Annotated in this window: 49 protein-coding genes (1 of these 49 only partly in view); 16 read left to right on the top strand and 33 right to left on the bottom strand. The window is 70.8% G+C overall.

Annotated elements, in window-relative coordinates; translation table 11 throughout:
* Together AB0D18_RS31170 and AB0D18_RS31165 are read right to left on the bottom strand one after the other, a co-directional pair.
* Positions 1 to 198: the 5' end (the start) of a hypothetical protein gene (locus AB0D18_RS31170; RefSeq protein ID WP_362426015.1), read on the bottom strand. The gene continues 1899 nt to the left of window position 1, outside the view; 198 of the gene's 2097 nt are visible here — the first part of the coding sequence; it begins with the start codon at positions 196 to 198; its stop codon lies beyond the left edge, outside the window.
* Positions 195 to 617 (bottom strand): hypothetical protein, encoded by a 423-nt coding sequence (locus tag AB0D18_RS31165; protein ID WP_362426012.1) that lies wholly within the window; start codon positions 615 to 617, stop codon positions 195 to 197. The genes AB0D18_RS31170 and AB0D18_RS31165 overlap by 4 nt, the downstream gene beginning before the upstream one ends.
* Before the next feature lie 159 nt (positions 618 to 776).
* On the opposite strand from AB0D18_RS31165, the gene AB0D18_RS31160 reads away from it, so the two are divergent.
* From AB0D18_RS31160 to AB0D18_RS31145, 4 genes are read left to right on the top strand one after another with little or no spacing between them, the layout of a single operon-like run.
* On the top strand, positions 777 to 1652 hold the full coding sequence (locus AB0D18_RS31160; RefSeq protein ID WP_362426011.1) for a hypothetical protein: 876 nt from the start codon (positions 777 to 779) through the stop codon (positions 1650 to 1652).
* A 57-nt stretch (positions 1653 to 1709) separates the two neighbouring features.
* Positions 1710 to 2882 carry a hypothetical protein gene (locus AB0D18_RS31155; protein ID WP_362426008.1) on the top strand — a complete coding sequence of 391 codons (1173 nt, stop codon included), beginning with the start codon at positions 1710 to 1712 and terminating at the stop codon, positions 2880 to 2882.
* Positions 2879 to 4381: a hypothetical protein gene (locus AB0D18_RS31150; protein ID WP_362426006.1), complete on the top strand. Its 1503-nt coding sequence runs from the start codon at positions 2879 to 2881 to the stop codon at positions 4379 to 4381. The genes AB0D18_RS31155 and AB0D18_RS31150 overlap by 4 nt, the downstream gene beginning before the upstream one ends.
* On the top strand, positions 4378 to 5724 hold the full coding sequence (locus AB0D18_RS31145) for an AAA domain-containing protein (protein ID WP_362426003.1): 1347 nt from the start codon (positions 4378 to 4380) through the stop codon (positions 5722 to 5724). Before AB0D18_RS31150 ends, AB0D18_RS31145 begins: the two co-directional genes overlap by 4 nt.
* A gap of 48 nt (positions 5725 to 5772) precedes the next feature.
* Here the strand turns inward: AB0D18_RS31145 and AB0D18_RS31140 are convergent, their stop codons facing one another.
* The 10 genes from AB0D18_RS31140 to AB0D18_RS31095 all read right to left on the bottom strand — a co-directional run bounded on the left by AB0D18_RS31140 (position 5773) and on the right by AB0D18_RS31095 (position 17299).
* Entirely contained in the window at positions 5773 to 7662 is a 1890-nt protein-coding gene (locus tag AB0D18_RS31140) for a DUF2075 domain-containing protein (RefSeq protein WP_362426000.1), read from the bottom strand.
* 364 nt (positions 7663 to 8026) lie between these two features.
* A complete protein-coding gene (locus tag AB0D18_RS31135; RefSeq protein WP_362425997.1) occupies positions 8027 to 9385 on the bottom strand; it encodes a sugar ABC transporter substrate-binding protein in 1359 nt (452 codons plus the stop codon).
* 69 nt (positions 9386 to 9454) lie between these two features.
* On the bottom strand, positions 9455 to 9781 hold the full coding sequence (locus AB0D18_RS31130; RefSeq protein WP_362425994.1) for a hypothetical protein: 327 nt from the start codon (positions 9779 to 9781) through the stop codon (positions 9455 to 9457).
* 25 nt (positions 9782 to 9806) lie between these two features.
* A complete protein-coding gene (locus tag AB0D18_RS31125; RefSeq protein ID WP_362426249.1) occupies positions 9807 to 11336 on the bottom strand; it encodes a family 43 glycosylhydrolase in 1530 nt (509 codons plus the stop codon).
* 125 nt (positions 11337 to 11461) lie between these two features.
* Positions 11462 to 11758, bottom strand: coding sequence for a hypothetical protein (locus tag AB0D18_RS31120; protein ID WP_362425991.1), 297 nt, complete (start codon positions 11756 to 11758; stop codon positions 11462 to 11464).
* Between the two features lie 86 nt (positions 11759 to 11844).
* Complete coding sequence (locus AB0D18_RS31115; protein WP_362425988.1) at positions 11845 to 12744, bottom strand: carbohydrate ABC transporter permease; 900 nt, start codon at positions 12742 to 12744, stop codon at positions 11845 to 11847.
* Positions 12741 to 13697 (bottom strand): sugar ABC transporter permease, encoded by a 957-nt coding sequence (locus tag AB0D18_RS31110; RefSeq protein WP_362425985.1) that lies wholly within the window; start codon positions 13695 to 13697, stop codon positions 12741 to 12743. Before AB0D18_RS31110 ends, AB0D18_RS31115 begins: the two co-directional genes overlap by 4 nt.
* 181 nt (positions 13698 to 13878) lie before the next feature.
* Positions 13879 to 15636 carry an L-arabinonate dehydratase gene (gene araD / locus AB0D18_RS31105; protein WP_362425982.1) on the bottom strand — a complete coding sequence of 586 codons (1758 nt, stop codon included), beginning with the start codon at positions 15634 to 15636 and terminating at the stop codon, positions 13879 to 13881.
* A complete protein-coding gene (locus AB0D18_RS31100; protein ID WP_362425979.1) occupies positions 15633 to 16598 on the bottom strand; it encodes a dihydrodipicolinate synthase family protein in 966 nt (321 codons plus the stop codon). The genes araD and AB0D18_RS31100 overlap by 4 nt, the downstream gene beginning before the upstream one ends.
* Positions 16595 to 17299 carry a GntR family transcriptional regulator gene (locus AB0D18_RS31095; RefSeq protein ID WP_362425976.1) on the bottom strand — a complete coding sequence of 235 codons (705 nt, stop codon included), beginning with the start codon at positions 17297 to 17299 and terminating at the stop codon, positions 16595 to 16597. The genes AB0D18_RS31100 and AB0D18_RS31095 overlap by 4 nt, the downstream gene beginning before the upstream one ends.
* A gap of 488 nt (positions 17300 to 17787) precedes the next feature.
* Here AB0D18_RS31095 and AB0D18_RS31090 point away from each other — a divergent pair, with 488 nt between their 5' ends.
* Positions 17788 to 19359, top strand: a complete 1572-nt coding sequence (locus AB0D18_RS31090; RefSeq protein WP_362425973.1) for an MFS transporter — start codon at positions 17788 to 17790, stop codon at positions 19357 to 19359.
* Between the two features lie 671 nt (positions 19360 to 20030).
* On the opposite strand, the gene AB0D18_RS31085 is transcribed toward AB0D18_RS31090, so the two are convergent.
* On the bottom strand, positions 20031 to 21167 hold the full coding sequence (locus tag AB0D18_RS31085; RefSeq protein ID WP_362425970.1) for a rhamnogalacturonan acetylesterase: 1137 nt from the start codon (positions 21165 to 21167) through the stop codon (positions 20031 to 20033).
* A 39-nt stretch (positions 21168 to 21206) separates the two neighbouring features.
* Positions 21207 to 21563: an L-rhamnose mutarotase gene (locus tag AB0D18_RS31080; protein WP_362425967.1), complete on the bottom strand. Its 357-nt coding sequence runs from the start codon at positions 21561 to 21563 to the stop codon at positions 21207 to 21209.
* Positions 21564 to 21797: 234 nt separating this feature from the next.
* On the opposite strand from AB0D18_RS31080, the gene rhaI reads away from it, so the two are divergent.
* The 3 genes from rhaI to AB0D18_RS31065 all read left to right on the top strand — a co-directional run bounded on the left by rhaI (position 21798) and on the right by AB0D18_RS31065 (position 26766).
* Positions 21798 to 22991 carry an L-rhamnose isomerase gene (gene rhaI / locus AB0D18_RS31075; protein WP_362425964.1) on the top strand — a complete coding sequence of 398 codons (1194 nt, stop codon included), beginning with the start codon at positions 21798 to 21800 and terminating at the stop codon, positions 22989 to 22991.
* A 95-nt stretch (positions 22992 to 23086) separates the two neighbouring features.
* Complete coding sequence (locus tag AB0D18_RS31070) at positions 23087 to 25120, top strand: bifunctional aldolase/short-chain dehydrogenase (RefSeq protein ID WP_362425962.1); 2034 nt, start codon at positions 23087 to 23089, stop codon at positions 25118 to 25120.
* A 191-nt stretch (positions 25121 to 25311) separates the two neighbouring features.
* On the top strand, positions 25312 to 26766 hold the full coding sequence (locus AB0D18_RS31065; protein ID WP_362425959.1) for a rhamnulokinase family protein: 1455 nt from the start codon (positions 25312 to 25314) through the stop codon (positions 26764 to 26766).
* On the opposite strand, the gene AB0D18_RS31060 is transcribed toward AB0D18_RS31065, so the two are convergent.
* The 6 genes from AB0D18_RS31060 to AB0D18_RS31035 all read right to left on the bottom strand — a co-directional run bounded on the left by AB0D18_RS31060 (position 26756) and on the right by AB0D18_RS31035 (position 35076).
* Positions 26756 to 27079, bottom strand: a complete 324-nt coding sequence (locus AB0D18_RS31060) for an L-rhamnose mutarotase (protein ID WP_362425956.1) — start codon at positions 27077 to 27079, stop codon at positions 26756 to 26758. The genes AB0D18_RS31065 and AB0D18_RS31060 overlap by 11 nt on opposite strands.
* Positions 27080 to 27231: 152 nt before the next feature.
* On the bottom strand, positions 27232 to 28575 hold the full coding sequence (locus AB0D18_RS31055; RefSeq protein WP_362425953.1) for a nitrate/nitrite transporter: 1344 nt from the start codon (positions 28573 to 28575) through the stop codon (positions 27232 to 27234).
* Between the two features lie 12 nt (positions 28576 to 28587).
* Positions 28588 to 28974 carry a nitrite reductase small subunit NirD gene (gene nirD, locus AB0D18_RS31050; protein ID WP_362425950.1) on the bottom strand — a complete coding sequence of 129 codons (387 nt, stop codon included), beginning with the start codon at positions 28972 to 28974 and terminating at the stop codon, positions 28588 to 28590.
* Positions 28971 to 31529: a nitrite reductase large subunit NirB gene (gene nirB, locus AB0D18_RS31045; protein ID WP_362426248.1), complete on the bottom strand. Its 2559-nt coding sequence runs from the start codon at positions 31527 to 31529 to the stop codon at positions 28971 to 28973. The genes nirD and nirB overlap by 4 nt, the downstream gene beginning before the upstream one ends.
* Before the next feature lie 50 nt (positions 31530 to 31579).
* Positions 31580 to 32845, bottom strand: coding sequence for an FAD-dependent oxidoreductase (locus AB0D18_RS31040; protein ID WP_362425947.1), 1266 nt, complete (start codon positions 32843 to 32845; stop codon positions 31580 to 31582).
* A complete protein-coding gene (locus tag AB0D18_RS31035; RefSeq protein WP_362425944.1) occupies positions 32842 to 35076 on the bottom strand; it encodes a molybdopterin oxidoreductase family protein in 2235 nt (744 codons plus the stop codon). The genes AB0D18_RS31040 and AB0D18_RS31035 overlap by 4 nt, the downstream gene beginning before the upstream one ends.
* 181 nt (positions 35077 to 35257) lie before the next feature.
* On the opposite strand from AB0D18_RS31035, the gene AB0D18_RS31030 reads away from it, so the two are divergent.
* On the top strand, positions 35258 to 36418 hold the full coding sequence (locus tag AB0D18_RS31030; protein ID WP_362425942.1) for a uroporphyrinogen-III synthase: 1161 nt from the start codon (positions 35258 to 35260) through the stop codon (positions 36416 to 36418).
* Positions 36415 to 37104: a sirohydrochlorin chelatase gene (locus tag AB0D18_RS31025; protein ID WP_362425939.1), complete on the top strand. Its 690-nt coding sequence runs from the start codon at positions 36415 to 36417 to the stop codon at positions 37102 to 37104. Before AB0D18_RS31030 ends, AB0D18_RS31025 begins: the two co-directional genes overlap by 4 nt.
* Here the strand turns inward: AB0D18_RS31025 and AB0D18_RS31020 are convergent.
* The 4 genes from AB0D18_RS31020 to AB0D18_RS31005 form a co-directional block, all read right to left on the bottom strand.
* Positions 37101 to 37385: a hypothetical protein gene (locus AB0D18_RS31020; protein WP_362425936.1), complete on the bottom strand. Its 285-nt coding sequence runs from the start codon at positions 37383 to 37385 to the stop codon at positions 37101 to 37103. The two genes, AB0D18_RS31025 and AB0D18_RS31020, sit on opposite strands and share 4 nt — an antisense overlap.
* On the bottom strand, positions 37382 to 38413 hold the full coding sequence (locus AB0D18_RS31015) for a hypothetical protein (protein ID WP_362425933.1): 1032 nt from the start codon (positions 38411 to 38413) through the stop codon (positions 37382 to 37384). Before AB0D18_RS31015 ends, AB0D18_RS31020 begins: the two co-directional genes overlap by 4 nt.
* 58 nt (positions 38414 to 38471) lie before the next feature.
* Positions 38472 to 40712: a DUF6571 family protein gene (locus AB0D18_RS31010; RefSeq protein WP_362425930.1), complete on the bottom strand. Its 2241-nt coding sequence runs from the start codon at positions 40710 to 40712 to the stop codon at positions 38472 to 38474.
* A 97-nt stretch (positions 40713 to 40809) separates the two neighbouring features.
* Positions 40810 to 41211, bottom strand: coding sequence for a hypothetical protein (locus tag AB0D18_RS31005; RefSeq protein ID WP_362425927.1), 402 nt, complete (start codon positions 41209 to 41211; stop codon positions 40810 to 40812).
* 321 nt (positions 41212 to 41532) lie between these two features.
* On the opposite strand from AB0D18_RS31005, the gene AB0D18_RS31000 reads away from it, so the two are divergent.
* Positions 41533 to 43884, top strand: a complete 2352-nt coding sequence (locus AB0D18_RS31000; protein WP_362425924.1) for a phosphoketolase family protein — start codon at positions 41533 to 41535, stop codon at positions 43882 to 43884.
* A gap of 128 nt (positions 43885 to 44012) precedes the next feature.
* Here AB0D18_RS31000 and AB0D18_RS30995 read toward each other — a convergent pair whose 3' ends face one another.
* Together AB0D18_RS30995 and AB0D18_RS30990 are read right to left on the bottom strand one after the other, a co-directional pair.
* Positions 44013 to 45545, bottom strand: a complete 1533-nt coding sequence (locus AB0D18_RS30995) for an FAD-dependent monooxygenase (protein ID WP_362425921.1) — start codon at positions 45543 to 45545, stop codon at positions 44013 to 44015.
* Positions 45546 to 45575: 30 nt separating this feature from the next.
* Positions 45576 to 46259, bottom strand: coding sequence for an O-methyltransferase (locus AB0D18_RS30990; RefSeq protein WP_362425918.1), 684 nt, complete (start codon positions 46257 to 46259; stop codon positions 45576 to 45578).
* A gap of 204 nt (positions 46260 to 46463) precedes the next feature.
* On the opposite strand from AB0D18_RS30990, the gene AB0D18_RS30985 reads away from it, so the two are divergent.
* Complete coding sequence (locus tag AB0D18_RS30985; protein WP_362425915.1) at positions 46464 to 47777, top strand: hypothetical protein; 1314 nt, start codon at positions 46464 to 46466, stop codon at positions 47775 to 47777.
* Here the strand turns inward: AB0D18_RS30985 and AB0D18_RS30980 are convergent.
* Complete coding sequence (locus tag AB0D18_RS30980; RefSeq protein ID WP_362425912.1) at positions 47689 to 48393, bottom strand: hypothetical protein; 705 nt, start codon at positions 48391 to 48393, stop codon at positions 47689 to 47691. The two genes, AB0D18_RS30985 and AB0D18_RS30980, sit on opposite strands and share 89 nt — an antisense overlap.
* Positions 48394 to 48555: 162 nt before the next feature.
* A complete protein-coding gene (locus AB0D18_RS30975; protein WP_362426245.1) occupies positions 48556 to 49458 on the bottom strand; it encodes an MBL fold metallo-hydrolase in 903 nt (300 codons plus the stop codon).
* 178 nt (positions 49459 to 49636) lie between these two features.
* On the opposite strand from AB0D18_RS30975, the gene AB0D18_RS30970 reads away from it, so the two are divergent.
* The 3 genes from AB0D18_RS30970 to AB0D18_RS30960 all read left to right on the top strand — a co-directional run bounded on the left by AB0D18_RS30970 (position 49637) and on the right by AB0D18_RS30960 (position 51604).
* Positions 49637 to 50593 (top strand): AraC family transcriptional regulator, encoded by a 957-nt coding sequence (locus tag AB0D18_RS30970; protein WP_362425909.1) that lies wholly within the window; start codon positions 49637 to 49639, stop codon positions 50591 to 50593.
* A gap of 118 nt (positions 50594 to 50711) precedes the next feature.
* Complete coding sequence (locus tag AB0D18_RS30965) at positions 50712 to 51137, top strand: helix-turn-helix transcriptional regulator (protein WP_362425906.1); 426 nt, start codon at positions 50712 to 50714, stop codon at positions 51135 to 51137.
* A 5-nt stretch (positions 51138 to 51142) separates the two neighbouring features.
* Complete coding sequence (locus tag AB0D18_RS30960) at positions 51143 to 51604, top strand: VOC family protein (RefSeq protein ID WP_362425903.1); 462 nt, start codon at positions 51143 to 51145, stop codon at positions 51602 to 51604.
* 377 nt (positions 51605 to 51981) lie between these two features.
* Here AB0D18_RS30960 and helR read toward each other — a convergent pair whose 3' ends face one another.
* The 3 genes from helR to AB0D18_RS30945 form a co-directional block, all read right to left on the bottom strand.
* Positions 51982 to 54237, bottom strand: coding sequence for an RNA polymerase recycling motor ATPase HelR (gene helR / locus AB0D18_RS30955; protein ID WP_362425901.1), 2256 nt, complete (start codon positions 54235 to 54237; stop codon positions 51982 to 51984).
* 195 nt (positions 54238 to 54432) lie between these two features.
* Positions 54433 to 55002 (bottom strand): GNAT family N-acetyltransferase, encoded by a 570-nt coding sequence (locus AB0D18_RS30950; RefSeq protein WP_362425898.1) that lies wholly within the window; start codon positions 55000 to 55002, stop codon positions 54433 to 54435.
* The gene (locus tag AB0D18_RS30945) at positions 54999 to 55559 is read right to left on the bottom strand and encodes a carboxymuconolactone decarboxylase family protein (protein ID WP_362425895.1); all 561 of its coding nucleotides are present in this window, start codon (positions 55557 to 55559) and stop codon (positions 54999 to 55001) included. Before AB0D18_RS30945 ends, AB0D18_RS30950 begins: the two co-directional genes overlap by 4 nt.
* Positions 55560 to 55775: 216 nt before the next feature.
* On the opposite strand from AB0D18_RS30945, the gene AB0D18_RS30940 reads away from it, so the two are divergent.
* On the top strand, positions 55776 to 56057 hold the full coding sequence (locus AB0D18_RS30940; protein WP_362426242.1) for a helix-turn-helix domain-containing protein: 282 nt from the start codon (positions 55776 to 55778) through the stop codon (positions 56055 to 56057).
* 127 nt (positions 56058 to 56184) lie between these two features.
* Here AB0D18_RS30940 and AB0D18_RS30935 read toward each other — a convergent pair whose 3' ends face one another.
* Entirely contained in the window at positions 56185 to 56715 is a 531-nt protein-coding gene (locus tag AB0D18_RS30935; RefSeq protein ID WP_362425892.1) for a GNAT family N-acetyltransferase, read from the bottom strand.
* Positions 56716 to 56742: 27 nt separating this feature from the next.
* Positions 56743 to 57102, bottom strand: a complete 360-nt coding sequence (gene cutA / locus AB0D18_RS30930) for a divalent-cation tolerance protein CutA (RefSeq protein ID WP_362425889.1) — start codon at positions 57100 to 57102, stop codon at positions 56743 to 56745.
* Positions 57103 to 57249: the final 147 nt, after the last annotated feature.

Below are 57249 nucleotides of genomic sequence, written 5' to 3'. Positions count from 1 at the left end.
GAGGCCGACCATGTACTGGGTGATGTTGCCGCGCGCGACGTTCATGTTGCGCACGTTGCGCAGCTCGCCCTGTACCTGGAGCAGGGGCGCCGGGCCCGGCTCCTGGGACCTCGGGGTGCCGGTCTTCGGGTCGTTGGGCTCGTTGGACTTCTCGGGGTCGGAGGGAAAGTCCTGGTAGAGCTCGTGGTCGTACGTCACTTGTGGCCTCCGCGGTGGGTGTGGATGCTGCGTCCGGCGAGGTTGAAGTCGCCGCCGCCGGTGTTGATGTCCCTCAGGACGTTGCTCTGGGAGTTGTTCTCCGCCGAGGCGGACCGGACCTCGTCGGCCAGGACCCGTACGGCCTCCGCCGCCTCGTCGGAGCGGGCCGCGACCTCGGCGAGGACATGGGCCACGAGCGGCCCGAACCGGTCGGCGACCCGCTCGCGCAGGTCCGGTCCCGCGGCCGCCACGGCCGACTCGTATGCGTCGAGCCGTACGAGGGTGTCCGCGCCCTCCTCGGGGGCATGCCGCCGGAAGAACCCGGCGACCCGCTCACGTACGTACGTCCAGCCGTCGGTTCCCATGGCGCAGGCGACGGCGGTGCCGGCGGCGAGCGCGATGTCTGCGGGGGTCGTCATGGAGCTGTTCCCATCTGTTCGAAGGCATGGCGGGGCCGATCAGCCCAACACCCGTGTCACTGGGGGCACTTGGTGTCTCGCCTCATCGACCATAGCGCAGCCAAGCTTGGGAAAGCTTGGGTATTTTTGGAATTACGTGGTCTGCGGTAAGCTGCCGACATGTCGGCATCGATCGAAGAACTGGAACGGCGCCTGGCGGAGTTGCGCGCCGAACTGCGCGAAGCGCTGCGCGCCCGCGACACCGCAGCCGCTTCCCGCATACGAAGAGCCCTCCGCGAAACGGAGGCCGCCTGGGAACAGGCCCTGGGGGCCGAGCCCGACGGCGGCCCGGTCGCAGCGGACCTGGGCTCCGCACCCCAAACCCCGCCGCCGGCCCACCTGTTGAGCACTGCACAGCCCGGCGCCCGCTCCTCAGGCGGAGCCATCCCGGTACGCGAGCAGGTCCACCAGTCCCTGACCCTCCTGGGCGCCCCAGGCTCCCCGAAGCTGATCTCGTCCGTGTACGAGGCGTTCTTCACCGAACCCCTCGTCGCCACCAAGCTGGCCTCACTGCGCCGCGACGAGGAACGCTCCTTCTCCGCTCAGGGTTACGCCCGCCCCTACTACATCTGCGCGGCCCTCACCCACGACCGGCTCACGCCCGCCCGCGGCCTGCTCGCGGTCTCCGTATGGCCGCTCGACCGGCGCATCGTCGCACCGCTCAGCCCCCGTGCCGACTTCCTGGCCCACGCCGTCGGCGTCGCCGAACAGATCCGGCGCCTGACCTCCGCCGGACACGCTCCGTCCGGGGCCGCATGGCGGCTGCTGCGCCGCTTCGCCCTCAACATCCCGGGCGCGTACGACGACGAAAAACTGGACCCCGAACGGATCGTCACCGCGGCACACGCCGAAGCCGAGGTCCACCGCGAGGCCGACAACAGCCAGCGGCGCGCTGCCGCTTCTCGCGCACTGGACCAACTGAGCGACGCACAGCAGCTGTTCGGCGTCCCCCCGATGCGCAACGTCCTGGGCAACGCCGCCGACGGCACCCGCTGAGCGCCTGCCCCGGCCCGCTCCAGCACCCTCTCCCAGCACCTTCCCGAAGAAGAGACGATGCCTCCGCAACCACCCGACCCCGGCGACTGCCCGCTCTCCCGGCTCCGCGGCCCAGAGCCCGCCCAGCCGTACACCGCCCGCAAGATCACCGCGCTGACCGCCAACCCGGCCTGCTCCCGCCGCGCCGTCCTGGACGCCTCCGGAGTGGACAAGGCGGCCCTCGCCACCCGCCTGGGCCACGAGGCGCGGTTCGGCCGGTCCCCACTCGCACTCACCCGTGAGCGCGCTTTCAAGAGCCTCGTGAAGTGGGGCGCGTACGCCGAGTTGATCCGTCTGCTCCGCCAGCAGCTGTCGGTACCCGTCGAAGAAGCGGGCGTGGTCGACATCCACGACGCGGTCGGCCTTGAGGACGAGCCCGACGACCCGGACGACACCGCGTACCGGAAGAAGGCCGATGCCACCCTCCCGAGACGGGCGAATGCCACCCGCCGCCTCATCGAGCAGGTGGCGTCCGACTCCGAGCAACGGCTGATCCTCGACCACCCCGTCCTCTGCCTGGAGGTCGCGGGACAGATCGCCTACCTGGAGCCGGACGCGCTGACGCACCGCATCGGCGGAAAGTTCTACCTCACCACGATCAGGTCGTTCGCCGCCATCGACGGCCAGGCGAACCCGACTTCCGTGTCCCAGGCCGCGAAGCAGACCGCCGTCTACATCCTGGCACTGCGCCGCACCTTCGAGGCCGCCGGGCTCGATCCACAGCAGGTCGCCGACAGGTTCCTGCTGATCTGCCCGAAGGACTTCTCCAACCGGCCGTACGGACGGCTGGTCGACGTACAGCAGGAACTCGACGCCTTGGAGTTCCAGCTCAACCGACTGCGCCGCGCCGAGGACATAGCCGCGCTGCTGCCACCCGACGCGACCCTGGACGCGAACCGCTCCCTCGGTGAACTCCAGTCGTCGCTGGCCGACTTGGACGCTTCGTACACGCCTGACTGCCTGTCCTTCTGCGAGATGGCCCGGTACTGCCGCGACGAGGCCGGGGGATGCGCCTCCCCCGCCCGGCTCGGCAGCGCGATACGCAACGCGCTTCCCGGCATCGACTCCACCCGGATCGCTCTCGCTCACCTCGACGGCACCGGGCCGGCCTCCGCGGACGAGACCGAAGCCATCGAACTGCTGCGCACCGCCGACCGGTTGCGCCGCCTCCGGGGAGGAAACATCGCATGAGCATGCTCTCCGCAGTGGCCACACTGCACGCCACCCGCTCCGGCCACGCCGAACGGCTGACGACCGTACGCCACGACCACGTGGACGACCTGCCCTTCGTGCTCGTGCCGCTGAGGCTCTCGGGTGAGGCATGCGCCCCGCTCGCCGCACTGGTCGGCACGGATCGCCACCAGCCCGTTCTTCTGACGACTCGTCAACCTCGAATGCACAGCGAGCGATTCCGCTTTGCCGAACGCCTCGCCGATCTTCTCCTGCCCCACATCGAGGGTTGCCGAAGGGGATCGGAGCCGTACTTCGTGGGCCGCGGAAAGGACAAGGAGGAACGGACCCGCGCACTGCGCGCGCCACAGCTCCTCGTACCCAACGACGAGGGCATTCACCACCTCCGTCTGCTCGGCCGCCTCACACGGCTTCGCGCGGTAGAAGGCCCGCACGCCGTCCACCCCTCCGTGCCCCTGCTCGGGAAGTGGCTCACCTGGGCCACCGACCGTACGGAGTTCCCCGGTTCCAGCACCCTGCTCGCCATGACCAGGCTGCTCGCGGCCCACTGGGCCACCGGTCAGAGCTCGTCCGAGGATTCCCACCTGCCCTCGCTGCTGGCCTGGATCGACCCACCGGCCGGGCAGAAGGGGGCCGATGCCGCACGCGAGGCCGAGGACCCCGGCCGCTGGCCGCCCGCCGGGCCCGCCACGGACCCGCAGTTCGACCACATCCTCCTTGATCTGATGACCCGTTACGACAAGGCGTCGAACGAACGCACCCGCGAAGCCGTCGGCCGACAGCTCGACGACGAACTCCGCAACCAGTTGCTGCCCACTTGGCAGTTGATGTGGCGCGGCATCGACCTGCTGCGAGGCCTGCCCGCCGGAAACCACGTCGCCGAACGGTGGACGTACGACCGTCGTCTCTTCTCCGACTACGCCGCATACCTCGACGAGGACGGCCATCCGCAGGCCCGCCGCGACCACGCGGTGGGTGCCGCCCGCCGGCTGGCCCGGATGGAGGACGCGAAGGCCAAGTACGGGGCTCAGTGCGCCTACGACGACCCACTGATCATGGCGGAGTACGAGCTGGCCGGAGAAGCCTTCACCGGAACGGTGGTGGCCCGCGACGAGCACCACACCGTCCCCGGTGCCCGCGCACCGAAGTGGCGGCCGACGATCACCCTGCGTACCGAAGTATTCCCGCGCGTACCGGTGGGGAAGACCGTCAAGTGCCCCCGCCGCCCGGGCCAGTCCGCCGAGATCATGGAAGTCCGCGCACACGGAGGCGGCTTCGAATGCGACCTCCAACTCGCCGGCGGCTTCGAGAACAAACGCAAACCACCGGCCCCGCCCGGCACGTTTCCGGACATCGGCGAGCAGCTCACCTACACCACACACGACCCGTCGACCATGCCCTCGTCGCTGCCCGACGAGGAGGACACGCCCTGGACGCACGGAGGGCCACCGCCTTCGTACGAACCGACCCACGAAGACGCCGAGGAGCCCTGGGAATGAGCATCGCACCGGAGCCGGCCGACCCTGGCGCCCGCGCCGACCGGACAGTGTCCGCCATCCTCTCGTGCCTCGACACGACCACCGGCAGAGGCGTGGTCGTGGACTCCCCGCCCGGCGCCGGAAAGTCCACCCTCGTCGTGAAGGCGACCGGCCACCTCGTCTCAACCGGGCGCCACGTCATGATCACGGCCCAGACCAACGAGCAGGTCGACGACCTGGTGGACCGTCTCGCCTCCGACCACCCCAGCCTGGCGATCGGCCGGTTGCACGCCAGTGACTTCGCCCTGCCGCCCCGCGTCGCGGGCCACCCCACCGTCACCGGCAGCTCCCAGATCGGCGACCTCCGACAGCTTCCCGTCGTCGTCTCCACCGCCAAGAAGTGGTCGTACGTAAAACCCGAGAAGTGTGAGCCCTGGCAGTGGGCGATCGTGGACGAGGCGTACCAGATGCGCTCGGACGCGCTCCTCGCCACGGCGCCGTTGTTCTCCCTCTCCGACTCCAAGGTCCTCTTCGTCGGGGACCCCGGACAGCTCGACCCCTTCGCCACGGCGGAAACGGAGCGCTGGCACGGTCTCACCTGGGACCCGCTGCGCAACGCCGTGGACGTCACCCTCGCCCACAACCCGGACCTGGCGCGCCACGAACTCCCGGTCTCCTGGCGGCTCCCGGAGACCGCCGCCCCTCTGGTGCAGAAGGCCTTCTACCCTTTCTACTCCTTCACTTCCGGCACCAGGACCGCCGACCGCGTACTCGCCCTCCCGCCCTTCGGCCGGACCTCCGCGCCCGTCGACGAGGTCCTCGCCAGGGCCGCGGACTCAGGCTGGGGCTACCTCGAACTCCCCGCCCGCCACACCCACGACAACGACCCCGCCGTCGCCGAAGCCCTCGCGGAGACGGCCGCCCGCCTCCTCGCCCGCGGAGCCACCGCCAACGGCGGGCCCCTCACCCAGGCCCGAATCGCCATCGGCACCGCCCGCACAATCCAGGCCGCAGCGGTCCGCACCCGGCTCGCCGACCGGGCTCTCACCGACATCACGGTCGACACCGCCAACCGTCTCCAGGGCCGCGAGTTCGACGTCACGCTCGTCTGGCACCCTCTCTCCGGCCGTCAGGACGCGAGCGACTTCCACCTGGAGACCGGCCGCCTGTGCGTCCTGCTCTCCCGCCACCGCCACGCCTGCATCGTGGTCGGCCGCGCGGGCATCCGCGACCTCCTCGACCGCCACCCCACCAGCCGCCCGATCCACCTCGACGTACCGCCGAAGTTCCCGGACGGCTGGCGCGCGCATCAGACGGTGATGGCACACCTGGAGCAGCCGGAACACCGGGTCCGGACGATGTGACCGTTGTCCCTTCCCATTCCTCCGCTGCCGGAAGTCCCTTCGCTGATTTCAGACGCCTGCGAACACCGATACCGTCTCCGCACCCACCAGTTCACGGAGCTTCGCCCGGGTCTCGGCATCCGTCGAGTAGACGATCGTGCCGATCATTCCCCGGGTCAGCAGCACCTTGTACGTGTTGCGGATCAGCCGGTCCACGTCGGCGTCGGGGGTCGACTTGTTGAACACCGGGTCCTTGGACTGCGTACGGTCGGTGACCCAGTGGTCTCCCCGCCAGACGAAGTCGGGGCCGAGGATGACGCCCGACCAGTCGTACTCGAAGCCCTGTGCGGTGTACACGCAGCCGACCTGCCCGAAGCCGGCCGGGTCGGTGGCCCACAGGGACGACGGGGGCGCGCCGGAGACGGCTCGATCGCCTCGGAGGTTCCACGGGCGGGACCATTGGCCGATCACCACATCGGCGGCCAAGGGTTCGCCGGCCTTGGGCTCCGGTGACCACGGCCAGCAGTACCCGGCCGACATCCGTGCGCCGTATCCCTGGGCACGGCGGTCCTCGAGGAACGACTCCATCTCCGCGGGGCTGTCGGCGATCAGGAGCTGCATCCTGTTGTCGGGCTCCCAGGTCACCGGTCCGCCGTCTTCCAGCCCGAGCAGACGGACCACCCAGCGCAGGTAGGCGTCGCTGCCGCCGCACCGGAACTGGCTCTCCAGCGGTACGACCCGGCAGGTGAAACCCTTGCGCGCGGCAGCTGCCCGGATCTCGTCGACCGTACCCATCTCTCCGGGACGTACCACCTGGTGTTCGTCGAGGAGGAAGACGGGGACGCGGGCGACATCGATGAGTTCGTCGATCTGGGGTGTTCCGGTGCGGTGCTCCGCGCGGGTGTAGCGATTGGCGGAGGTCTCGCGGATTCGGTGGGCCTCGTCGCAGATGATGACGTCGAGGCTGTTCTTCTCAGTGGTCATGAAGCTGTTGAAGTACTTGAAGAGTTCCTGCACTTCGCGCTTGCGAGCGCCCGCGACCTTGCGCATCGTCGTGGTGAACGACTTCGAGCCGGTGGCGTGCAGAGCCGGAATTCCCTGCCGGTAGAGCTCACCGAGGAGGGACAGAGCGATGACGCTCTTGCCGGTGCCCGGTCCGCCGGTGACGACCAGTACCTCCTTGTGGTCCGAGCGCTTCGCCTGCCGCACCGCGTTGAGGACCATGCGGTACGCCACCTGCTGCTCGTCCAGGAGCACGAACTGTTCACGGTTACGGACTTCTTCGGCGGCGACAGCCATCAGCTGCTTGGAGGGAACAGTCTTACCGGAGAGGAGGTCGTCGGCGGTGGATGCTCCCAAGTGCTCGGGGCTGAGCTTGGCCCGAAGGTACTCCAGGAATTCGCCGCGGCGCTCGGCGGTGAAGAGCTGTCCATGGTCGTCGGTCTCGATCACCCGCAGACCGGCGACACCGAACTCCGTGGCGTTGTGAAGGTACGCCACACCACTGACGCGCCCTGGATGGTCGGACACCGCCCCGTTGAAGTTGATCAGGTACTCGCAGTAACGACGCACCTGCTCAATGGGGTTGAGGACCGGGTGCGTGTAGGCATCGATCTGGCAGAGTGAAGGATCGTCCTCGGTCGGAGCCGCCTCACTCCACTGCTTCAGCTCGACGATCACGTACGACGGCTCTCCGGTACGTGGATGCACGCCTGCCAGGACCGCGTCGGCCCGCTTGCTGTTCAGCGGGAGCGCGTACTCCAGCAAGATCTCCACCTTGCCGAGGCCCGCGTCGCTGAGCGCGGCAGCCAGGGCGGGAATGCTGCGTTCCCAGGAACGCGCCTCGGAAGGGTTGGGCCGATGACCGTGCATATGGGCGAACTGCTCGGCGAGGTGCAGGAAGAGAGAACCGTCCAGTGCCGAGACGGCGACCGTCTCGGCAGACGCGCGGAACAACAAGGAATGCCCCCAGGCAGCACGAAGTGACTCGTGCGGGTGGGGGCATGTCCTTCGTGACTCCACCGGAGTGGAGCGGAAGCCCGTCGGGCCGCAATAACGATGTGGTCAAGGGTACCTGCGGGTTGCGTGAAGGGGAGGCACAGCGAAGGTGGGGCTGGGACTAATGCTTCGAGTCGGTGGTCACGGTGCCTCACATTCCGTAGGGGGAAGAGCAGGAACGGGGAGCGGGAGCGGGATCAGCGTTACCGGAAGCCCGCTCGGACCCGGCGTCGGCCGGGGGCAAGCGAGCCCCGCTCACTCCCCGCGCCCCGCACCGCCCCACCCCGCTCACGCCCCGCCCGGCCCCGCACCGCCCCCGGGCCCCTCACCCCTTGCTCCGCTCCCTCCACTCCGCCTGCGCCGCGTTCAGCTGCTTCGCGAGGGTGTCCAGGAAGTCCTTTGTCGGCAGCGAACCCAGCAACACCTTCTGGAAGTTGGGCTCGCTGTCCGCCTTGCTGATCTTGTTCCAGTCGGGCAGGTAGTACGGGAGCTGGACCAGCTTGGTCGAGCCGTCGGTGAGGGTCTTCGCGCCGAGGCGGGTCGGTTCGGAGGCGTTGACCCAGGGGTCCTTGGCCGCCTCGATGTGCGCGGGCATCGCGCCGGCCGACTCGTTCCACTTGCTGTTGGACTCGTGGGAGGCGGCGAATTCGATGAACTTCCAGGCGGCTGCTTTATTCTTGCTGCCCTTGAAGAGGCCCAGTCCGTCGACCGGGTTGGAGACCTGGACCCGTACCCCGTTGTCACCGATCGGCCCCGGGATGCCCGCGAACTTCTCCTCGCCGAGCGCCTTCACGTGGTCGGTGTACGAGCCGAGGTTGTGGCTCAGCATGCCGATCGTGCCGGTGTCCCACTGCGCGACCATCTTCTTGAAGTCGTTGTTGACGTCGGCCGCAGGCGTGGTCTTTTTGTAGAGGGCGACGTACTTTTCGAGGGCCGCGACGTTCTTCGGGTCGTTGACCGTGGTCTTGTCACCGTTCCAGAAGTCGGTGATACCGGACTGGCCGTACGCGGCGTCCAGTGCCTGCGCGATGGAGCCCGCGCCGCCCCGGATCGTATAGCCGAACTTGTTGTTCTTGGCGTCGGTCAGCTTCTCCGCCGCCTTGTAGAACGCCGCCCACGTGGTGGGGGCCTTCAGCCCGGCCGCCCTGAAGAGGTCCGTGCGGTAGTAGAGCGTGCCGTTGCTCGCGGAGGTCGGGACGGAGTACATCTGGTCGCCGCGTCCGCCGGCCGTCTTGACCGAGTCGACCATGACGGGGACGAGCTTGCCGTTCAGGGCGGGGGAGCTCTTGATGCGGTCGCCGACCGGGTCCAGGGCCTCCTGGGCGACGATGTTGGCGAGGTAGGCCGCGCCCACACCGCCCACGTCCGGGAGGCCGCCTCCCGCGATGGCCGTGTCGTACTTCGACTGCACGTCCTCGCTCGGCACCGGGACGTACTTCACCTTGATGTCCGGGTTCTTCGCCTCGAAGGCCTTGATGATCTCCTGCCAGACGGCGGTGCGGACGCCTCCGTTGTTGTCCCAGAAGGTGATCTCGCCCTTGCCCGATCCTTCGGTGCCGCTGCCGGTGGTTCCGCCGTCGCCACAGGCGGTGGCCGTCAGGGCCAGTAGGGCGACCAGAGCGGCCAGAGATGCGGTTGGCGCCGAACGTTCTTTGTTTCTGCGTGTGTTGTGGTGGTTCGTCATGGTGGATGCGCTCGATTCATTGAGGCTGATGTTGTGTGAGATGCGGAGGAGGAGCGGGAGGGGGAGGGGTCAGGCGGGCTTGATCGCCGGCGGGAGGCTGCTCTCGCGGATCAGCGTCTGGCCGATCGCCTTCAGTTCGCCGCCCGGGTGCCAGGAGGCCGTGAGGGAGCCGTTGTTGGTGGCGGAGCCCCGGCTGAGCGCCCTGATGAGCGAGCGGTCGATATGAGCGGTGTCGGACCGCTGGGTCGCAGCGGGGGCGGTTGCCTGCGCGGCCTCTGCCTCCGTGGCGCCCGGCCCGCCCACGAGGAGGGCGAGTGCGGCGGTGCAGGCCGTCGCGGCGGCCAGGAGTCCGGCAGCAAGCGCTTGCCGGTGGGGTGGGTCATTGCGGCTCCCCACGTGTTTGGAGGGAAGGTGAGGTCGTTCAGTCGGTACGTGCGTGTGTACGGAAGTCCGTGAACGTGGCGGTCCCCGGCTCCCACGTGCCGTCCGGCGCCACCGCGAAGAGGCCGAGCAGCGCCCCGACCCACCGCCAGGGCTGGGCGGCGAAGACCGGTCCCGCGGCCCGCCACCCCTCCCCCGTATCGGCGGAGAAGCGACAGCGGGCGCCCGCCGAGACCTCGATACGCAGCCGAGCCTGCCCGGAGGGCGCGCGGCGCGGGTGCGCCGCGTCGCGTTCGTGTTCCGCGACGGTCTCCGCGAAGCGGTGTACGAGGCGGACCCCGCCGTCCGCCTCCCGCTCCAGGCCGATCCAGGAGAAGGCGTCCCCGAGCACGGCGAACCCGGCTCGGGCGCCGGGCGCAACCGATTCCAGGGCGAGGCTCACCTCGGCGGTGAACGTCTCTCCGGACAGCCGTTGGGTGAGCACGTGCGGGAGAAGGCGCAGGTCGTGGGCGTCGGGCGTGGGTACGCAGGTCAGGCGCAGGCCGTCGCCTTCGTGGGTGTGCGTCCACGCCGGCCCCTGGTTCGCGGTCCAGGACCACTGCGGTCCGTACCGCCCGCCGGGGAAGGTGTCGTCGGTGGCCGGGCGCGTGCGGGGCTGCGGCGGGGCGGCCGGCTTGCGGTGCACTCGTACAGGCTCACCCGCGGCACCGAGAGTCGGCCAGCCGTCGCCATCCGTGTACCCCGCACCCCACCTCATCGGCTGCAGATGGACCAACCGCCCGTACGCGCCCCGCGCCTGGAAGTGCAGGAACCAGTCCTCGCCCGCCGGGGTCCGCACCCAGCCGCCCTGGTGGGGGCCGTTGATGTCGGTGGCACCCTGCGCGAGGACGATCCGCTCCTCGTACGGGCCGAAGAAGTCGCGCGAGCGGAACGCGCCCTGCCAGCCGGTCTCCACTCCCCCGGCCGGGGCGAAGATCCAGAACCAGCCGTCGTGCCGGTAGAGCTTCGGCCCCTCCAGGGTGAACCAGCCCGGTATCCGGTCCCCGTCGACGATGACCGTGCCCTCGTCGAGGAGGCTGCGGCCGTCCGGGCTCATGCGGTGGCCGGTGAGCCGGTTCTTCACCCCGGAGCGGGACTTGGCCCAGGCGTGCACGAGGTACGCCTCGCCGCTCCCCTCGTCCCAGAGGGGGCAGGCGTCGATCAGGCCCTTGCCCGGCTTGAGGAGGTGCGGGGTGGTCCAAGGGCCGTGAATGGAGGGGGAGTTGATCTGCCGGATGCCGTGGTCGGGGTCGCCCCAGAAGATCCAGAAGCGGCCGCCCGCATGGCGCAGCGAGGGCGCCCAGACGCCGCGGTCGTGGCGGGGTGCGGTGAAGTCGTCGGCCGGTTCGAGCCGGTTCAGGGCATGTCCGAGGAGGGTCCAGTTGACCAGGTCGCGGGAGTGCAGCAGGGGCAGCCCGGGGGCACGGCCGAAGCTGGAGGCGGTGAGGTAGAAGTCGTCGCCGACGGCGATCACGTCGGGGTCGGAGTAGTCGGCGTGCAGGATCGGGTTGCGGTAGGTCCCGTCGCCCAGGTCGCCGTGGCGTACCGACTGGTCTCCGTACCGTACGAGTCGTGCTAGGTGCTCGGACGGCGGTCGCAGGAAATCCGGTCGCAGAGGATCCGGTCGCAGAGGACCCGGTCGCACGGGATCCGCGCTCATCGGGTCGGACCGCAGTCGGTGCAGGTCAGGGCCCGGCCGCGGTCGTCGGTATGGGCGTCGACGGTGAAGACGTGGGCGGCATCGGCGGCGGACCCGCCGGTGGTGCCCGCGCCTTCGCTCGCCCAGCCGTCGCGTGCGCCGAGCACTGACTGCGGACCGGACTTCGGACCCGACTGCGGACCGTGCGCCGGAGCATCGTCGGCCCGTGCCGCGTCCGGCAGCGCGAGCGTCGCGGCCAGGGCCGTCGCGTACATCGCGTACGTGGTGCGACGTCTGCGGGGTGTCGCTGTCATGCCTCGTACTCCTCGGGGCTTCGTGGATGGCCGTACGTACGGATGAGTCGCACGCGCAGGGAAGGGCATCGGCGTCGGCATCGGCGTCAGCCCTTGACCGCGCCCGCGCTGAACCCCGTGATCAGCCACTTCTGGATGAACGCGAAGACGATGACCACCGGGACGGCGGCGACCACACCTCCCGCCGCCAGCGCCCCCAGGTCCACGCTGTCCGCGCCCATCAGGGTGTTGAGGCCGACCGGGATCGTCTGCTTGTCCTGTTCGCTGAGGAACATCAGGGCGAAGAGGAAGTGGTTCCAGCTGTGTACGAAGGCGAAGGAGCCGACCGCGATCAGGCCGGGCCGCAGCAGCGGCAGCACCACCGCGCAGAACGCGCGGAAGCGGGAGCAGCCGTCGACCCAGGCGGCCTCCTCCAGCGTGACCGGCACGTTCTTGATGAAACCGCTGATCAGGATGATGGAGAGGGGGAGTTGGAAGACCGTTTCGGCGATGATGACGCTGCCGAGCGAGTTGATCAGCTGGAGGTTGCGGAAGATCTCGAAGAGGGGGACGAGCATCAGGGCGCCCGGGATGAACTGAGAGCACAGCAGCGCCAGCATGAAGACGCCCTTGATACGGAAGTTGAACCGGGCCAGCGCGTAGCCGCCGGCGAGGGCGACGGCCGTGGTGGCGACCAGGGTGCACAGCCCGACGATCATGCTGTTCTGGAAGAACATCCCGAAGCTGCGCTCGGTCCACACCTTCTCGAAGTGCTCGAAGGTGATCGGCCACGGGACGAGCGACGTCGAGCCGGGCGGCCGGACCGCGAAGAGCAGCATCCAGTAGAAGGGGACGAGGGTGAAGAGGAGGTACAGGCCGAGCGGCAGATAGATCTGCCAGCGCGGTACGTCGTCGAAGGCGCGCTCGCGTCTGGGTGTGCGCGGAGCGCTGGGCGGTAGGGGGCTGTCCCGCACGGGGGTACGGGGTTCTGCGAGTGCGGCACTCATGTGCGGTCGCCTCCGAACTTACTCAGGCGCAGATAGACGATCGAGCAGAAGAGGAGGATCACGAACGCGACGGTGGTCAGCGCGGACGCGTAGCCGAAGTCGTGGCCCTCGATTCCGGTGTTGGCGATCATCAGCGGGAGTGTGGTGGTCGTACCTGCCGGGCCGCCGCCGGTGAGCGTGTAGAGGAGGTCGACGTTGTTGAACTCCCAGACCGCGCGCAGCAGCGTGGACAGGATGATCGCGTCCTTGAGGTGCGGCAGCGTGATGTGCACGAATTGGCGCATCCGCCCGGCGCCGTCGACCGATGCCGCCTCGTACAGGTCCTTCGGGATGGACTGGAGGTCGGCGAGGATGAGGATCGCGAAGAAGGGGACGCCACGCCAGAGTTCGGCGAGGACGGCCGCCCAGAAGACGGTGCCCGTGTCCGAGAGCACGGAGGTGCCGTACGAGCCGATGCCGAGGTCCGCGAGGTAGCGGCTCATGCCGGTGGACGGGTTGTAGAGCAGCATCCAGATCGTGGTGGTCAGGACACCGGAGACGGCCCACGGCGAGAAGACGAGGGCGCGGGCGACGGCGCGGCCGACGAAGGTCTGGTTGACGAGGAGCGCGAGAACGAGGCCGAGCGCGAGCTGCAGGCTGACCTGGACAATGACCCACTTCGCGCTGAAGCCGAGGGTCGGCCAGAAGAGCGGGTCGTCGGTGAAGAGGCGGGTGAAGTTGTCGAGGCCCGCGAAGCCGTTCTTCCACGGCTTGGTGACGTTGTAGTTCTGCAGGCTGTAGTAGAAGACGCTGAGCACCGGGTACGCGATGAAGCCCAGCATCAGCAGCCCGGCGGGGGCGATCAGCAGGTACGGCAGGCGGCGCGGGGTGGAGCCGGTGCGGCGGCGCGGACGGCGGCCGGTGGGCGGCGGGGCCGTCGGCGGCGGCTTGGCCACGGCGGTGGCATGGGCCATGACGGGTCTCCGATCGGGAGGCATACGGGGAGTCGGCGTACGGGCAGGCATAGGGGCAGGCACAGGGGCAGGCGTACGGGCAGATGTGCGGGCAGGTGTACGGGCAGGGGAGATCGCGAACATTGTTCGAAGTACCGGACACGTGGGTCCGGGGAAGAATGGCGGAGCAGAGCGGGCCGGATCAGCCCGCGTACGGCTCCGGTACGTCACCCGGGGCGGCCAGGAACACGAAGTCGCAGCCCGAGTCGGCCTGGGTGATCTGGTCCTGGTAGAGCGCACCGTAACCGCGCCCGTACCGCTGCGGCGGGGTCGTCCACCCTGCCCGCCGTCTCGCCAACTCCTCATCCGATACGTCAAGTTGGAGCGTGCGCGCCTCGACGTCCAAGGTGATCGGGTCACCCGTACGCACCAGGGCGAGCGGGCCGCCCACGTACGACTCGGGTGCGATGTGCAGCACGCACGTGCCGTAGCTCGTGCCGCTCATCCGGGCGTCCGAGATCCGCACCATGTCCTGCACCCCCTCCTTCAGGAGGTACGCGGGGATCGGCAGCATCCCGTACTCCGGCATGCCGGGACCGCCTTTGGGGCCGGCATTGCGCAGCACCAGTACGTGGTCGGCCGTGATACCCAACTCCGGGTCGTCGATGGTGCGTTGCAGAGTGCGGTAGTCGTCGAAGACGACGGCGGGGCCGGTGTGCCTGAGCAGGTGGGGCTCGGCGGCGATGTGCTTGATGACCGCGCCGTCGGGGCAGAGGTTGCCGCGCAGTACGGCCACTCCGCCCTCGGTGGCGAGGGGGTTCGTACGCGGGCGGATCACGTCGTCGTTGTGGCAGCGTGCGCCGTCGAGCTGGGCGCGCAGGGTGGGGTGGGCGACGGTCGGCCGGTCGAGGTGGAGCACGTCGGTGAACCGGGACAGGAAGGCGGGGAGGCCGCCCGCGAAGTGGAAGTCCTCCATGAGGTACCGGCCGCCGGGGCGGAGGTTCGCGAGCACCGGCACCGTACGGGCGATCCGGTCGAAGTCATCGAGGCTGAGGGGGACTTGGGAGCGGCCGGCCATCGCGATGAGGTGGATGACGGCGTTGGTGGAGCCGCCGAGCGCCAGCACCGCGGCGACCGCGTCCTCGTACGCCTCCCTCGTCAGGATCGACGAGAGCCGCAGGTCCTGGTGCACGAGGTCGACGATCCGCAGTCCTGCGGCGGCGGCCATCCGGTCGTGTCCCGAGTCGACGGCGGGGATCGAGGAGGCACCGGGCATCGTGACGCCGAGGGTCTCGGCGGCGGCGGTGAGAGTGGAGGCCGTTCCCATGGTCATGCAGTGGCCGGGCGAGCGCGCCAACCCGCTTTCCAGTTCGGCGAGTTCGCAGTCGCCGATGGCGCCGGCCCGCTTCTCGTCCCAGTACTTCCACATGTCGGTGCCGGAGCCGAGGACCTCGTTGCGCCAGTGTCCGGGCAGCATCGGGCCTGCCGGTACGAACACGGTGGGCAGGTCGACGGAGGCCGCGCCCATCAGCAGCGCGGGCGTCGACTTGTCGCAGCCGCCGAGCAGGACCGCCCCGTCGACGGGGTACGAGCGCAGCAGCTCCTCCGTCTCCATGGCGAGGAGGTTGCGGTAGAGCATGGGGGTCGGCTTCTGGAAGGTCTCGGAGAGGGTGGAGACCGGGAATTCGAGCGGGAAGCCGCCCGCCTGCCACACGCCGCGCTTGACCGCCTGGGCGCGTTCACGCAGGTGGGAGTGGCAGGGGTTGATGTCCGACCAGGTGTTGAGGACGGCGATCACCGGCTTGCCGAGGTGCTCCTCGGGGAGGTAGCCGAGCTGGCGGGTGCGGGCGCGGTGGCTGAACGAGCGCAGGCCGTCGGTGCCGTACCACTGGTGGCTGCGGAGGTCCTCGGGGGCGCGGAGCGGCCCGGCCGAACTCCCCTGCCCAGCAGGCTCGTTCATATCTCCCACCCTTCGATGGCCGCCGCGACCTCGGCGCGCAGCGTGTCGGGCAGCACTCTGCTCGGCGGGCGGACTTCGTTGCGGCACAGGCCCAGCACGGCGAGGGCTTCCTTGACGACGGTGACGTTGTTGGCGGACTGGTCGGCGGCGCGCAGTTCCTCGAACGGCCGGATCAGCTCCCAGGTCTTCTGCGCGGACTGGTAGTCGCCTGCCCGCAGCGCGTCGCGCAGCCCGAGCGAGACGGCGGGGGCCACGTTGACCAGCCCCGACGTGAAGCCGGTGGCACCGAGCGCCCAGTACGGGACGGCGTACAGCTCGGCAAGCCCTGCCACCCACACGAACCGGTCGAGGCCCGCGTCCCGGGCCACCGCCGCGAACCGGGCCGCGTCCGGGACCGCGTACTTCACCCCGATCACATTGGGGCACAGCTCACCGAGGCGGGCGATCGTCCGCCCTTCGAGGACGGGGTTGCGGAGGTACGGTACGACGCCCAACTCCGGTACCGCGTCGGCGATTTCGCGGTGGTAGTCGACCCAGCCGCCCTGCGACACGTACGGGTGGACCGGCTGGTGCACCATGATCATGCCCGCGCCGACTTCCCGGGCGTGCCGGGCCGCCTCGACGGCGGTCGGCAGGTCGTGGCCGACGCCGACCAGGACGGCGGCTCCCGCACCGGCCCCAGCGCCGGTCTCCGTACCGGCTCCCGCACCGGTCTCCGCCAGGGTCAGCTCGGTGATCAGGCGGCGCTCGTGCGGGGTGAGCGCGTAGAACTCGCCGGTGTTGCCGCACGGGGTGACGGTCCGCACGCCCGCGTCGAAGAGCCTGCGCAGCAGGGTGCGGTACGCGCCGCAGTCCACCGAACCGTCGGCGGCGAAGGGAGTGACGGGTATCGCGACGACGTCGGCGAGGGCGGCGCGGTGGGCGGAGTGGTGGGCGGAGTGGTGGGCGGTCCGGTCGGTCATGCGGGAGTGCCCTTCTCGGGGTGGGCCGAAGCTGCCGCCTCGTCCGGAGCTACCGCCTCGTCCGGGGCGGCGGCCGGGAACGCCCGGTGGACGAACGACGCGATGTGCTCGTGCAGCGCGCGCGCCGCACCCCCCGCGTCCCCGGCGTGCGCGAGCCGGAGTATCTCCTTGTGCTCGTCGGCCTCGCGCTGCCAGGACGGGGCCGCGTGCCACGCCACGGTCGACACCAGGGCGGCCTGGTCGCGCACCTCGTCGAGCATCCTGGCGAGCAGCGGATTGCCGCACTGTGCGTACAGCGCGCGGTGGAAGTCCCGGTTGGCGAGGGAGCGTTCGGCCTCGTCGGCCGCGCCGTCGGCCCGTACCAGTGCTTCGGCGGCCGGGTCCAGGGAGACCCGGCGGGTGACCGTACGGCGCAGCGCCTCCGGTTCGAGCAGCAGCCGTACGTCGTACACCTCGTGCGCCATGGCCGCGTCGACGGTGCGGACGGTGACGCCCTTGTACTGGCTCATCACGACGAGCCCGGTCCCGGCGAGGGTCTTCAGCGCCTCCCTGACGGGAGTCTTCGACACCCCGAACTGGGCGGCGAGTTCGGTCTCGACCAGGGCACTGCCCGGCGGGAGCTGTCCGGTGAGGATGGCGTGCTTGATCGCCTCCTGGACGTACTGGGTGCGGGAAGGGATCGGGGCGGGGGCGAAGGCCATGCGTGCTGCTCTCATATCTCGCGTATCGCGTCTCATATATGACGTACGAAGTACGACGCTGTGAAGCTAGGGCGGCCGCCGGGATTCGTCAACGGATCTGACAAAAGTGGGGAGTTGGTGTGCGGGGCGGCGCGAGTGGGCGGGCAGGTGCGGCGGGCCGGCACCTGCCGCACCCACCCCGGGGCAGACAACAGGCTCAAGGCTCAGCAATTGACAAGGGCGCGACTTTATGGCCCGACGATCTACCAGGACGAGAATCCATTAATGGAAACGCGGGATTGACAGGAGCGAGAATTCATGGCGGGCGAATCACCAGAGTCAGCAATTCCCTGCGGCCGCTCGGGATTGACAGAAGCGTAGCGATATGGCCTGGTCAACTCGGTCCAGGCAGCGGTGAATTGATGATCCCTTCAGCAATTGACAAGGGCGCGGCAATTACCTACGGTCCCTTCCCGTCCCGCTTTTGCCGATCGCACCCGAAGGTATTCATGACCACTTCCCCCACCTTGTCGAAGTTCAAGCAGCAATCGATCCTTGCCGTTCTCATGTTGTGCTCGCTGCTGATCTGGCTGGACAACACCGTCCTGAGCATCACCCTGGAGACCCTCGCGGACCCGGTCCACGGCCTGGCTGCCGACCCGGCCGAGCTGCAGTGGGCCACGGGGTCGTACACCCTGGCTTTCGCCACTCTGATGTTCACCGCGGGCGCGCTGGGTGATCGCTTCGGTCATCGGACCGTGCTCGCCGCCGGACTGGTGATATTCGCCGGGTCCTCGGTGTGGGCGGCGTACGCGGGCGACGCGGGCCAACTGATTGCCGCTCGGGCCGCGATGGGAGTGGGCAGCGCGCTGATCATGCCCGCCAACCTGGCCATCCTCATGTGGACCTTCACCGGCCCCGCGCGGACAACCGCGCTCGCCATTTTCTCGACGTCCGCCGGTGTCGGAATGGCTGCGGGCCCCGTGTTGGCAGGGCTGCTTCTCGACCATTTCTGGTGGGGCTCGGTCTTTCTGGTCAATGCTCCGGTCGTGGTGCTGGCGTTGGCCGGGATCGCCGTGCTGGTCCCGAATTTCCGCAGTCCCCTCGCGCGGCCGCTGGACCTGGCCGGAATGCTGCTGTCGATCAGTGGGCTCGCGGCACTGGCCTACGGGCTGATCCGGGCGGGACAGGTGGCCGCCTGGGGCCGTGCGGACGTCTGGATGCCGATCGCCGTCGGAGTGGTCCTGCTGGCTGCCTTCGTACTCGTCGAACTGCGCGTCAAGATGCCCAGCTTCGACCCCCGGCTGCTCACGCAACGCACCTTCGGTGGCGGCAACGCGGCGCTCGGCCTGCTCTTCTTCGCCATGGCCGCCGCCACCTTCTACCACGCGTTCTATCTGCAGGGTGCACGCGGCTTCTCACCGATGGAGGCGGGCCTGGCCAGTCTCCCGACCGCGCTCGGTGCGATCCTGGGGGCGCCGCTCGGCCCGCGTCTGGTCCGCCGCTGGTCATTGCGGACCGTCTGCGCACCGGCGCTCACCGTGGCGGCGCTGACCATGGGCGCGTACGGGTTCCTCGGACTGCACACCCCGCTCGTCGGGATCGAGATCCTGTTGTTCGTCCAGGGCCTCTCGATCGGTATGGTGCTCGGCCCGGTGACGGCAGCACTGATCAGCTCGCTGCCGTTGGAACGGGCAGGTGCCGGGTCGGCCGTCACCAACACCGTGCGCCAGACCGGCAGCGTGATCGGCATCGCGGTGGGCGGCACGATCATGTCGATCATCTACCGGCGCGCGATCGAACCCTCGCTGGTCGAGGTGCCGGGGCCGGTGCAGGACCGGGCCCGGGTCTCCGCCGAACAGGCCCGGCACATCGCCACCGCGACCGACCGGCCCGCTCTCGCACACGCTGCCGATGACGCGTTCATTCACGCCATGCACGTCGGGGCGGTCTGGATCATGCTCGTCGCGCTCTTCGGAGCGGCGGTGCTGGTGTTCGCCCTGCGTCCTGCCGGACGGTCGGCTTCCACTGCCCCTGACCCGGCGGTCGGGGAACGGGCCGGGGTCGCCGGCGGCGCCTGAAGGGCACCCGCGGTACGTCGCGCACCGCTGCGGTGCGCGACGGGGACGGCGTGCAGGAGGGCCCGGAAGCCGTCGGGAGCGGCTGCACGGACCACACGCACCACCGCTTCCTGGAGGCACAGCGACATGAGGTACTGCGTGGTGTCGTCGAGCGGTACGGCGCTGGTCTTGTCGTGGGCGAGCGATGCAGGGGCCCATGGGTAGCGGTCGCCTCGCCGGGCGCCCACTCCCCCGCCGGGTACGACGTCGGCGGCGATCCCGACCGTCTCGGGCAGAACCCGCAGGATCCTGCCGAATACCTGCTCCTGCTCCGCGGCCGGCAGGACGAGGTAGGCCGAGACGGTCGAGAGGTGGCCCACATAGTCGCGCGCACTCATCGTCAAGTGCCGTTCGATCATGGACTGTTGCACATCTGTGAACCACTCGGACCGTTGGAGTACCGTCCCCGGCCACTGCATGCCGTGCCCCGGGGGCGTCCCGTCCGGGGACGGAATCTCGTCGCCCTCCAGGAACGGCGACCGTGCCGCGTGAACGGCCTCTGCCAGGCCCCGCCGGGCTCGGTCGCGGTGACCGCGACCCCCTGTGGGGCGAACAGGCGGGTTGCCTTGCCCGTACCGGCGCCGATCTCCAGTGCGGTCCGAAGCGGCTGGCCCGCGTACGCCCTCACAAGGTCAAAGAGCTCCAATGACGGGCGGTCCGCCACCAGCCACGGTCGCCCGGGGCAGCAGCCGTTGGGTGCGGAGTTCGCCGAGGACCAGTTCCGCGTACTCGGTCGCGCCGCGTACCGAGGTGTGGGTGTTGTCGCGCTTCTCGGCGGTGAGGTAGAGGGCCTTGGAGGGCTCCGGACCGAGCGCCTCCACGCGCGCCTTGGTCAGGGCCGTGAGGTCTATCAGCGGGGTGCGCAGGGTGGTGGCCAGTGCGCGGATCTCCGCCGGGTGGTCCACGCCCAGGCCGTTGACCAGCAGGGCCGTGGGGTTGTTCAGCGTCCCGTCGGCGTTGAACCAGCGGCGGACGATCGGAGTGACCAGGACCGGCCTGCCGCCTCGCGCGCGTACGCCCTCGACAAGCGCGGTGAGGTTCGCCCGGTACGTCGGCGCGTCCGTCTGCTTGTCGTTGTGCGCGAGCTGGATCAGCGCGAGGTCGCCGGGGCGGATCTTCTGCTGCACCGTCCGGAAGAGCGCGGGGTTCTCCCGGTACGTCACCGAACTCTCGCCGGAATCAGCGTAGTTGGCCGTCGAGATGCCCTGCCTCAGATACTGCGGGAGCTGCTGGCCCCAGCCCGCGTACGGTTCGCCCGGCTGGTCGCAGACGGTCGAGTCGCCGAGGAGCAGCAGCTGGCGGGCGTGGACCGCCCTGCGCACCCGGACCGAGGACAGGGCGGGGGCCGAACCGCCGAAGGTGAGGGTGAGCCCCGGGGTGCCGGTGGGGCCCGTGGGTTCACCCTCGGGGGTGCGGACGTCAACGGTGAAGGTGCGGCGGACCCGCGCGCCCGGGGCGGCGACGGTCTCCGGGAGCACGGCGCGGCGGGTCTCGGCGAGCACGGAAGTACGGGATTCCACCGCGCTCCCACCGAGGGTGACGCTCACGTCGTACGCGCCCGGTGCGACGTCGAAGTGGCAGACGACGGGGGCGGGCGCGGTGCCGGTGCAGTTGCTGAGGCCGTTGTGTGTACGGGAGTTGGGGCCGTCATCCGTACGGGAGTGGGGTCCTGGTGCCGGGGCCGCTCCGGCCGAGGTGGTGGCGAGGCAGGTCGCGGCGAGGGCCGCAGCGGTGGCGAGCGTGGCGATGCGGGCCGAGCGGTGTCTCATGCGTACTCCGTAAGTGGTCGGGGTGCCGGTGGGGCAGCTTCAGGCGAGGTGGAAGACCTCGGTGAGCGGGGTCATGGCCTCGTCGGGCCTTCGGCCGGCGGGCTGTTCGAAGGCTGCGGGCTGCTCAAAGGCTGCGGGCTGTTCGAAGAACTCGGCCATCGACTCCTGCCAGCGCGCGTTGACCTCCGTTGCGGCCATCGCCGCCCGCGCGGCGGCGAAGTCCGGGGTCTCCAGGTAGCCGACGAGCAGGCCGTCCTCGCGGAGGAAGAGCGAGTAGTTGTGCCATCCGGCGGCGGTGAGCGCGGCCAGCATGTCGGGCCAGACGGCCGCGTGCCGGGTGCGGTATTCGGCGAGCCGGTCGGGGCGGACCTTGAGCAGGAAGCAGACGCGTTGCACGGGGGGGGACCGGCCTCTCTGCGGAACCTTCGGGGCGAGAAGTTAATGAAAGGTTTCAGGTGCGTTGCCGTGGAGGCTAGATCCAGCCCCGCAAGGGCGTCAACCGGTCGCACACGACTCCTCATGACTCAACTGGCCAATCCGCTGCGGCACTTGTCTTGTCCGACCGGCTCGGGCCGTTGTACGTTTCCTCATCGAAATTGAAACGTTTTACTACGGGGAGACACCATCACCGTGCTCGATACCAGCGACACCCACGACACCCACGACACCCACGACACCCGCCAGGCCCTCAAGTCCCAGGCGATAGAGACCCCTTCCTGGGCCTACGGCAATTCCGGCACCCGCTTCAAGGTCTTCGCCCGGCCGGGCGTTCCCCGCACGCCTCGGGAGAAGCTGGCCGACGCGGCGCGGGTGCACGAGTTCACCGGGGTCGCGCCGTCCGTGGCGCTGCACATCCCGTGGGACCGGGTCGAGGACTACGCCGCGCTCGGCGCGTACGCGAAGGAGCAGGGCGTACGCCTCGGCACGGTCAACGCGAACGTCTTCCAGGACGACGACTACCGGCTCGGCAGCGTCTGCCACCCCGATGCCACGGTCCGCCGCAAGGCCCTCGCGCACCTGCTGGAGTGCGTGGACATCATGGAAGCGACGGGCTCGCGCGACCTGAAGCTGTGGTTTGCCGACGGCACCAACTACCCCGGCCAGGACGACCTCCGGGCCAGGCAGGACCGCCTGGAGGAGGCTCTCGCCGCCGTGTACGCGCGGCTCGGCGACGAGCAGCGGCTCGTCCTGGAGTACAAGTTCTTCGAACCGGCCTTCTACGCGACCGACGTCCCCGACTGGGGGACGGCGTACGCCCACTGCCTCAAGCTGGGTGGGCGCGCGCAGGTGTGCGTCGACACCGGGCACCACGCGCCGGGCACCAACATCGAGTTCATCGTCGCCCTGCTGCTGCGCGAGGGGAAGCTGGGCGCGTTCGACTTCAACTCCCGCTTCTACGCCGACGACGACCTGATGGCGGGCGCCGCCGATCCCTTCCAGCTGTTCCGGATCATGTACGAAGTGCGGCGCGGCGGCGGGCTGGCCCCTGAGGCGGGCATCGCCTTCATGCTCGACCAGTGCCACAACATCGAGGCGAAGATCCCGGCGATCATCCGCTCCGTGATGAACGTCCAGGAAGCCACCGCGAAGGCCCTGCTCGTGGACGCCAACGCACTCGCCACCGCGCAGGCGTCCGGTGACGTGCTGGGTGCGAACGCCGTGCTGATGGACGCCTACAACACGGACGTGCGACCGCTGTTGGCGGATGTACGGAGTGAACTCGGCCTGGATCCCGATCCGTTGGCCGCGTACCGGCGGTCCGGGTGGGAGGAGCGGACGGTGGCGGAGCGGGTGGGCGGGACGCAGGCGGGGTGGGGGGCGTAACACCTCCGTCGCGTACCACTCCCGTCGGTACAACTCCCATCGCGTACAACTCCCGTCGAATACCTGCCGTTTACTCCTTGGAGCACTGACACCGCATGGACGTTCCCGCCGCTCTCCTCGCCCGTTCGCACCGGCTCGGTGCCGATCCGCGCAACACCAACTACGCGGGCGGCAACACCTCCGCCAAAGGCACCGCCGTCGACCCGGTGACCGGGGCCGACACCGAGTTGATGTGGGTCAAGGGGTCGGGCGGCGACCTCTCCACCCTCACCGGGGACGGGCTCGCCGTGCTCCGGCTCGACCGGTTGCGGGCGCTGGCCAAGGTCTTTCCCGGGGTGGAGCGGGAGGACGAGATGGTTGCCGCCCTCGACTACTGCCTGCACGGGAAGGGCGGGGCCGCACCGTCCATCGACACCGCGATGCACGGCCTTCTCGACGCGGCGCACGTCGACCACCTGCACCCGGACTCCGGCATCGCACTCGCCTGCGCCTCCGACGGCGAGAAACTGACCGCCGAGTGCTTCGGAAACACCGTGGCGTGGGTGCCGTGGCGGCGGCCCGGTTTCCGGCTCGGGATGGACATCGCCGCCGTCCAAGCCGCGCACCCCGAAGCCATCGGCTGCGTCCTGGGCGGGCACGGCATCACCGCGTGGGGCGACACCGCGCAGGAGTGCGAAGCGAACTCGCTGCGGCTCATCCGCACCGCCGAGGCGTTCCTCGCCGAGCGGGGACGGGCCGAGCCGTTCGGTCCCGTACGGGAGGGGTACGAGCCGCCGGCGGTGGCCGAGCGACGCACTCGGGCCGCCCAACTGGCGTCATTTGTACGGGGGTTGGCATCGACCGATCGGCGTCAGGTCGGGCACTTCTCGGACGCTCCCGCCGTCCTGGACTTCCTCTCCCGCACCGAACACCCCCGGCTGGCCGCCCTCGGCACCTCCTGCCCCGACCACTTCCTGCGCACGAAGGTACGGCCCCTGCTGCTGGACCTGCCCGCTTCCGCGCCGCTCGACGACGTGCTCGTACGACTGCGAGAACTGCACATTTCCTATAGGGAGGAGTACGCCGCGTACTACGGGCGGCACGCGACGGCGGACTCGCCGCCGATGCGTGGGGCCGATCCGGCGGTCGTGCTGGTGCCCGGGGTCGGCATGTTCTCCTTCGGCAAGGACAAGCAGACGGCGCGGGTGGCGGGCGAGTTCTACCTCAACGCGATCGCGGTGATGCGGGGTGCGGAGGCGGTGTCCACGTACACGCCGATCGAGGAGTCGGAGAAGTTCCGCATCGAGTACTGGGAGCTGGAGGAGGCCAAGCTGCGGCGGATGCCGCCCGCGAAGGCGCTGGCCGGGCGTGTCGCGCTGGTGACGGGCGCCGGGTCGGGCATCGGACGGGCGATCGCGCACCGGCTGGCGGCGGAGGGCGCGTGCGTGGTGGTCGCGGACCTGGACGCGGACGCGGCGGCCGTCGTGGCGGAGGAACTGGGCGGTCCCGACAGTGCGGTGGCGGTCACGGTCGACGTCACGTCCGAGGTGCAGATCGGGGCCGCCTTCGACGCGGCGGCGCTGGCCTTCGGCGGCGTGGACCTGGTGGTCAACAACGCGGGGCTGTCCTTGTCGCGACCGCTGGCCGAGACGACGGCCGGGGACTGGGACCTCCAGCATTCCGTGATGGCACGGGGGTCGTTCCTGGTGTCGCGGGAGGCGGCGCGGGTGATGCGGGCGCAGGGAGGGGAGGGTGGGGACATCGTGTACGTGGCTTCCAAGAATGCGGTGTTCGCGGGTCCGGACAACATCGCCTACTCGGCGGCGAAGGCCGATCAGGCTCATCAAGTACGGCTGCTGGCAGCAGAGTTGGGCCGGGACGGCATCCGGGTCAACGGGGTCAACCCCGACGGGGTGGTACGCGGCTCGGGCATCTTCGCGGGCGGCTGGGGCGCGCAGCGGGCGGCGGTGTACGGGGTGCCGGAGTCGGAACTCGGCGAGTTCTACGCCCGGCGCACGCTGCTGGGGCGGGAGGTACTGCCGGAACACGTGGCGGCAGCTGTATTCGCCCTGGTCGGCGGGGAGCTGTCGCGGACGACGGGGATGCATGTGCCGGTGGATTCGGGGGTGGCGGGGGCGTTTCTGCGGTGAGGGGCCGGCGGCGGGCCTGGCCGGTGGGCGTCGTGCGGGTGCGCCGTGGGGCGGGGGGATCGTGCGGGTGCGTCGTGGCTGGTCGCGCAGTTCCCCGCGCCCCTAAAAGAATGCCCCTGCCCCGTAGCCCTCTTGGGCGGCTGACGCCGGCCCCCGGGGCAAACGTGTCCCTCCTCCCTCCAAGGACCCCCATGCCCCCCACCTTCGCCGCCATCGACCTGGGCGCCACCAGCGGTCGCGTCATCCTCGGGCGTTTCGAGGCCGGCAGCTTCGAACTGACCGAGGCGCACCGCTTCCCGCACGCGCCCCAGCGGCTCCCCAGCGGTCTGCACTGGGACGTGGGCGCCCTGCGCCGTGGCGTGTTCGACGGGCTGCGGAAGGCCGGGCAACTGGCCGACATCCGCTCCGTCGGCGTCGACACCTGGGCCGTCGACTACGGCCTGCTCGACGCCGACGGCGCACTGCTCGGCGCCCCGTACCACTACCGTGACAGCCGGACCGACCACGTGCCCGAGCGGATCTGGGCGAGCGTTCCGGCGGCCGAGCTCTATCGGCGGACCGGCCTCCAGCACCTTCCCTTCAACACCGTTTTCCAGCTCGCGGGCGACCCCGGGATCGCCGCAGCCCACACCCTCCTCCTCATGCCTGACCTGGTCGTTCACTGGCTGACCGGCACCCTCGGCACCGAGGAGACCAACGCGTCCACCACCGGCCTGCTGGACGCCCGTACCCGCACCTGGGACGCCGAGCTGCTCGGCCTCGTCGGCCTCTCCCCCGCGCTCCTGGCACCCTTCCGCGCACCAGGTTCCCCGGCCGGCGGCCTCCTGCCGCACGTCGCCGCGCGGACCGGGCTGCCCGTCGGGACCCCCGTGACCACGGTCGCCTCACACGACACCGCGTCGGCGGTGGTGGCGGTTCCGGCCGCGTCCGGCGGCCCCGGGTTCGCGTACATCTCCTGCGGCACCTGGTCCCTGGCCGGGCTGGAACTGGACGCTCCGGTCCTCACCGAGGCGTCCCGCGCCGCGAACTTCACCAATGAGCGGGGCCTCGACGGCACCGTCCGCTTTCTGCGCAACCTCGCCGGGCTGTGGCTGCTGGAGGAGTCGCTGCGCACCTGGCGGGGCCGGGGGCTGCCCGCGGACCTGCACTCGCTCCTCGCCGAGGCCGCCGCCTGCCCCCCGCTGGCGGCGCTGGTCGACACGGACGCTCCGGAGTTCCTGCCGCCGGGCGACATGCCCGCCCGGATCCATGACTTCTGTGTACGTACGGGACAGCGCGCACCCGCAACCCCGGCCGCCGTGGTGCGCTGCATCCTGGACAGCCTGGCGCTGGCGCACCGGCGCACCCTCTACCGGGCCGCCGAACTCACCGGCCGCACCCTGACCCACGTCCACCTGGTGGGCGGCGGCGCACGCAACGCACTACTGTGCCGGCTCACCGCGGACGCCACCGGCCTCCCCGTAACGGCCGGCCCGGCGGAGGCCACCGCGCTCGGCAACATCCTGGTCCAGGCGAGGGCGGCCGGACTGGTCGGCGATCTCGACTCGATGCGTCAACTGGTGCGTGGTTCGGTGCAGTTGAACGAGTACCTGCCGTCGGGGGCAGCCGGTGCGTGGGAGGCGGCGGCGAATCGGCTCATTCCATGAGAAAGACCTGTTCCGCAGCCGCCCACCACTCGCCGTCGCGGGCTTCCGGCACGCGCTCCTGGCAGGGGTCGGTGAGCTTCCACCACTCCTGGGTGGCCGGGTCGTCGGCCATGACGGCGAGATCGGCGGCGAGGTCGTCGCCGTGGTACTCGAAGTAGCTGAAGAGCCGGTCGCCGAGCAGGTGGATCGAGTAATTGGCGATGTGGCTGGCACGCAGCCGGGCGAGGACGGGGTCGGGCACCGCGGCGTGCAACTCCCGGTACTCGGCGAGCTTTTCGGGCCTGACCCGGATGACTTGTGCGATCCGCTCCATGCAAGATCACCTCCCACTCCGGAACGTATAGGAAAAGTGTGCGCACGGCGAGGGAGGGGAGAATCACGTGACTCGGCGCCCCCGCCGGCAAGTGGCACGACTTCCGGCCGTTGCTGCGCCGCCGAGACCGGCAGGGCTGACCGGGCCGAGCGTCAGCCGCGTCGCCTGAGGTAGACGCCCCAGGTCACCACCAGGCACAGCACGTAGTACGCGAGGAACGCCAGGTACGCCGCGTCGCCCGTGCCTGCCGTGAGGAAGGACTGCCGGAACGCGATGTTCACCAGCACCCCGCCCAGCGCGCCGACCGCGCCCGCGATGCCGATCACGGCGCTCGCCCGGCGGCGGGAGCGGTTCCCGGCCTCGACCGGGTCCGCCCCCGCCGCCGTTTCTCGTTCCGCCTTCGTGTGGAAGATGCCCGGGATCATCTTGTACGTGGAGCCGTTGCCGACCCCCGAGAAGAGGAACAGGGCGACGAAGCCGGTCAGGAACAGCGGCAGTGACCCCGCTCGCGAGGCGAGCAGCACCAGCAGCGCGCCCGCCGCCATCGCCACGAAGTTCCAGAAGGTGACCCGCGCCCCGCCCCACCGGTCGGCCATCGCCCCGCCGACCGGCCGGACGAGGGATCCGAGCAGCGGTCCGAGGAAGGTCAGGTACGCGGCGCTGACCGCGGTCGGGAAGTCGGCGTGGAACTGCACGAGCAGCACCTGCCCGAAGGCGAATCCGAAGCCGATGAACGAACCGAAGGTGCCGATGTAGAGCAGCGACATCACCCAGGTGTGCGGCTCGCGGGACGCCTCGCGCAGGGCGCCCCGGTCGTTGCGCAGCGCGGGCAGGTTGTCCATCCGCAGGGCGGCGGCGACCGCCGCCAGCACGATCAGGGGTACGTACAACAGCGGTACGAGGCGCGGGTGTTGGGAGCCCGCGGTCGCCAGCACCAGCAGGCCGAGCAGCTGCACCGCCGGTACGCCGAGGTTGCCGCCGCCCGCGTTGATGCCCAGTGCGCGGCCCTTGAGGTGCTGGGGGTAGAAGGCGTTGATGTTGGCCATCGACGAGGCGAAGTTGCCACCGCCGACGCCCGCGACGGCGGCCACCCAGAGCAGGGTCGTATAGGAAACGCCCGGTTCGAGGACGTACGCGGTGAGCAGGGCGGGGAGGAGGAGGGCGAGCGCGCTGATGACGGTCCAGTTGCGTCCGCCGAAGATCGCTACGGCGAAGGTGTACGGGAGGCGGAGCGCGGCGCCGAGCAGGGTGGGGACGGCGGTGAGGACGAATTTGCCGGCCGGGTCGATGCCGTACTCGGGGCCGAGGAAGAGGACGAGGACCGACCACAGGCTCCACACGGAGAAGCCGATGTGTTCGGAGAGCACGGAGAAGAGGAGGTTGCGGCGGGCGACCTTCGCGCCGGTGGCCGCCCAGAAGGCGGGGTCCTCGGGCTGCCAGTCCTCAAGAGCGGGGCGGGTGCGGGTGCTTTGCGGGGGACGGACTGTGGTGGTCATGACTCAGGTCGCCTAACTTCCTTGGGGAGTGAGGGAGTTGGTGCGTACGGGCCAGACCGGCAGCGCCGCAGGACCGCCGTCCGGGGTCTCGTCGTCGTCGAGGCAGACACCGGTACGCAGGTCAAAGGCCTGCTTGTACATCGGGGAGAGGACGACGGGCACGCCGTCGCGGCTGCCGAGCAGACCGCGCGAGATGACGTGCGCCCCGCTGAAGGGGTCGCGGTTGCCGACGGCGTGGACGGTGCCGGAGCGGTCCCGGTAGAGGGCGATCTGCTCAGCGCCGACGAGGGCGGCGACACCCCGGCCGGGGATGAGCGACGCGTACGGGCAGACGGTGAACCACTCGTCCCCGACGGCCACTTCCACGACTTCCACAGCCGCTTCGAGGGTGGTGCTCATACGAGGGACCTCACTTCCAGGGTCGGGCCCGCGACGAAGGTCTCCGCGGGGCGGATCTGCTCGCGCTCCGGTACGAATCGGATCGTCGGGTCCGGCGTGCCGGGCGCGTTGACGAAGGACACGAAGCGGGCGAGCCGGTCGGGGTCTTCGAGGGTGGCGCGCCATTCGTCCTCGTACGAGGTGATATGACGGCTCATCAGGTCGTCCAGTTCGGCGCAGATGCCGAGCGAGTCGTCGACGATGACGGCGCGGAGGTGGTCGAGCCCGCCCTCCATCCGCTCGATCCAGGGCGCGGTGCGCTCCAACCGGTCGGCGGTGCGGACGTAGAACATCAGGAACCGGTCGATCGTGCGGAGCAGCGTGTCGTAGTCGGCGTCGGTGAGCAGGAGGTCGGCGTGGCGCGGGGTCATGCCGCCGTTGCCTCCGACGTAGAGGTTCCAGCCGGCGGAGGTGGCGATGATGCCGAAGTCCTTGCTCTGCGCCTCGGCGCATTCGCGGGCGCAGCCGCTGACCGCCGACTTGAGCTTGTGCGGGGCGCGCAGGCCCCGGTAGCGGAGCTCCAGCTCGATGGCGAGGGCTACGGAGTCCTGGACGCCGTACCGGCACCAGGTCTGCCCCACACAGGACTTGACCGTCCGCAGCGACTTTCCGTACGCGTGTCCCGACTCGAAGCCCGCATCCACCAACCGCCGCCAGATGAGCGGGAGTTGATCGACCGACGCGCCGAACATGTCGATCCGCTGGCCGCCGGTGATCTTCGTGTAGAGGCCGAAGTCGCGGGCGATCTCGCCGATGGTGATGAGCCCGTCCGGGGTGACCTCGCCGCCGGGGATGCGGGGGACGACGGAGTAGGAGCCGTTGCGCTGGAGGTTGGCGAGGAAGTGGTCGTTGGTGTCCTGGAGGGCGGACTGTTCGCCGTCCAGGATGTGCCCGGAGACGGCCTCGCCGAGGGCCGGGCTGAGCGAGGCGAGGACCGAGCCGACGACCGGCTTGCAGATCTCGCAGCCCTCGCCGCCCACTTGGTCGGCGTGCCCGTGCTCGTCGATACCGTGTTCATCAATGAGGCGGGCGAAGGTGGTGATGCCCTTGACGCGTACGATCTCGTAGATCTCGGCCCGGGTGAGGTCGAAGTGCGCGCACAGGCCACGGCTCAACTCGACGCCCTGTGCGGTGAGTTCATCGGCGACGAGGGTGCCGAGGAGCTTGACGCAGGATCCGCAGCCGGTGCCCGCACGGGTGCACTTCTTCACGGCGGGGACGTCCGCACAGCCGCCGTCGGCGACCGCCGAGCGAATGGCGCCCTTGGTGACGTTGTGGCAGGAGCAGACCACGGCCTCGTCGGGGAGGGCGATCGGCCCGGGTGCCGCGCCGATGGAGGCGGGCAGGACGAGCTGCTCGGGCGGGGCGGTGAGGGGCGCGCCGGACAGGGCGAGCGGGCGCAGCAGGTCGTACGACTCGGTGTCGCCGACCAGGACGCCGCCGAGCAGTGCGCCGTCGGCGCCGATGACGAGCTTCTTGTAGACGCCTTCGCGGCTGTTGGCGTACAGCACTTCGAGGGAGTCGGCGGTGGTGCCGTGCGCGTCGCCGAAGCTGGCGACGTCGACGCCGAGGAGCTTGAGCTTGGTGGAGAGGTCGGCGCCCGTGAACTCGCCGCTGCCGTCGGTCAGTTGACGCGCGACCGCCTCGGCCATCGCGTATCCGGGCGCCACCAGTCCGTACACCCGCCCGTCGGAGGCGAGCGCGCACTCGCCGATCGCCCAGATCGCGGGGTCGGCGGTCCGGCAGCCGGGGTCGACGACGATGCCGCCGCGCTCACCGACGGGCAGCTCGCAGTCGCGGGCGAGCTGGTCCCGGGGGCGTACGCCTGCGGAGAAGACGACGAGGTCGGTGTCGACGGTCGCGCCGTTGGACAGCACCATGCCGGTGACGGCGCCTTCGGCATCCGTCTCGACGGTCTGGGTGCCCGCGCCGGTGTGCACGGTGACACCCAACTCCTGGATCTTGTCCCGGAGTACGGTGCCGCCGCCCTCGTCGACCTGAAGGGCCATCAGACGCGGGGCGAACTCCACGACGTGCGTGTCCAGCCCCATCGCGCGCAGCGCGCCCGCCGCTTCGAGGCCGAGCAGCCCGCCGCCGACGACCGCTCCGACGCGGGCGCTGTCGGCAGCCGCGCGGATGGCCTCCAGGTCCTCGATCGTCCGGTAGACGAAGCAGCCGGCCGCGTCGTGCCCGGGGACGGGCGGCACGAAGGGGTACGAGCCGGTGGCCAGGACCAGCGCGTCGTACGGGAAGACCTCGCCGGAGCGGGCGGTGACCGTGCGCGCCGCGCGGTCGATCGCTTCGGCCGGGTCGCCGAGCCGCAGGTCGATGCCGTGCTTCTCGCCGAACTCACCCTCCCACATGGAGAGTTCGTCGGCGGTGGTGCCGGAGAACCACGACGTGAGGTGGACGCGGTCGTACGCGGGGCGGGGCTCCTCCGCGAGTACGGTGATCCGCCACTCGGGCGCGTGCCCGCCGCGCTCGGCGAACGCTTCGAGGAAGCGCTGGCCGACCATGCCGTGGCCGACGAGGACGAGGTGGCGGGCGGGTACCTGGATGTCGTCCGTCACAGTACGGCTCCTTCGATGGGTGTGAGCAGGTCGAGGGGGCGCGACGGCAGCGGCTCGCCCCTCTCGTAGGTACGGGTGAGTTCGCCGATCGCGGCGAGGTCGCCGACGAGGATCGCGCCGACGAGGCGGTCGCCGCGCATCACGAGCTTCTTGTACGAGCCGTAGGCGCCCCGGGTGCCGTCGGCGAGCCGCAGTGCGTCCCCGTCGGTGTCCGCGACCTCGCCGAACGCGGCGATTTCCAGGGCGCCGGCGGTGAGCCGGGAGAGGTTGTTCGCCCCGGTGTACGTGGCGTCCGGGGCGGCCCCGGAGAGCCGGGCGGCCAGTACGTCGGCCTGGGCCCAGGCGGGGCCCGTCAGCCCGTGGACGGCGCCGCGGTGCTCGGTGCAGTCGCCGATCGCGTACACGTGGGGCACGGAGGTGGCGAGGGTGTCGTCGACGACGACGCCGCGCCGGACCTCGATCCCGGCGGCTCGGGCGAGCCCGGTGCGGGGGCGGACGCCGCAGGCGAGGACGACGAGGTCGCAGTCGAGGACGTGACCGCCGGCGAGTTCGACGCCGGTGACGGTGGTGCTGCCGTGGACGGCTCGGGCGCGGTTGCCGGGGTACACGGCGGCGCCCATGCCTTCGAGGGCGCGGCGGACGGTGGCTCCGGCCTCCTCGTCCAGGTGACGCTCCATCACATAAGGCCCCTGGTGGACGACTTCGACCGGCATGCCGAGTGCGGCGAGCGCGCGGGCGGCGCTCACGCCGAGTACGCCGCCGCCGACGACCACGGCCCGCTTGGCACCACGGGCCGCCTCTTCGAGGCGTACGCAGTCGGCGAGGGAGCGGAAGGCGTGCACGCCGTCCTTGAGCTCGCGGCGGGCGGAAGGAGCTGACATCGCGTGCAGGCCCTTGATGGGCGGCAGCACCGGGTTCGCGCCGGTCGCCAGGACGAGGACGTCGTACGACGCCGTCTCCCCCACGTCCGTACGCAGCGTCCTGGCGGCCGTGTCGAGTGCGAGGACCTCCGCGCCCGTACGGACGGCGGCGCCACCGGTCGGGAGAGTCAGCGCGTCCGGGGTGTAGCGGCCGTCGAGGACGCCGGCGAGGAGGGCGCGGTTGTAGGGGGCGTGCGGCTCGTTCCCGTAGAGGGTGAAGTCCATTGTCCCGGCGGGGACTTGGGCCAGGGTCTGCTGGGCGAGACGGGCGGCGGCCATGCCGGCGCCGACCACGGCGATACGCGTACGCACGGGGGCGGGGGCGGGGGTGGGGGTGCTCATGACGCCTTCTCCACCTTCACGGCGCACACCTTGAACTCCGGCATCCGCGACTGCGGGTCCAGCGCCGGGTTGGTGAGCGAGTTCGCGCGGCCCTCGCCCGCCCAGTGGAACGGCATGAACACGGTGTCCGGGCGGATCGCCGTGGTGACTCGGGCGGGGGCGGTCGCGCGGCCGCGCCTGCTGGTGACGGCGAGCAACTCGCCCTCGTCGACGCCCAGTCGGGAGGCGAGGCGGGGGTGCAGTTCGACGAAGGGTCCGGGGGCGGCGCTGTTCAGTGCGGGGGTGCGGCGGGTCTGGGCGCCGCTCTGGTACTGGGCGAGGACGCGGCCGGTGGTGAGGTAGAGGGGGTAGTCGGCGTCGGGCTCCTCGGCGGCGGGCCGGTGCGAGACGTCGGCGAAGCGGGCCAGGCCGTCGGGGGTGGCGAAGCGGTCGAGGAAGAGGCGGGGGGTGCCGGGGTGGGGGGTGGTCGTTGTGCGGGTGCGTCGTGGCTGGTCGCGCAGTTCCCCGCGCCCCTGAAGGGCCGCCCCACTGCCCGAGCCCCCTTGGGCAGCAGGGCCAGGGTCACCTCCCGGGCCCCCTTGGGCGGCGGGGCACGGCCAGAAGACCCCCTCCTCCGCCCGTATCCGCTCGTAGCTGATGCCGGAGTAGTCCGCCTGGCCGCCCGCCGATGCCGCGCGCAGTTCCGTGAAGACTTCCTCCGCGTCGTACGGGAACCCCTTCTCCCACCCCAGCCGCGCCGCCAGCTCGTGCAGGATCCAGAGGTCGCTGCGTACCTCGGCCGGCGGGCTCAGCGCCGCCTGGCGGAGGATGACGCGGCCTTCCAGGTTGGTCATGGTGCCGGTCTCCTCGGCCCACTGCGCGGAGGGGAGGACGACGTCGGCGAGTGCGGCGGTCTCGGACAGGACGACGTCGCACACCACCAGCGCGTCGAGTGCGCGAATCCGCTCGGTGACGTGGCGGGCGTTCGGCGCGGAGACCACCGGGTTGGAGCCCATCAGCAGCAGCGCCCGCACTCCTCCGTCGGTGCCGAGCGCGTCGAGGAGTTCGTACGCGGAGACGCCGGGCCCCGGCAGGTCCGCGGGGTCGACGCCCCACACCCCGGCGACGTGGGCGCGGGCGGCCGGGTCGGTGATGGACCGGTAGCCGGGCAGCTGGTCGGCCTTCTGGCCGTGTTCGCGGCCGCCCTGGCCGTTGCCCTGCCCGGTGAGGCAGCCGTAACCGGACAGCGGGCGCCCGGCCCGGCCCGTCGCCAGGCACAGGTTGATCCACGCGCCGACCGTGTCGACACCCTTGGACTGCTGCTCGGGGCCGCGTGCGGTGAGCACCATCCCGGTCCCCGCACCCACGAACAGCTCGACGGTGCGCCGGAGTTGGGCCACCGGAACGCCCGTGATGGCCTCCACCCGCTCGGGCCAGTGCGCCATCGCGGCGGCGCGGGCCGCCTCGTAACCGCTCGTACGGGAGGAGACGAACTCCTCGTCGACGTGTCCACCGGCGATGACCAGGTGCAGCAGCCCGAGGGCGAGCGCCAGGTCGGTGCCGGGGGCGGGGGCGAGGTGGAGGTCGGCGAGGTCGGCGGTGCGGGTGCGGCGCGGGTCGACGACGATCAGCTTGCCGCCGCCGGCCTGCATTTCGCGCAGGTAGCGGACGGCGGGCGGCATCGTGTCGGCGAGGTTGCTGCCGACGAGGATCACGCAGCCGGTGCGGGCCACGTCCGCGAGGGGGAAGGGCAGGCCCCGGTCGAGGCCGAAGGCGCCCCGGTGGGCGGCGGCCGCGGACGACATGCAGAAGCGGCCGTTGTAGTCGATGTGGGCCGTACGCAATGCGACACGGGCGAACTTGCCCAGCAGGTAGGCCTTTTCGTTGGTCAGCCCGCCGCCGCCGAACACGCCGACCGCGTCGCGGCCGTACCGTACCCGGGCGGAGACGAAGGCCGCCGCCGCCCGGTCGAGGGCCTCCTCCCAGGTCGCCTCGCGGAACCCGCCGTCAAAGTCCCGTACGAGAGGGGCGGTGAGCCGGACGCCGGGCGCGAGGACGGCGGCGGCGCTGTGGCCCTTGCCGCACAGGGCCCCTTGATTGACGGGGAAGTCGGGCCGCTCGACGATCTCCACCGTTTCTCCGGCTGGGCGCAGCCGCATGCCGCACTGCAGTGAGCAGTACGGGCAGTGGGTGTCGACGAGTGCACTGGGCGCGTCGAGTGCACCGGGGGTGGCCGCCGTGGTCGCGTTCATGGGCCCACCGTGCCCGCGCGCCGTTACGCGCCCGCATCCCGTGCGTTGCGCGGACGGTACGGAGCGCTCACTTTCCGCAGGTCAGCGCGCGAGGTGCAGGACACATGCCCGTAGCGCAGGGCTAACCGCCAGGAGACACCTCGGCAACAGGGAGTTAACAACTCTCGGACACTGTCGGGCCATGACTACCGCGATGCCCGCCACCCCTGTTCCGCCGGAGGGCTCACTGGCCGGACTGACGGTCGGTGTGACCGCCGACCGCCGCCGGGACGAACTCGAAGCCCTGCTGCGCCGGCGCGGCGCGAAGGTCGTCTCCGCGCCGGCCCTGCGGATCGTGCCGCTCGACGACGACTCGGTGGTACGGGAGGCCACCGAGTCGTGCCTGTCCGCGCCGCTGCACTACGTGGTCGCCACGACCGGTGTCGGCTGGCGCGGCTGGATCAGCGCGGCGGAGGGCTGGGGGACGGGCACGCGCCTCGTGGACGCGTGCCGCGACGCGACGGTGATCAGCCGGGGCCCGAAGGCGACCGGTGCGATCCGGGCGTCCGGGCTGCGCGAGAGTTACGCGCCCGCCTCCGAGGCCGTGGACGAGATGCTGGCCTGGCTCCTCGACCGGGAGCTGGCCGGGAAGCGGGTCGCGGTGCAGGAACACGGGGCGCCGCTGCCGGAATTCACGGCCGCGCTGCGGGCGCGGGGCGCGGAGGTGGTGGAGGTGCCGGTGTACCGGTGGGGTCCGGCGGCGGACCCGGACGCCGTGCGCCGGCTGGTGGAGTCGACGGTACGGGGCGAGGTGCACGCGCTGCCCTTCACGAGCGCCCCTGCGATCGAGGCGTTCCTGGCGGCCGCGGAGGAGGCCGGCCGCCGCGAGCAGCTCCTCACCGCACTCCGTACGGACGTCCTGGCGGCCTGCATAGGTCCGGTGTGCGCCCGCCCGCTACTGGCGGCGGACGTGCCGTGCGTCTGGCCGGAACGGGGGCGGCTCGGCGCGCTGGTACGCACCCTGGACCAGCAGCTCCCGGCCCGCCACCGCCGTGAACTCACCTTCGAGGGCGACCGGTTGACGATCCAGGGCGCATCGGTCTCCGGCCCCGCCGGCACCGTGCTCCTCACCCCGCTCCCCGCCGCGATCCTGCACGCCCTGGCAGGGCGCCCCGGCACGGTCCTCAGCCGCGCCGAGCTCCTGCGGCGTGCCTGGGCCGGGGACGCCGGCACGCCGCGCCCCACCGACGAGCACGTGGTGGAGGCGGCGGTGGCCCGGCTGCGGACCGCCCTCGGTCCGTACTCCTCGCTGGTCCGTACGGTCACCAAGCGGGGGTACCGGCTGGCGGTGGACCCCAGGTGAATCAGGCCGGCCCTGCTCTGCTCGCCGTCGCGCACGGCACCCGCGACCCGGCCGGCACCGCCTCCACCGAGGAACTCCTCGACCGGGTAAGGGAGTTGCGCCCCGGCCTGCCCGTGATCCTGGCGTACGTGGACGTGGTCGGGCCGCACCTCTCGGACGTGCTCGCCGGACTCTGTGGGGAGGTCGTCCTGGTCCCCCTCCTCCTCGGAACGGGCTTCCACATCCGAGTCGACATCCCGGACGCGCTGGCCGCCGCCCCGCACGTACGGGCCCGGATATCGCGCGCACTGGGCCCGCACCCCCTGCTCGCGTCCGCGCTCGCGGACCGGCTGGCGGAGGTACGGGCGCCCGCGCGCGGCCCCGTCGTCCTCGCCTCCGCAGGCTCCAGCGACCCGACGTCCCGGGCCGCGACCGCCACCATGGCCACCCTCCTCACCCGCCGCCTGGGCCGCCCCGCGATCCCCTCCTACCTGTGCGGCGGCGCCCCGACCCCGGCCGCAGCGGTGGCGGCGCTGCACGCGGAGGGACACCGGGACGTGGCGGTGGCGAGCTACCTGATGACCCCGGGCTTCTTCGCCCGCAAGGCAGCGTCCTCCGGCACCGGAACGGTGACCTCCGCCCCCCTGGGCGCGCACGAGGCGGTGGCCCGGCTGATCCTGGACCGGTACGACGGGGCGCGCCGCTAGGGACGGTCCCCCCAGGGCCGCACACGCCCAACGACGTACTCACCGCCCGGCCCACCCGACCCACCCGGCCCGTCCGACCCGCCCGGCACGGGGATCACCCCGTCCGGCCCTCCCCCGCACGCGGCCGCGAGCCCGTCGAGCGCCTGCTCGCTGCGGGCGAGCACCGCCGTCGGGCAGCCGTCCGCCACCAGCCCGGTGACGAGCCCTGCGAGCATGCCGGTGCCGCCGGCGACGAGAGCCGGGCCTGCGGTCGTCACGGGAGCCGGGCGCGTGGTCGTCACGGCAGCCGCAGGTCCGTGCAGCCGTGCTGCTTCGCCGCGTCGGTGGCGAAGGCTTTGAGGGCGGCGGATTCGAACGCGGGGGCGGGCTTGCCCCTGTGCTTGAGCGTGAACAGGGCGCGCTCGGGCGAACCCGGGCACCGGGCGGTGGCCCACGTGTAGTCGCCCTGGGCTCCGGAGTCCTGCTGGATCTGCGGCTTCGCGGTACTGGTCAGCCGGTGGCTCTTCGCGTACGGCCCGAACACGGCGGCCAGGTCGTACCCCAACAGGTGCTTCGACGTGAGGAGGGTGCACTGGGTGAGCGGGGCGTTTTTCTGTGCGGGTTCTTCCCGGGCCAAGGCGACACCGGCTTGCGCGGCGGCGGATTTCAGGGGGCGCAGCGGGGCGCAGGTCCCCTGTGCCTCGGCGAGTGGAACGGCGTCGGAGTCGCGGGGTTCCTTCTCCACATCCTTGACCTCGGGCCCTGGGGAAATCGCACAGCCGAACTGCTTCGCCGCACGCTCCGCGGACTTCACGGAGAAGCTCGCCAGTTCGGTACGGATCTTCCACTTGTCGAGCGTCTTGACGCCCGTCAGAGCGACGTCGACGAGAAGGCTCTCGTCCTTGCGGTCGAGACACGGCAGATTGACCGTGGCGGTGGAACCGGCGACCACGGCAGGCCAACCGTTCACCGGGTGGATCCTTTCCCCGCCGACCGTACCCCCGAGAGACTGCGAGTCGGCGGCGCTGCCCCACCGCACGTCGACCCAGAGCGAGCGGGCTGCGGCAGGGCCGTCGCCCATGACCACGCACTGGGTGAGGCTGCCGGGCCGTGCCGGGGCGTTGTACTCGATCTCTTTGGCAGCCTCACCTGTGAGTACTTCGCGCAGGGCGGGCCGGTCCAGCGTCCCCGCACAGGCCTCCGCCGGATCCGGCGTCCGCCAGCGGTCGTACGTACCGGAGAAGTAGACGACCCCGGCGGCCAGCAGGACGAGGGCGAGAGCACCGATGACGGTCTTGCCCAGGCGGGTGCGGTGAGCTGTGAAGTGCATGAGAGGTGGTTCGGTCCGCTCTGGTAGTGCGTGTGAGGGGGTGTGGGGCCCGGTGCGGTCAGTAGTCCGGCCGCATCGCGCGGAGCGCTCCGTCCCTCCCCCTCTCGTAGTTCCCCTGACCGTGCCCGATGAGGTTCCGTACGAAGTCGTCCTGCGGCTCGTGGCCGTGGGACTTGGCCCATGCCGCGACCATGCCGTCGACCTCCAGCTGCCCCGCGTTGAAGATCCGGGCGTTCTCCTTGGTCGCTTCCAGGTTCGCTTCGGAGATGCGTTCCTTGGTCGCCTCGTACGACACGAAGTCGACCACCCTGTTGACGATGTCACCGGTTGGAGCGATCGCGGCCGGCGCGGCAGGACCGTACGCCGCACCCACGAAGGTCAGTGCCGCTCCGGAGGACGTGGTGAGCGCGTGGTTGAAGTCGTTCGCCCACTGGGTGTTGTTGAAGCGCTTGTCGAAGACGACGTCCGACCGCACTCCGTCGTACGCGCCGATGGCCGCCGAGGTCTCCTGGATGCGCGCCAGCGTGCTGTCGCTCTTCGAGTCGTTCGGCATGCCGGTGAAGAGGTCCTGGGAGTACTGCTTCTCGGCCCGGTACATCTGGCCGAAGGCTTCGGGGTCGTCCGCCGCGCCCCGCATGACCTTCACCAGGTCGTCCTTGGGCACGGCCATCCGGACCGTGCCGTCCTCGTCCTCCCAGACCTTGTCCTTGCCGTTGTACGTGACGTTGTCCATGCCGAGGGTCTGGTGGGTGTCGGGCGTGTAGTCCGTCAGCATGTTCGCGAGGGGCTTCTGGAGGTTGGCGGGGAGCTTGTCCGCGTGGCCCGACTCGTTCAGGATGCCGATCGTCTCGTTCATCACGCGGGCCTGCTCCAGACCGTGGCCGCCCAGCTTGTGCTCCGTGCCGGGCTGGTGGCCGGTGGCGGCGGCTTCCAGCGCGGCGCCGAAGCCCTGGCGGACGTCGTGCTCGGCCACGTCCTTGCCCGCGGTCTCGACCCGCAGGTACTCCCTGGTGTCGGCCAGGTCCCAGTCCCGCTCGTCCAGCAGGTACTTGAGGTTGTCGTTCTTGTTGTCCGGGCCGGGGTCGAGGTAGGAGGTGGCGGCGGCCGGGTCCTTGGACATGATGCCGAGGACGCCGTCCAGGGGATCGTTGGCGAACCAGCTGTCGTTCTTCCCGGTGTTCTTGTTGTCGCCGAAGTCGCCGCGCAGGTCCCAGATGTCCGGGTCGCCGCCCTTGGACTTGTCCTCGGCCTTGCGGATGTCGTTCGCGGTGTCGTGCAGGAACTTGTCGGAGTAGCCGCCGCCCTGCTGCATGAGGGTGACCAGGCTCTGGTAGCCGCGCGCCTTCTGGCCGTGCCCGTGGCCGACGTCGACCTTGTTCCCGGCGACGTCCAGCTCGTACTCCTTGACCCCGGCCGACTGCATCTGCGTACGGAACTTGTCGTAGAAGGCCGAGTTCGTGTCCTGCGTCGCGGTGGCCAGCGTGGTCGCCAGCCCCTTCTGCATGCCCAGGTAGTCCTTGTTGTGGCTGTCGCCGGAGTGCCCGAGATCGGTGAGCGAGTTGTTGAACTTCAGGGTTCCTTCGGCGCCCAGGCTGCTGAGGAGGGTCTGGCTGAACGCCTTGTCCTTGCCGTTGTCCCGGAAGGACCGGGCGGCCTCCTTGAGGTCCTGGTCGGTGGCCTTGCCGGAACTGACCCGCTCCGCGATGTCCTTGAGCGCCTGGGCCTCGTACTTCTCGATGTCGCCCTGCGCGCCGGAGTTGAAGCCGTTCGTCGTGCCGTCGAGGGGCTTGGAGTCGACGACGACGGCCGCGAGCGCGATCTCGGTTCCCTTGTCGGCGTCGTTCACGGCCCGTACCGCCTGGTCGACGCGCTGCTGCCAGGAGTTGACCGACTTGTGCATGGCCTGCTGGTAGTCGGGGTCGTGCTGCATGGCGCTTCGCGCGGAGTCGGTCAGCTTCTCGGAGTCGTACGTGACGACCCCCTGCTCGGAGACCTTCATCCCGGCCTCGACCGCTTCCCGCCGGGCGCTCTGGAGCTTGCCGCGCAGCTCGACGAACCGGGTGTGCGCGTCCCGGAGCAGGTCGGCCACCGCCTTGGCCTCCTTCTGGGCGTACTGGAACTCCCGGAGGGTGACGCCGAAGCGGCTGTGGGCCGCGTCGGCGCTGACCCCGAGCCAGGTCTCCCCCACGGAGACGCCGTACACGTCCCGCTTGTACGCCTGCTCCTGCTTCTTGAACTCACCGGCCATGCCGTCCCATTGGGTGGCGGCGGCGGTGAGCGCGGAGAGCTCGGTGGTCATGATCTCGTGGTACGTCGGCATGCTTCCCCCGGAAACACTTGAGCTGGAACCTGTTGGACCGGAAGCCGGGCCAGGGCCTGGCCGGCCGGAAGCCGGGCTAGAGCTTGTCGATTGCCGACGGCGGCCTGATGTCCCCGCCCACCCCGAGATCGGTGCCGCTGAGCAGCAGGTTCGTGCTGCGCAGTGAGGTCCGGTCCGAGCCCAGCCGGCTCAGCAGGCCCTTCACCTGTGTCTCCCACGCCTTGTTGGCCTTCTTGAGGGCCGCCGAGGTCAGCCAGCCGTGACCGTCCTTGGCGTCGAACGCCTTCACCGCGCTCCCGGTCTCCTGGTCGGCGTGGTCGCCGGCCTTGCGGGTGTCGGGTTCGATGTGCTGCTGGAGCGCGTTCGCGGCGGCGCGCTTCTTGGCGGGCGACGAGGCCATGTTCGGCAGCCCTCCGCTCGGCCCGAAGGGTGCGGCGGGCCCGCCGCCCGGCCCCGGTAGCGTGCCGTCCAGCGACATGGTGAAGCCCCTCTCCCCGTACACAACTCTCCCCGTACACAACGATCAGACCTGCAAGCTAACAAGACGATCTTCCGAGCTTGCGAAGCTCATGCGGAGACGCTGTCACCGAATGTGAACATCCCGCGCAGTCCCGTCGCCCCCCTCGGCCCCCCGCCCCCTCGGTGCCCCGCCTCCTCGGTGCCCCGCCTCCTCGGCCGCCACGTGTGCCGCCGACTGGGCCGGTTATCGCCTCGCCGGCGCGGCCTCCGCGTGAGAGCGTCCGCAGCAGTGCCTCTGCCGAGGGGGCGTACCTCCCGACTCGTAGACGGAGAAGGCAACGTGGCACAGGACCGTATGGCCGACCTCGACGCCCACTGGCGCGCCGCCAACTACCTGGCCGCCGGCCAGATCTACCTCCTGGACAACCCCCTCCTGACCGAACCGCTGCGGCCCGAACACCTCAAGCCGCGGCTGCTCGGTCACTGGGGCACCTCACCCGGCCTCAACCTGGTGCACACCCACCTCAACCGTGTCGTGAAGGAACACGGCCTGGACGCGCTCTGCGTCTGGGGTCCCGGTCACGGCGGTCCCGCCGTCCTCGCCAACTCCTGGCTGGAGGGCTCGTACAGCGAGACGTATCCGACCGTCGGCCGGGACGCGGACGGCATGGGCAAGCTGTTCCGGCAGTTCTCCTTCCCCGGCGGTGTCCCGAGTCATGTCGCCCCGGAGACCCCCGGGTCGATCCACGAGGGCGGCGAACTCGGCTACTCGCTCGCGCACGCCTACGGCGCCGCGTTCGACAACCCGGACCTGCTGGTCGCCTGCGTGATCGGCGACGGAGAGGCGGAGACGGGCCCGCTCGCGGCGTCCTGGCACTCCAACAAGTTCCTCGACCCCGTCCACGACGGCGCGGTGCTGCCGATCCTGCACCTCAACGGCTACAAGATCGCCAACCCCACCGTGCTCTCCCGCATCCCCGAGGCCGAACTCGACTCCCTGTTACGGGGATACGGCCACGAGCCCCTGCACGTCACGGGTGACGATCCGCGCGTCGTCCACCCCGCGATGGCAGCCGCCATGGACCAGGCCCTGGAGCGCATCGCGGCGATCCAGCACACCGCGCGCACCTCCGGGGCGCGTGGCCGGGCCCGCTGGCCGATGATCGTGCTCCGTACCCCCAAGGGCTGGACGGGGCCAGCGACGGTGGACGGCACGCCGGTCGAGGGAACCTGGCGGGCGCATCAGGTCCCGCTCGCCTCCGTACGCGAAAACCCGGACCACTTGCGGCAGTTGGAGGCGTGGCTGCGCTCCTACCGGCCCGAGGAGCTCTTCGACGGCGAAGGCCGCCCCACCGCACGGGTCCTGGCCTGTGTCCCGGAGGGCAACCGCCGCCTGGGCGCGAGCCCGCACGCCAACGGCGGCCTCCTCACCCGTGACCTGCCCCTCCCGCCGCTGGAGCAGTTCGCCGTACCCGTCGACAAACCGGGCAGCTCCCTGCACGAACCGACCCGCGTGCTGGGCTCTCTGCTCGCCCGGATCATGCGGGACACGGCCGTGCGGCGCGACTTCCGCGTCGTGGGCCCCGACGAGACGGAGTCCAACCGGCTCGGCGCGCTGTTCGAGGTCACCGGCAAGGCGTGGCAGGCCGAGACCCTGCCCACCGACGAACATCTCGCCGCCGACGGCAGGGTGGTGGAGATCCTCTCCGAACACCTCTGCCAGGGCTGGCTTGAGGGCTACAACCTCACCGGCCGGCACGGTCTGTTCTCCTGCTACGAGGCCTTCGTCCACATCGTCGACTCGATGGTCAACCAGCACATCAAGTGGCTGAAGACCTCGCGCGCCCTGCCGTGGCGGGCCCCGGTCCCCTCCCTCAACTACCTCCTCACGTCGCACGTCTGGCGCCAGGACCACAACGGTTTCTCGCACCAGGACCCGGGCTTCGTCGACCACGTGCTGAACAAGAGCCCCGAGGTCGTCCGCGTCTACTTCCCGCCGGACGCCAACACACTGCTCTCCGTCGCCGACCACGTCCTGCGCAGCCGCGACTACGTCAACGTCGTCGTCGCCGGCAAGCAGCCGAGCTTCGACTGGCTCTCCCTGGACGACGCCCGCGCCCACTGCGCCCGGGGCGCCGGCATCTGGGAGTGGGCCGGTACGGAGGCCGGTACCGGGGGTCCGGACGTGGTGCTGGCCTGCGCGGGCGACGTACCGACCCTGGAGGTGCTGGCGGCGGCGCAGTTGCTGCGCGGTCGGCTGCCGGAACTGGCCGTCCGGGTCGTCAACGTCGTCGACATGACGCGGCTGTTGCCGCGCGAGGAGCACCCGCACGGCATGTCGGACTCCGAGTACGACGCCCTGTTCACTCCGGACAAACCGGTGATCTTCGCGTACCACGGCTACCCCTGGCTGGTCCACCGGCTCGCCTACCGCCGCACCGGCCACGCGCAGCTGCATGTGCGCGGCTACAAGGAGGCGGGCACCACCACGACGCCGTTCGACATGGTCGTACGCAACGACCTCGACCGGTACCGGCTGGTCATGGACGTCATCGACCGGGTGCCGGGCCTCGCCGTCCGGGCCGCCTCCGCCCGCCAGGCCATGGCGGACGCCCGTACCCGCCACCACGCCTGGATCCGCGCCCACGGCGTGGACCTCCCGGAGGTCGCCGACTGGCACTGGACCGGCTGAGCCCGTCTCATCCCTCTCACCCGCGTGGGTGGGTCTCGCGCAGGGCTTCGCGCAGTGCCCGGGACGGTCTACTGCCTGGCCGTACGCCCGGGTCGCCCGTCCCCCCGGGGTGCTTGTAGGCGTAGGCGTCAGAGCCGGATCCATTTCCTCATGGCGCGTGTCCGCTCGGTGTCGAGCGTGTGGGGGTCGGTGGTGTCGGTGGCCCAGGCGATGTGTCCGTCGGGACGGACGAGGACTTCGGTGGTGGCGTCGAGGGCGCGGGGCTCGGTCCGTGCGGTCACTGCCGTGACGTGCTCAGGTGCGGTCAAGTGGTTCAAGTGGTCCTGTGCGGCAGTCAGTTGGAGCAGTACGAAGCGTCCCTCGTGGAGCAGTTCGTAGGTACGGATCCGGCGTCCGTCCGAGAGGGTGAGGGGGAGGTCCGGCATGCGGCGGCCGGTCATCGGGTGTGCGGTGGAGGTGGTGGGCGGGTAGGCGGTGTCGAGTGCGGAGAGCTGGCCGGCGAGGTGCCGGTTGACTTCCGGAAGGCCGAGGAGCGTGTCGAACAGTTCGCACAGGAGCCTGGCGGGGCGGCGGTAGCGCTCGACCAGCGGCAGTTCGACCAGGAGCGTCTGGGCCTCGGTGCGTTCGGTGACGGCCAGGCCGACCGGGCGGCGTTCGGCGTCGTAGCTGTCGAGCAGGCCGGGGGCAGCCCACCCGTGGATGCACGCTGCCAGCTTCCATCCCAGGTTCATCGCGTCCTGGAGGCCGGTGTTGAGGCCTTGGGCGCCGACAGGGAAGTGGATGTGCGCACTGTCGCCGACGAGGAGCAGCCGGCCTGAGCGGTAACGCCCGGCGAGCCGGGTGGCGTTGCCGAAGCGGGACAGCCAGGTCGGGTTCCCGATGCCGCAGTCGGTGCCGCACACACCCAGGACTGCGGTACGGAACTCGGCAAGGGTGACGGGTGTGGTGGAGGGGACCCTCATGCGCTCGGGGTCCATGACGACGAACCGGGTCAGACCGGGTTCCAGCCGGGAGACGAGGATCCCGTGCTGTCTGGCGCGGTCGAGATCCGCGTGATCGGCGGTGGCGAAGTCGCCCACCATCGCGGTGAACGACTCGTCGGTCCCGGGGAACGCGATGCCGGCGGCGCGGCGGACGGTACTGCGGGCGCCGTCGCAACCGGCCACGTAGGCGGCCCGGACGGTGGCCGGCCCAGCCGGACCCCGCAGTTCCACCTCCACCTCCGCCTCCACCTCTACCTCCGCCTTCGCCTCCACGCTGTCGTCCTTCTGCTTCAGCCCGGTCACCTCGTGCCCCCGGTGGATGCGGACCCCGAGCTCCCTGGCCCGCTCCTCCAGCAGCGCTTCGGTACGTGACTGGGCCAGCAGCAGGGCGTACGGCTGCGGGGAGGCGAGCGAGGAGAAGTCGAGGGGCGTGTGCAGCGTGCCGGCGAACTGCCAGCCGGGCACGGTGCGCCCGGCCGCCAGGAACCGTTCGGCCAGGCCGCGTTGGTCCATCAGCTCCAGGCTGCGCGGGTGCAGGTTGAGTGCGCGTGAGTTCGGCTGCGGATGGGTACGGCGCTCGACGACATCGGTCCGTACGCCGGCGAGCGCGAGCTCGGCCGCGAGGAGCAGGCCGGTGGGTCCGGCGCCGACCACGAGCACTTCGGTCTCTGCTTCCACGAGCCTGCCTCTCGTTCCGGGTCGGTCCACCTATGCGGGATCGGACCGTTTACGGGCGATGGTCAGGCCGTCGGCCACCGGCAGCATCACGGACTCGACGCGCGGGTCGGCCCGCACATGGGCGTTGAACTCGCGTACGGCGCGGACGTTTCCGGTGGCGTGGGGGAGGTGGACCTGCCCCTGCTGGAGCACGTTGTCGGCGATCAGCAGTCCGCCGGGGCGAAGGCGGGGCACGAGGAGGTCCCAGTACTGGCAGTAATGGGGCTTGTCGGCGTCCAGAAAGACCAGGTCGAGGTCGTTCCGCAGCGGAAGGGCCGCCACGGTCTCCAGCGCGGGGCCGATCCGGAGGTCGATACGGTCCTCAACTCCTGCCTCTTTCCAGGCAGTTCGGGCAATGCCGGTCCACTCCTCGGAAAGGTCGCAGGTGACGACGGTCCCGCCGGGGCGCAGTCCGGTCGCCAGGGCCAGGGTGGAACAGCCGGTGAAGGTCCCGACTTCGACGATCTTCTGCGCCTCCACGAGACGTGCGAGCAGGGTCAGCAGGGTTGCCTGCTCGTGCGGCACCCGCATGCCGGCCACCGCCCCCAGCGCACACGTCTGCGCCTCCAGCCGCCGCTGGACCGGTGTGGGGGGTTCGCTCTGGCGCACCAGGTAGTCGTACAGCTCGCGGGTGAGCGGGACGACCTTGAAGTTGTCGTGCAGGGGTTCGATCACGCGGGGCTCCTGTCGGGTTGGGGGGCTGAGTGCTCTGCTCATCTGCGGCGCTGCCGTGGCTGGTCGCGCCCACGCGCCTCCCATGCGCCCTGTCCGTCGCCGGCAGCGCGAGGACACACTCATGGGCGGCCGCTGCCCCTGTGTGCTGTGCCGTGGTGCGCACCGGGCCGTACTTCTCGTCCGCGCGTGCAGAGAGGAAGAGCCATGCGGCGTGTTCTCGTACTGGGTGAATTCCGGGCGGACCGGCTCGTGCCTCCCCTTCTCCGGGCCGGTGCGCACGTGACGGTTCTGGGCTTCGCCGACCTCACCGGATTCCTGGACCCCCGGGTCACCTGCGCACCACTGCCGAAGGCACTGACCGAAGAGGACCTGCGCGTACTCATTGATGAACACCGGGCGGACCTCGTGGTGCCCGGCATGTCGTCCCCCGGACAGGAGCAGATGCTCACGCTGTACGCCCGCGTCGGCCATTCCGACGGCCGTTCCGTCAGCCGTTCCGTCGGCCGTTTTGACGGTGGCGCTCGGATGCCGGTGCACTCCGCAGCGTTCGCCACCCTGGCCTGCGACAAAGTGGCCCTGCACCGGCAGGCGGCCCGGCGTGGGTGGCCCGTCCCCGCCGGCGTGGTCTGCGAGCACCCCGGGCAGCTCGGCGGGGCCGCCCGGCAAGTGGGCTTCCCCCTGCTCGTGAAGGAAGCACGCAGCGAGTCCTTCGCCGGTCGGCACTTCGTCCGTGGGACCTCCCGGCTCACGGCCCTCAGCTCCTCCCTCACGTACCCCGTGCTGGTACAACAGGCCATCCAGGGCGAGGAGTTCGCCGTTGAACTCCTCACCCTTCCCACCGGCACCGCCCAGTGGCCCGTCACCGCTCTCGGGGCCCTCGACGGAGACTGCGCCCCGGGGCGGCGGGCCCGGGTACAGCCCGCCCTCCTCCCCGCCCCGGCCCGTCTCGCGTTGAGCGCCCTGGTGCGGGACATCGTCGAGACCTCCCGCCCGTGGGGGCCCTGGCAGCTGGACTTCGCGCTCACCCGTGACGGGCAGCGGCTCCATCTCTTCGAGATCAACGGACGGTTCGGCGGGGTGTCCAACATGAGCTGGACCAGTACCGGCACCGATCCGCACCTCGCCCACGCCCAAGCCGTGCTGCACGACCGCCTGCCGGAGCACACCCACGCCGTCCGCGCCGCACTGGAGCTGCCGGTACCGAACGGCACGACGCTCCCGCTTCCCCCGGTCGGCACGACCCTGTCCGCCTTCACCGCCAACCCCGGCTACCCCGGTCCCGCCACCTCCGGAGTCCACCGCGCGGTACTCGCTGCGACGCCCGCCCACGCCCCCGCCGTACGCGACTGGCTGCGCCAACTCCCCGCCGGAACCCTGCTGTTGACTGTCGACTCCGCCCTCGCCAGGCTCGAACAGGGTATGGCTGCACTCAGTGCGGAGGCGACACGGGGCGCGCGTACGACCCCGAGTGCGGTCGCGGCCCGATTCCCTCGGCCGACCCCGCGCACAGGTCGGTGATGAGTTTGCGGGCCCGGCCCGCCGTCACCGGGGTGACGCCGTGGATCAGCTGTGACCCGTACACCAGCGTGGTCCCCGCCGGCGGGCGGCAGACCCAGCGAGTGGCGGCGATGGCGTCGAGGGAGACCGGTCCCGACCTCGCGGTGATCTCGTGCACCAGCCGGGTGCCGGGCTCGAACACGCCGTCGGCCTCGGTCAGCCGGTCGGTCCACAGCTCCTCGCACGCGGTGGTGTCGAGGTAGAACTCCCCTCCCTCGTCGGCCTCTTGAAGGTTGAACACCACCCGGCCCAGCCGGACGGGCCGCTCGTCCGGATCTCCCATGCCGTGTACGTGCGAGCGGATCCTGTCTCCCGGTTTGAGGTCGTGGTACAGCCACGGGGCAACGGAGTCGGCGGACGGGAAGGCCCGGCGGATGACGGGCATCGCCCGGTCGATCGCGCCCGACAGGATCTCCTGCACGGCATCGGGCGGAGCGAGCCCCTCGCTGGGCCGGGCGGGAACCCAGCCGGTGACGGCCAGATGGTCGTCTACGATCTTGGTGACCTGGGCGGTCTCGTCAGGGGTGAGGAAGCTCTCGATCGTCTGTACGGCCAGAGTCTCGGACGTGTTGATCACTCTGTGCTCCTCTCGCGGTTTCGTACGCCCGACTCATTGCAGTGCCGGCCCTCCCGGACGCCAAGGGCGCCGAGCGGGCGCGCAAGCGCACCGGCCGTCCGGTATGAGCGCACGGTACGGCCACCTGGAACGGGCCCGTGCCTCCGTGCGCCCCACAGTCACCTACGAGGCCGGTACGCCCCCGCCGGCCGCCCACCGTCCGAGGGTGAATTCGCCGCCCTCCCGCCGGACTTCCACGGCGCCCGCACCGCCGAAGTGCGCGGGGACCACCAACTCCCTTTCCTCGGCGGCCCGTTCGAGGATTCTGCGGCGGCTGGTCACCGCTTGCTCCGCGTCCAGGCAGAAGCAGCTGTTGCAGGACGGCGCGAGGATCTGCACCGGGCTGTGCAGCAGGTCGCCGACGAAGACCGCCCGGTCGCCCCCGGAGGCGAGCCGCAGTACGGCCGAGCCGGGTGTGTGGCCCGGCGCGGACTCCAGCGTGAGGTGCTCGTCGATGCGGTGGGTGCCGTCCCACAGGACGCTCTGCCCGGCCCGGTGGACGGGCGCGATGCTGTCCTCGTAGATGAGCCGGTCGTCCGGCCTCTGACTCCCGCCCCCGTACGCGTTGTCCGGACCGAAGTGGAAGTCGTCGGCGGCCGGGATCAGGTACTGGGCGTTGGGGAACGCAGGCTCCCAACCCCCTTCCGTACCGACGGTGTTGCCGCCGACGTGATCACCGTGGACATGGGTGTTGACGACGACGTCGACGTCCTGGGGCCGGACGCCGGCCCACGCCAGGCCGCCCAGGAAATCGCCCTGCCAGTGGTGGAACTGCGGCGAGCCCGGCCGCTCGCGTCCGTTTCCCAACCCGGTGTCGACCAGGACGGTCCGTCCGCCGCTGCGCAGCACCCAGCTCTGCACCGCCCCCACCGCCAGGTCGCCGTCCGTCTCCCAGTGGTCCGGTGCCAGCCAGCCCTCGTTGCCCTTCCACAGCTCGGCCCCGGAGTCCGGAACCAGGGCGCGTGCGGGCGCGAACGCCCCTTGCCACTCGACGACTCGGAGTACCTCGACATCCCCGAACACCATGCGCTGCACGCTCTGCGTACTCTGCGTCCTCTCACTGCTCTGTGTGCTCTCACTGCTCTGTGTGCTCTCGCTCTTCATGTCCTCGACCCTAGGAAGAGCAGATGAGCTCCTCAATGCCTGTTCAGCTCAATCGGATACGCGTACGTCTCACCACTGACGCCATGGGTATCCTCACCCGATGGACGTGGTGAGTGACGCAGTCTCAGCGGTACGTGTCGGGAGGCCCGCCTCGAACCGGGTGCGGGTGAGCGGGAGCTGGTGCACGCGGCTGGCCCCGTACGACGGTGCGGGCTTCCACGTGGTGCTGGAGGGGAGCTGCTGGCTGCTGCCCGAGGGCGGCTCGCCGCTCTCGCTCGGCACGGGTGACGTGGTGCTGCTGCCGCACGGCACGGAACATGTGATGGCCGACGCCCCCGCCGATGCGGCGGCCGTGGAGCAGGCGGTGCCGTTCGAGCAGTGGCTCGACGGGCACGAACCGCACCGCCCCCCAGCCACCACCCCCGACGAGGCACAGATGCAGACGCCAGTGCAGATGCTGTGCGGCAAGTACCGGCTCGACCGCAGCCGCGTACACCCGCTCATGGCAGAACTGCCGGAGGTCGTCCACCTGCCGAACCGGGTCGGCGCCCACCCCGAACTCCGCGCCGCCGTCGACCTGTTGGGCCACGAGCTGGCCACCCAGGGGCCCGGCTCCTGCCTCGCGGTGCCCAGCCTGCTCGACCTTCTCCTCGTCTATATGATCCGCTCCTGGGCGGCCCGGGACACGAACGGCACCTGGCCCGCCGTACTGGGCGACCCGGTGGCGGCCGCCGCCCTGCGGGCGCTGCACTCGGACCCCGCCGCCCCGTGGACCAACGACCGCCTGGCCGCCGAGGCGGGGGTGTCCCGCGCCACCCTGGCCCGCCGCTTCACCACTCTGGTCGGCCGCCCGCCGATGGCGTATCTCACCTGGTGGCGCCTGACGTTCGCCGCCACCCTGCTCCGCGACACCCCGGACCCGCTGGCCACCGTCGCCCGCCGCGTCGGCTACGGCACCCCGTACGCCTTCTCCCACGCCTTCAGCCGGGAGTTCGGCACCACTCCGGGCCAGTACCGGACAGAGACGGCGGGCGCGGGTCAGAGCACCACGCGGTAGTCGGAGCACCACATCACCTGGGTAGCGCCCCCGCCCCACCCCCGCCCCGGCGGTGGGACGGCCCGACGGCTGCCCGCATCGCCGTACGGGCCGCCCGGCGCTGTGGGAGGGTGAGGGTGTGAACCTGGAGGACCTCGTCCGGCTGCGCCGGGCCCGTGACCGGATGGACCGCGACTACGCGGAGCCGCTCGACGTTCCTGCGCTGGCGAGTGACGCGCTCATGTCGGCCGGCCATTTCTCCCGCAGCTTTCGCGCCGCCTTCGGGGAGACCCCGTACAGCTATCTGATGACGCGCCGGATCGAGCGGGCGAAGGCGCTGCTGCGGCGGGGCGATCTGTCGGTGACGGACGTCTGCTTCGCGGTCGGCTGTACGTCCCTGGGGTCGTTCAGCTCGCGGTTCACGGAGCTGGTCGGCGAGAGCCCGAGCGCGTACCGGGCCCGCAGCCACGACGAAGGCGCTGCCGTCCCGGCCTGCATCTCCAAGATTCACTCGCGACCGGTCAGGAACGGAGAAGCCAGATCCGGTCCCCCGCCCCTAGCGTGAAACCCATGGAAACCAACCGCACGAACACCAGCCGGCCGAGCACCAGCCAGTCGGGCCTCAGCCTCTCGCAGTGCTTCATCGCCGTCGACGACCACGACAAGGCTCTCACCTTCTACCGGGACGCCCTCGGCCTGGAGGTGCGCAACGACGTCGGGTACGAGTCGATGCGCTGGGTGACCCTCGGATCGCCCGCACAGCCGGACGTGAGCATCGTCCTGGAACCGCCGCTCGCGGACCCGAACGCCTCGGAGGCCGACCGGCAGGCGGTGACCGAGCTCATGGCGAAGGGACTGCTGCGCGGCGTCATCTTCGCGACCGACGACTGCGACGCGACCTTCGAGCGCATCAGCAAAGCGGGCGGCGAAGTGCTCCAGGAGCCGGTCGACCAGCACTACGGCGTCCGCGACTGCGCGTTCCGCGACCCCGCCGGGAACATGGTGCGCTTCGCCCAGCCCCGCCGGCAGTAGGCCCCGGCCGAACCGGGCCCATGCCGTCGCGGGCACGTCCGTGACGACGACGCAGAGCGTCACCATGGCGAGGAACGGGCCGGTGGCCAGGTGGTCCAGCCACCGGTGGGCCTCCGCCGAGGTCATCCGGCCCGCCGCCACGGCCCGCTCGGTGTCGGGGTGGTCGACAGCCGGCGAGTCCCCGTCGGGCTCCCCCCTCACGAACCGCCCACCGGGGCGCAGCACACGGTCGGTGAGGGCACGGCGTACGTCGGCGGCCGGTGTGACCACATCTGCTCGATGGCGGCGTTGACGACGTACCCGTGCAGCGGACCGTCCTCCCGGCGCCCTCAGCCGCCCGTGCCGTCAGGCGCTCGTACCCTCAGCCGCCCGTACCGTCAGGCGCTCGTGAGGATGACGAGCTGCTGTGTCGCGCGGGTCATCGCGACATAGCGGTCCACGGCTCCCTCGATGCCTTCACCGTACGTCTCCGGGTCGAGGAGGACGACCAGGTCGAACTCGAGTCCCTTCGACAGCCCGGGGGTCAGAGACCGGACGCGGGGCCTCGCCCGGAAGGCACCCTCTGAGGTGGCTGCGGAGTCCGCGGCCCCGATGACGCAGGCGATCCCGTCCGCGTGCGCACCGAGCCAGGTATCGAGGACCGAGTCCAGCTCGTCCACGGATCCGTGGACGACCGGGATGCCGCTGCTGCGGATCGAGGTCGGCACGTTGGCGTCCGGGAGCGCGGCCCTGATGACCGGCGCGGCCTCCGTCATGACCTCTTCCGGCGTGCGGTAGTTGACGGTCAGGGAGGCCACGTCGATCCGGTCGAGGCCGACCCGCTCCAGCCGCTCCTGCCACGACTCCGTGAACCCGTGCCTGGCCTGGGCCCGGTCGCCGACGATGGTGAAGCTCCGGGACGGGCAGCGCAGCAGCAGCATCTGCCACTCGGCGTCGGTCAGTTCCTGGGCCTCGTCCACGATGACGTGAGCGAACGGACCGGCCAGGAGGTCCGGTTCGGCGGTGGGCAGTGCGTTCTCGTCGACCAGGGAGGCCTTCAGGTCCTGACCGTGCAGCATCCCCAGCGCGCCCTCGCTCTCGTCGATCTCGACGTTCTGCAGCAGGCTGTCCATGACGTCGGCCCTGCGCGCGAGTTCGGCGGCGACGGCGGCCTCGTGCCGCTGCTTGCGTACGGACGCCTCCGGGTCGCCGAGCCGCTGCCGGGCCGCGTCCAGGAGCGGCAGGTCGGACACCGTCCAGGCGTGGGGGGCGTCCTTGCGCTGCAACTTCCGTACGTCGTCGGCGTCGAGCCAGGGAGCGCACTTGCGCAGGTAGGCGGGGACCGACCAGAGGTCGCCGACCAGGTCGGTCGGCTCCAGCATCGGCCAGGCCCGGTTGAGGGTTCCGATCAGTTCCCTGTTCTGGAGCAGCGACCTGCGGAGCAGCTCGGGCGAGACTTCCGCGTCGCCCCCGTCGTCGCCCGCGCCGCCGCCCGCGCCGTCGTCCCCGTACTCGTCCTGGTGCTTGTCCATCAGGATCGTGAGCAGTTCCTCGCGGATCTGGTCGCGGGCCTCGTTGTGCGGAGTGCCCGGTTCCACCGCTGCGAAGGCGGCGGACCAGTCGTCGGCGCTCAGCCAGACGTCGGACCAGTGGGTGGAGACCGTCATCCCCTTGGTGGGCGGTTCCTCGTAGATGCCGACGGCCGGCTCGATCGCCTTCACCATGTCGGCGGACGACTTCAGACGGAGCACCTCCGGGTCGCTCTCGACCTCCGCTCCGGCTCCCTCGGCGACGAGGTCCGCCAGGATGCAGGTCTGTACGCCCTCCTCCCCGAGGCTGGGCAGGACGTCGGCGACGTAGTCCAGGTAGGGCCGGTGCGGGCCGACGAACAGCACGCCGCCCCTGCGGTGGCCGAGCCGGGGGTCGGCGTAGAGGAGGTAGGCGGAGCGGTGCAGGGCGACGACGGTCTTGCCCGTGCCCGGACCGCCGTCGACGACGAGAGCGCCGCGGGACCCCGCGCGGATGATGGAGTCCTGGTCGGACTGGATGGTGGAGAGCACGTCCCGCATCCGGGCCGACCGGTTGCTGCCCAGGCTGGCGATGAACGCGGACTGGTCGTCGAGCGCGGCGTGCCCCTCCAGCCCTTCGGCGGTGAACACCTCGTCCCAGTAGTCGCTGATCCGGCCACTGGTCCAGCGGTACCTGCGGCGGCTCGCCAGCCCCATCGGGTTGGCGTGCGTCGCCGCGAAGAACGGCTCGGCCGCGGGCGAGCGCCAGTCGACGAGCAGGCGGTGCCCGGTGCTGTCGGTGAGGCCCAGACGTCCGATGTACACGCGCTCGGCATCGTCCGCACCGCCCTTCTGGACGAAGTGCCCGAGGCACAGGTCGAGACCGAAGCGGCGCAAGGTGCGCAGGCGGGCGGTCAGCCGGTGGATCTCCGCGTCCCGGTCCATCGCCTCACGGCCGATGCCGCCGGGTGCCCTGCGGAGTTCGTCGAGGCGGTCGGAGAGCTCGGTGATCGACTCCTGAAGGCTCGACGCGATGGCGGCGAAGTGCTTCTCGTCGCCGGCGATCAATGCCGGCTCGGCCTTGGCGGCGAGACGGTCGGGCAGGTTGAACGCGCTGGTGGTCAGAGCGGTCGTGTCAGCAGCCACACGCACTTAGTGAATCTCCCATTTCCGCAGGTACTGGCGTTAGGCCAGTGATTGTGCGGCATGGTGGGGGCCTTGCCGCAAGGCCCCCAGTGCGTTATAAGTTAAGAGTGGCGGGAGGTGGGTACTCCCCCTGCCACTCCTCCCAGCAGCGCTTCTCATACGCTCACACGGGCAGCCACTCACATGGGCAGCGACTCACATGGGCAGCGACCGCAGTCGCACCGCACCCTCCGGCCAGCTCTCGTCACCGTGCAGCGGTGTCCACATGGTCCTCAGCGGCATGAGCACGAGCCGCTCCTGCGGCTGCTCGACATGCACCTCCCCGTCGACCGCGCGCCAGCCGAGCTTCTCGTAGAGCGCGACGAGCGGCGGCCGGCAGAAGAGGAGCGCCCACTGCGGGCCCATGGTCCGCGCGTGCTCCAGCGCCGCGCCGACGACCTGCCGTGCCAGCCCCTGCCCCCGCAGGCCGGGCGCCACGACCACCCCGCCCACGCCGACCACCTCCAGGCCGACGCCGCGGACCTCCAACGGCAGCCTGCGCAGGCCGGCGTGCGCGACGAGGCGTCCGCCGTTCCGTCCGCCGTTCTGCGCCAAGCCGAAGTGCTCTTCCTTGGGAAGCCAGGTCAGACCGGTGTCGGCGACGCCGAACGGATCGTCGCCGTCGCCGAGTATCTGGGCCAGCTCGTCCTTCGTATAGCGATCGAGCCGCCGGACGGCGAGGGCAGGGGCCGGCGCCGGGGACCCGGTCGAGAGATCATCAGTCATGAGCCCATGATGGGGGTCGCCCATGCTTCCTCGTCCAGCTGGAGGCCGTTTGCCAGGTAGCTGATGGTGCGGTACCAGCCGGTCAGGACGAGCAGTTCGAGGAGCTGGGGGTCCTCGTAGTGGGCGCGAAGAGAGTCCCAGGTGGGGGTGGAGAGGCGTGCCGTGTCGTGGAGTTCGTCGACGGCGGCGAGCAGCGCCCGGTGTTGCGGTTGCCAGGAGGTGTCGGCCGTCGGCTCGTCCGCGGTGGTGGCCCGGAGCTGCTCCGGCGTAAGCCCGACCCGGTGGGCGAAGGCCGAGGCATGCACACCCCATTCGTACGCGCAGCCACTGCGAGCGGTCGTACGGGCGATGACGATCTCGCGGTCCAGGTCGGGCAGGAGTCCGTGGCCTAGCAGCCCCGCCCCGAGGGTGAACATGCGGGAGGCGAGTTCGGGGTTTCGGTACAACACCCGGAAGAGGGTGAGGGGTTCATGGTCCACACCCGGCGGCATCCAGCGGTGCAGGGCCTGGCCGATCTGCGGGGAGTAGGGCGGGGTGAGCGGTTCGATGCGCGGCATGGGCCACTCCTTCGCTTCGCTTTTCGAAGCACTATGATGCTTTGAAAAGCGAAGCGCAAGGGCGTGCGGCGTGCGGCAAGCGCCCAGTGAGGAGCAGGCGTGGAAGCAGGCAGACCTTCCGGCGACGGGCTTTCCGGCGGACAGCAGGGCGAACCGCCGGTCGGCACTCCCCGCCCCGGCGTCCCGGTACGCGGTTCCGCGACGGGCCGTCCCGTCATGGCCGCCCTCGATCTGCTCGGCCGGCGCTGGGCGTTGCGCATCCTGTGGGAGCTGCACCAGGGCCCGGCCGGTTTCCGGGAGTTGCAGCGCAGGTGCGCCCGCATGTCCTCCAGCGTCCTCAGCACCCGCCTCACCGAACTGACCACTGCCCGCCTCCTCGCCCTGCACGACGACGGCTGCTACCGGCTCACACCGATCGGCGAGGACCTCGTCGACGCGCTGCGTCCGCTGGACGAGTGGAGCCGGCGATGGGGAGAAGAGCCGGACGGGCGGGCGTAGCCCGGCGGCGGCGGGACGGAACTGGCGTCGCGCGCGCCGACGTTGTTGTCCGCGGACAACAAAATCGCGCGTCGGCCCGTTCCCGTGCTGCCACCGACGAGGGAGAACACCGGCCGGAATCCGGGGGCTACGGGCGCCAGTACAACGCCGGATCAGGAAGGTCGTCGAAGCCGAGGGCGCGGTAGAGCGGCTCGCCCTCGGCCGACGCGTACAGATCGACCCGGGCCGCCTCCCGCTCCCGGAACCAGTTGAGCAGCCCTTGCATGAGCGCCCGGCTGTGTCCGCGCCGACGGTGTTCCGGGTCGGTGACGACGCCGAGGACCTGACCGGTCCGGCCGTTGCGCAGGTGCGGCCCGGGGAGCCGCTGCTCGATGGTGCCGATGGCGCAGGCGGCGAGAGGGCCGCCGGTGCGGTCAACGGCATCGGCATCGGCATCGGCATCGGCGTACGGATACTCGCCGTCCACGACCAGGATCCGTACGGTGTCCGACACCATCTGCTCCTTCAGTACGGCGGCGAGCGAGTGCCGCCAGTCCCCGTCCGCGGACGAGGGGTTGAAGAATTCGCCGCCGAGGTCCTCGAAGAGCAGCGCCCGCAGCCGTACGAGCTCCGGAATGTCGTCCGCCACCGCCTGCCGCACCCGCACCGTTCGCATCATGTAATGACCCTAGGACGATGGGGACACTTACGAAACCCCTTCGATCCCCCGCGTCTGCGCCGACACCCACTCCAGGTACGCCGGACTGCCCGCCGTCACGGGTACGGCGATGATCTCCGGGGTGTCGTAGTCGTGCAGCTCCCCGATACGGCGCGCGAGCTCCGCCACCAGGTCACCGCGCGTCTTGAAGTCGATCCGCCACTCCTGCGCCCGCTCGACCGCACCCTGCCACCGGTACACCGAGGAAACGGGGAAGACCTGCGCACAGGCGGCCAGTTGGTCCTCGACGGCCCTGGCGGCCAGGGCGTACGCCTTGTCCTCGGCGTCGGTGGTCGTGGTCAGCACGGCGTAGCTGCGCGTCGGATCCGGATCCGCGTTCGTCGTCATGACGCGAGCGTACGCAGCAGCTCACCCACCCGCGCCTCTACGCACCGCAGTCGGCGAGCCCCGGCTTTCGGCGCCTACCTCGACGCCGCCCGCGCCCACCTCCCGTACGAAACCGACCTCACCGTCGTCCAGGGCGTCCTCGCCTTC

The organism is Streptomyces sp. NPDC048442 (assembly GCF_040651475.1).
Lineage (GTDB): Bacteria > Actinomycetota > Actinomycetes > Streptomycetales > Streptomycetaceae > Streptomyces.
The sequence above is the reverse complement of the archived record's forward strand: the minus strand, read 5'-3'. Positions and strand labels throughout refer to the sequence as shown.

Coding starts and splice junctions, on each gene's coding strand:
- AB0D18_RS31040 (WP_362425947.1), bottom strand. CDS start 32,845: ATGAGCACCCCCACCCCCGCCCCCGCCCCCGTGCGTACGCGTATCGCC.
- AB0D18_RS30960 (WP_362425903.1), top strand. CDS start 51,143: ATGGAAACCAACCGCACGAACACCAGCCGGCCGAGCACCAGCCAGTCG.
- AB0D18_RS31150 (WP_362426006.1), top strand. CDS start 2,879: ATGAGCATGCTCTCCGCAGTGGCCACACTGCACGCCACCCGCTCCGGC.
- AB0D18_RS31110 (WP_362425985.1), bottom strand. CDS start 13,697: ATGGCCCATGCCACCGCCGTGGCCAAGCCGCCGCCGACGGCCCCGCCG.
- AB0D18_RS30940 (WP_362426242.1), top strand. CDS start 55,776: ATGGCCGCCCTCGATCTGCTCGGCCGGCGCTGGGCGTTGCGCATCCTG.
- AB0D18_RS31005 (WP_362425927.1), bottom strand. CDS start 41,211: ATGTCGCTGGACGGCACGCTACCGGGGCCGGGCGGCGGGCCCGCCGCA.
- AB0D18_RS31035 (WP_362425944.1), bottom strand. CDS start 35,076: ATGAACGCGACCACGGCGGCCACCCCCGGTGCACTCGACGCGCCCAGT.
- AB0D18_RS31145 (WP_362426003.1), top strand. CDS start 4,378: ATGAGCATCGCACCGGAGCCGGCCGACCCTGGCGCCCGCGCCGACCGG.
- AB0D18_RS31030 (WP_362425942.1), top strand. CDS start 35,258: ATGACTACCGCGATGCCCGCCACCCCTGTTCCGCCGGAGGGCTCACTG.
- AB0D18_RS31070 (WP_362425962.1), top strand. CDS start 23,087: ATGGACGTTCCCGCCGCTCTCCTCGCCCGTTCGCACCGGCTCGGTGCC.
- AB0D18_RS31060 (WP_362425956.1), bottom strand. CDS start 27,079: ATGGAGCGGATCGCACAAGTCATCCGGGTCAGGCCCGAAAAGCTCGCC.
- AB0D18_RS30985 (WP_362425915.1), top strand. CDS start 46,464: ATGCGGCGTGTTCTCGTACTGGGTGAATTCCGGGCGGACCGGCTCGTG.
- AB0D18_RS30950 (WP_362425898.1), bottom strand. CDS start 55,002: ATGACTGATGATCTCTCGACCGGGTCCCCGGCGCCGGCCCCTGCCCTC.
- AB0D18_RS31135 (WP_362425997.1), bottom strand. CDS start 9,385: ATGACGAACCACCACAACACACGCAGAAACAAAGAACGTTCGGCGCCA.
- AB0D18_RS31065 (WP_362425959.1), top strand. CDS start 25,312: ATGCCCCCCACCTTCGCCGCCATCGACCTGGGCGCCACCAGCGGTCGC.
- AB0D18_RS31100 (WP_362425979.1), bottom strand. CDS start 16,598: ATGACCGACCGGACCGCCCACCACTCCGCCCACCACTCCGCCCACCGC.
- AB0D18_RS31055 (WP_362425953.1), bottom strand. CDS start 28,575: ATGACCACCACAGTCCGTCCCCCGCAAAGCACCCGCACCCGCCCCGCT.
- AB0D18_RS31090 (WP_362425973.1), top strand. CDS start 17,788: ATGACCACTTCCCCCACCTTGTCGAAGTTCAAGCAGCAATCGATCCTT.
- AB0D18_RS31010 (WP_362425930.1), bottom strand. CDS start 40,712: ATGACCACCGAGCTCTCCGCGCTCACCGCCGCCGCCACCCAATGGGAC.
- AB0D18_RS31165 (WP_362426012.1), bottom strand. CDS start 617: ATGACGACCCCCGCAGACATCGCGCTCGCCGCCGGCACCGCCGTCGCC.
- nirD (WP_362425950.1), bottom strand. CDS start 28,974: ATGAGCACCACCCTCGAAGCGGCTGTGGAAGTCGTGGAAGTGGCCGTC.
- AB0D18_RS30935 (WP_362425892.1), bottom strand. CDS start 56,715: ATGATGCGAACGGTGCGGGTGCGGCAGGCGGTGGCGGACGACATTCCG.
- AB0D18_RS30975 (WP_362426245.1), bottom strand. CDS start 49,458: ATGGTGTTCGGGGATGTCGAGGTACTCCGAGTCGTCGAGTGGCAAGGG.
- nirB (WP_362426248.1), bottom strand. CDS start 31,529: ATGGTCGGCCAGCGCTTCCTCGAAGCGTTCGCCGAGCGCGGCGGGCAC.
- AB0D18_RS30970 (WP_362425909.1), top strand. CDS start 49,637: ATGGACGTGGTGAGTGACGCAGTCTCAGCGGTACGTGTCGGGAGGCCC.
- AB0D18_RS31160 (WP_362426011.1), top strand. CDS start 777: ATGTCGGCATCGATCGAAGAACTGGAACGGCGCCTGGCGGAGTTGCGC.
- cutA (WP_362425889.1), bottom strand. CDS start 57,102: ATGACGACGAACGCGGATCCGGATCCGACGCGCAGCTACGCCGTGCTG.
- araD (WP_362425982.1), bottom strand. CDS start 15,636: ATGAACGAGCCTGCTGGGCAGGGGAGTTCGGCCGGGCCGCTCCGCGCC.
- AB0D18_RS31155 (WP_362426008.1), top strand. CDS start 1,710: ATGCCTCCGCAACCACCCGACCCCGGCGACTGCCCGCTCTCCCGGCTC.
- AB0D18_RS31095 (WP_362425976.1), bottom strand. CDS start 17,299: ATGGCCTTCGCCCCCGCCCCGATCCCTTCCCGCACCCAGTACGTCCAG.
- AB0D18_RS31115 (WP_362425988.1), bottom strand. CDS start 12,744: ATGAGTGCCGCACTCGCAGAACCCCGTACCCCCGTGCGGGACAGCCCC.
- AB0D18_RS30945 (WP_362425895.1), bottom strand. CDS start 55,559: ATGCCGCGCATCGAACCGCTCACCCCGCCCTACTCCCCGCAGATCGGC.
- AB0D18_RS31120 (WP_362425991.1), bottom strand. CDS start 11,758: ATGACAGCGACACCCCGCAGACGTCGCACCACGTACGCGATGTACGCG.
- AB0D18_RS31085 (WP_362425970.1), bottom strand. CDS start 21,167: ATGAGACACCGCTCGGCCCGCATCGCCACGCTCGCCACCGCTGCGGCC.
- AB0D18_RS31015 (WP_362425933.1), bottom strand. CDS start 38,413: ATGCACTTCACAGCTCACCGCACCCGCCTGGGCAAGACCGTCATCGGT.